At 34.0% G+C, this 57,671-nt stretch carries 54 protein-coding genes and 1 riboswitch (2 of these 55 cut by a window edge); of the genes, 29 read left to right on the forward strand and 25 right to left on the reverse strand.

The window, feature by feature from the left end:
• Positions 1 to 297, forward strand: the 3' portion of a protein-coding gene (accC, locus tag H3S88_RS04380; RefSeq protein ID WP_039127287.1) for an acetyl-CoA carboxylase biotin carboxylase subunit. 1,050 nt of this gene lie to the left of the window's left edge; 297 of the gene's 1,347 nt are visible here — the last part of the coding sequence; its start codon lies off the left edge, out of view; its stop codon occupies positions 295 to 297.
• 58 nt (positions 298 to 355) lie between these two features.
• Positions 356 to 994, forward strand: coding sequence for a bifunctional 4-hydroxy-2-oxoglutarate aldolase/2-dehydro-3-deoxy-phosphogluconate aldolase (locus tag H3S88_RS04385; RefSeq protein WP_144091540.1), 639 nt, complete (start codon positions 356 to 358; stop codon positions 992 to 994).
• A gap of 44 nt (positions 995 to 1,038) precedes the next feature.
• Here the strand turns inward: H3S88_RS04385 and H3S88_RS04390 are convergent, their stop codons facing one another.
• Both H3S88_RS04390 and H3S88_RS04395 read right to left on the reverse strand, forming a co-directional pair.
• Positions 1,039 to 1,809 (reverse strand): ABC transporter permease, encoded by a 771-nt coding sequence (locus tag H3S88_RS04390; RefSeq protein ID WP_198227027.1) that lies wholly within the window; start codon positions 1,807 to 1,809, stop codon positions 1,039 to 1,041.
• Complete coding sequence (locus tag H3S88_RS04395) at positions 1,802 to 2,743, reverse strand: ABC transporter ATP-binding protein (protein WP_198227025.1); 942 nt, start codon at positions 2,741 to 2,743, stop codon at positions 1,802 to 1,804. Before H3S88_RS04395 ends, H3S88_RS04390 begins: the two co-directional genes overlap by 8 nt.
• Positions 2,744 to 2,984: 241 nt before the next feature.
• Between H3S88_RS04395 and mog the strand changes: the two genes are divergently transcribed.
• From mog to cysS, 5 genes are all read left to right on the forward strand, one after another.
• Positions 2,985 to 3,563, forward strand: a complete 579-nt coding sequence (gene mog, locus H3S88_RS04400) for a molybdopterin adenylyltransferase (protein WP_198227023.1) — start codon at positions 2,985 to 2,987, stop codon at positions 3,561 to 3,563.
• Positions 3,564 to 3,759: 196 nt separating this feature from the next.
• On the forward strand, positions 3,760 to 4,218 hold the full coding sequence (argR, locus tag H3S88_RS04405; RefSeq protein ID WP_039127302.1) for a transcriptional regulator ArgR: 459 nt from the start codon (positions 3,760 to 3,762) through the stop codon (positions 4,216 to 4,218).
• A gap of 109 nt (positions 4,219 to 4,327) precedes the next feature.
• A riboswitch (Lysine riboswitch) is annotated at positions 4,328 to 4,502 on the forward strand.
• 82 nt (positions 4,503 to 4,584) lie between these two features.
• Positions 4,585 to 5,946, forward strand: coding sequence for a lysine-sensitive aspartokinase 3 (lysC, locus tag H3S88_RS04410; RefSeq protein ID WP_065738685.1), 1,362 nt, complete (start codon positions 4,585 to 4,587; stop codon positions 5,944 to 5,946).
• A 365-nt stretch (positions 5,947 to 6,311) separates the two neighbouring features.
• Positions 6,312 to 6,554, forward strand: coding sequence for a GlsB/YeaQ/YmgE family stress response membrane protein (locus H3S88_RS04415; RefSeq protein WP_025316149.1), 243 nt, complete (start codon positions 6,312 to 6,314; stop codon positions 6,552 to 6,554).
• A gap of 518 nt (positions 6,555 to 7,072) precedes the next feature.
• Positions 7,073 to 8,464, forward strand: a complete 1,392-nt coding sequence (gene cysS, locus H3S88_RS04420; RefSeq protein WP_198227021.1) for a cysteine--tRNA ligase — start codon at positions 7,073 to 7,075, stop codon at positions 8,462 to 8,464.
• A gap of 82 nt (positions 8,465 to 8,546) precedes the next feature.
• On the opposite strand, the gene trmJ is transcribed toward cysS, so the two are convergent.
• Positions 8,547 to 9,284: a tRNA (cytosine(32)/uridine(32)-2'-O)-methyltransferase TrmJ gene (gene trmJ / locus H3S88_RS04425; RefSeq protein WP_039127316.1), complete on the reverse strand. Its 738-nt coding sequence runs from the start codon at positions 9,282 to 9,284 to the stop codon at positions 8,547 to 8,549.
• A 259-nt stretch (positions 9,285 to 9,543) separates the two neighbouring features.
• Between trmJ and raiA the strand changes: the two genes are divergently transcribed.
• The 5 genes from raiA to H3S88_RS04450 all read left to right on the forward strand — a co-directional run bounded on the left by raiA (position 9,544) and on the right by H3S88_RS04450 (position 14,782).
• Entirely contained in the window at positions 9,544 to 9,876 is a 333-nt protein-coding gene (raiA, locus tag H3S88_RS04430) for a ribosome-associated translation inhibitor RaiA (RefSeq protein ID WP_025316153.1), read from the forward strand.
• Positions 9,877 to 9,978: 102 nt separating this feature from the next.
• Positions 9,979 to 11,130 (forward strand): bifunctional chorismate mutase/prephenate dehydratase, encoded by a 1,152-nt coding sequence (gene pheA / locus H3S88_RS04435; protein ID WP_198227019.1) that lies wholly within the window; start codon positions 9,979 to 9,981, stop codon positions 11,128 to 11,130.
• Positions 11,130 to 12,176, forward strand: coding sequence for an A/G-specific adenine glycosylase (gene mutY / locus H3S88_RS04440; protein ID WP_232352443.1), 1,047 nt, complete (start codon positions 11,130 to 11,132; stop codon positions 12,174 to 12,176). Before pheA ends, mutY begins: the two co-directional genes overlap by 1 nt.
• 72 nt (positions 12,177 to 12,248) lie before the next feature.
• Complete coding sequence (locus tag H3S88_RS04445; protein WP_198227017.1) at positions 12,249 to 13,427, forward strand: MFS transporter; 1,179 nt, start codon at positions 12,249 to 12,251, stop codon at positions 13,425 to 13,427.
• Positions 13,428 to 13,741: 314 nt separating this feature from the next.
• Positions 13,742 to 14,782: an NADH:flavin oxidoreductase/NADH oxidase gene (locus H3S88_RS04450; RefSeq protein ID WP_198227015.1), complete on the forward strand. Its 1,041-nt coding sequence runs from the start codon at positions 13,742 to 13,744 to the stop codon at positions 14,780 to 14,782.
• Positions 14,783 to 14,838: 56 nt separating this feature from the next.
• On the opposite strand, the gene H3S88_RS04455 is transcribed toward H3S88_RS04450, so the two are convergent.
• Together H3S88_RS04455 and tatA are read right to left on the reverse strand one after the other, a co-directional pair.
• Positions 14,839 to 16,023 carry an FAD-dependent monooxygenase gene (locus tag H3S88_RS04455; RefSeq protein WP_198227013.1) on the reverse strand — a complete coding sequence of 395 codons (1,185 nt, stop codon included), beginning with the start codon at positions 16,021 to 16,023 and terminating at the stop codon, positions 14,839 to 14,841.
• A 12-nt stretch (positions 16,024 to 16,035) separates the two neighbouring features.
• Positions 16,036 to 16,200: a twin-arginine translocase TatA/TatE family subunit gene (gene tatA, locus H3S88_RS04460; RefSeq protein ID WP_051516275.1), complete on the reverse strand. Its 165-nt coding sequence runs from the start codon at positions 16,198 to 16,200 to the stop codon at positions 16,036 to 16,038.
• A 645-nt stretch (positions 16,201 to 16,845) separates the two neighbouring features.
• On the opposite strand from tatA, the gene H3S88_RS04465 reads away from it, so the two are divergent.
• Positions 16,846 to 17,538, forward strand: coding sequence for a LexA family transcriptional regulator (locus tag H3S88_RS04465; RefSeq protein ID WP_039127328.1), 693 nt, complete (start codon positions 16,846 to 16,848; stop codon positions 17,536 to 17,538).
• Between the two features lie 253 nt (positions 17,539 to 17,791).
• Positions 17,792 to 19,627, forward strand: coding sequence for an ABC transporter ATP-binding protein (locus H3S88_RS04470; protein ID WP_198227011.1), 1,836 nt, complete (start codon positions 17,792 to 17,794; stop codon positions 19,625 to 19,627).
• Positions 19,628 to 19,701: 74 nt separating this feature from the next.
• Here the strand turns inward: H3S88_RS04470 and dacB are convergent, their stop codons facing one another.
• Positions 19,702 to 21,138 (reverse strand): serine-type D-Ala-D-Ala carboxypeptidase, encoded by a 1,437-nt coding sequence (gene dacB, locus H3S88_RS04475; RefSeq protein ID WP_198227009.1) that lies wholly within the window; start codon positions 21,136 to 21,138, stop codon positions 19,702 to 19,704.
• A gap of 183 nt (positions 21,139 to 21,321) precedes the next feature.
• On the opposite strand from dacB, the gene H3S88_RS04480 reads away from it, so the two are divergent.
• A complete protein-coding gene (locus H3S88_RS04480; protein WP_198227007.1) occupies positions 21,322 to 22,344 on the forward strand; it encodes a TerC/Alx family metal homeostasis membrane protein in 1,023 nt (340 codons plus the stop codon).
• A gap of 47 nt (positions 22,345 to 22,391) precedes the next feature.
• Here H3S88_RS04480 and cycA read toward each other — a convergent pair whose 3' ends face one another.
• Positions 22,392 to 23,762 (reverse strand): D-serine/D-alanine/glycine transporter, encoded by a 1,371-nt coding sequence (gene cycA / locus H3S88_RS04485; RefSeq protein ID WP_198227005.1) that lies wholly within the window; start codon positions 23,760 to 23,762, stop codon positions 22,392 to 22,394.
• Positions 23,763 to 23,958: 196 nt separating this feature from the next.
• Between cycA and mltA the strand changes: the two genes are divergently transcribed.
• From mltA to asmA, 3 genes are all read left to right on the forward strand, one after another.
• Positions 23,959 to 25,047 carry a murein transglycosylase A gene (gene mltA, locus H3S88_RS04490; RefSeq protein ID WP_198227003.1) on the forward strand — a complete coding sequence of 363 codons (1,089 nt, stop codon included), beginning with the start codon at positions 23,959 to 23,961 and terminating at the stop codon, positions 25,045 to 25,047.
• Positions 25,048 to 25,117: 70 nt separating this feature from the next.
• Positions 25,118 to 25,699: a dCTP deaminase gene (dcd, locus tag H3S88_RS04495; RefSeq protein ID WP_198227001.1), complete on the forward strand. Its 582-nt coding sequence runs from the start codon at positions 25,118 to 25,120 to the stop codon at positions 25,697 to 25,699.
• A 36-nt stretch (positions 25,700 to 25,735) separates the two neighbouring features.
• Complete coding sequence (gene asmA, locus H3S88_RS04500; protein WP_198226999.1) at positions 25,736 to 27,625, forward strand: outer membrane assembly protein AsmA; 1,890 nt, start codon at positions 25,736 to 25,738, stop codon at positions 27,623 to 27,625.
• Between the two features lie 86 nt (positions 27,626 to 27,711).
• On the opposite strand, the gene hslU is transcribed toward asmA, so the two are convergent.
• From hslU to sucC, 11 genes are all read right to left on the reverse strand, one after another.
• Positions 27,712 to 29,040 (reverse strand): HslU--HslV peptidase ATPase subunit, encoded by a 1,329-nt coding sequence (hslU, locus tag H3S88_RS04505; protein WP_198226997.1) that lies wholly within the window; start codon positions 29,038 to 29,040, stop codon positions 27,712 to 27,714.
• 27 nt (positions 29,041 to 29,067) lie between these two features.
• Positions 29,068 to 29,595, reverse strand: coding sequence for an ATP-dependent protease subunit HslV (gene hslV / locus H3S88_RS04510; RefSeq protein ID WP_198226995.1), 528 nt, complete (start codon positions 29,593 to 29,595; stop codon positions 29,068 to 29,070).
• 161 nt (positions 29,596 to 29,756) lie between these two features.
• Positions 29,757 to 30,830, reverse strand: a complete 1,074-nt coding sequence (tolA, locus tag H3S88_RS04515) for a cell envelope integrity protein TolA (protein WP_232352442.1) — start codon at positions 30,828 to 30,830, stop codon at positions 29,757 to 29,759.
• A gap of 41 nt (positions 30,831 to 30,871) precedes the next feature.
• Entirely contained in the window at positions 30,872 to 31,291 is a 420-nt protein-coding gene (gene tolR / locus H3S88_RS04520; protein WP_065738668.1) for a colicin uptake protein TolR, read from the reverse strand.
• A 2-nt stretch (positions 31,292 to 31,293) separates the two neighbouring features.
• A complete protein-coding gene (gene tolQ / locus H3S88_RS04525; RefSeq protein WP_198226991.1) occupies positions 31,294 to 31,974 on the reverse strand; it encodes a protein TolQ in 681 nt (226 codons plus the stop codon).
• Positions 31,975 to 32,370, reverse strand: coding sequence for a tol-pal system-associated acyl-CoA thioesterase (ybgC, locus tag H3S88_RS04530; protein ID WP_198226989.1), 396 nt, complete (start codon positions 32,368 to 32,370; stop codon positions 31,975 to 31,977).
• Between the two features lie 186 nt (positions 32,371 to 32,556).
• Positions 32,557 to 32,664 carry a cytochrome bd oxidase small subunit, CydX/CbdX family gene (locus tag H3S88_RS04535; RefSeq protein ID WP_198226987.1) on the reverse strand — a complete coding sequence of 36 codons (108 nt, stop codon included), beginning with the start codon at positions 32,662 to 32,664 and terminating at the stop codon, positions 32,557 to 32,559.
• A 9-nt stretch (positions 32,665 to 32,673) separates the two neighbouring features.
• Positions 32,674 to 33,810 carry a cytochrome d ubiquinol oxidase subunit II gene (gene cydB / locus H3S88_RS04540; protein WP_065738665.1) on the reverse strand — a complete coding sequence of 379 codons (1,137 nt, stop codon included), beginning with the start codon at positions 33,808 to 33,810 and terminating at the stop codon, positions 32,674 to 32,676.
• A gap of 18 nt (positions 33,811 to 33,828) precedes the next feature.
• Positions 33,829 to 35,400, reverse strand: coding sequence for a cytochrome ubiquinol oxidase subunit I (locus H3S88_RS04545; RefSeq protein WP_198226985.1), 1,572 nt, complete (start codon positions 35,398 to 35,400; stop codon positions 33,829 to 33,831).
• 107 nt (positions 35,401 to 35,507) lie between these two features.
• Positions 35,508 to 36,380 (reverse strand): succinate--CoA ligase subunit alpha, encoded by an 873-nt coding sequence (gene sucD / locus H3S88_RS04550; RefSeq protein ID WP_198226983.1) that lies wholly within the window; start codon positions 36,378 to 36,380, stop codon positions 35,508 to 35,510.
• 21 nt (positions 36,381 to 36,401) lie between these two features.
• Positions 36,402 to 37,574: an ADP-forming succinate--CoA ligase subunit beta gene (gene sucC / locus H3S88_RS04555; protein WP_198226981.1), complete on the reverse strand. Its 1,173-nt coding sequence runs from the start codon at positions 37,572 to 37,574 to the stop codon at positions 36,402 to 36,404.
• A gap of 180 nt (positions 37,575 to 37,754) precedes the next feature.
• Between sucC and fldA the strand changes: the two genes are divergently transcribed.
• From fldA to cls, 5 genes are all read left to right on the forward strand, one after another.
• Complete coding sequence (gene fldA / locus H3S88_RS04560) at positions 37,755 to 38,267, forward strand: flavodoxin FldA (RefSeq protein WP_198226979.1); 513 nt, start codon at positions 37,755 to 37,757, stop codon at positions 38,265 to 38,267.
• A 79-nt stretch (positions 38,268 to 38,346) separates the two neighbouring features.
• Positions 38,347 to 38,805, forward strand: coding sequence for a ferric iron uptake transcriptional regulator (gene fur / locus H3S88_RS04565; protein WP_025316178.1), 459 nt, complete (start codon positions 38,347 to 38,349; stop codon positions 38,803 to 38,805).
• A gap of 75 nt (positions 38,806 to 38,880) precedes the next feature.
• A complete protein-coding gene (locus tag H3S88_RS04570) occupies positions 38,881 to 39,423 on the forward strand; it encodes an inner membrane-spanning protein YciB (protein WP_144091522.1) in 543 nt (180 codons plus the stop codon).
• A gap of 20 nt (positions 39,424 to 39,443) precedes the next feature.
• Positions 39,444 to 39,902 (forward strand): acyl-CoA thioester hydrolase YciA, encoded by a 459-nt coding sequence (yciA, locus tag H3S88_RS04575; protein WP_086327217.1) that lies wholly within the window; start codon positions 39,444 to 39,446, stop codon positions 39,900 to 39,902.
• 5 nt (positions 39,903 to 39,907) lie between these two features.
• Positions 39,908 to 41,371: a cardiolipin synthase gene (gene cls, locus H3S88_RS04580; RefSeq protein ID WP_198226977.1), complete on the forward strand. Its 1,464-nt coding sequence runs from the start codon at positions 39,908 to 39,910 to the stop codon at positions 41,369 to 41,371.
• A gap of 29 nt (positions 41,372 to 41,400) precedes the next feature.
• On the opposite strand, the gene cpdA is transcribed toward cls, so the two are convergent.
• Positions 41,401 to 42,231 (reverse strand): 3',5'-cyclic-AMP phosphodiesterase, encoded by an 831-nt coding sequence (cpdA, locus tag H3S88_RS04585; protein ID WP_198226975.1) that lies wholly within the window; start codon positions 42,229 to 42,231, stop codon positions 41,401 to 41,403.
• A gap of 161 nt (positions 42,232 to 42,392) precedes the next feature.
• A complete protein-coding gene (gene nudF, locus H3S88_RS04590) occupies positions 42,393 to 43,022 on the reverse strand; it encodes an ADP-ribose diphosphatase (protein ID WP_198226973.1) in 630 nt (209 codons plus the stop codon).
• A 137-nt stretch (positions 43,023 to 43,159) separates the two neighbouring features.
• Between nudF and tolC the strand changes: the two genes are divergently transcribed.
• Positions 43,160 to 44,515: an outer membrane channel protein TolC gene (gene tolC / locus H3S88_RS04595; RefSeq protein ID WP_198226971.1), complete on the forward strand. Its 1,356-nt coding sequence runs from the start codon at positions 43,160 to 43,162 to the stop codon at positions 44,513 to 44,515.
• Positions 44,516 to 44,659: 144 nt separating this feature from the next.
• Here the strand turns inward: tolC and H3S88_RS04600 are convergent, their stop codons facing one another.
• Complete coding sequence (locus H3S88_RS04600) at positions 44,660 to 45,547, reverse strand: LysR family transcriptional regulator (RefSeq protein WP_198226969.1); 888 nt, start codon at positions 45,545 to 45,547, stop codon at positions 44,660 to 44,662.
• Positions 45,548 to 45,835: 288 nt separating this feature from the next.
• Here H3S88_RS04600 and H3S88_RS04605 point away from each other — a divergent pair, with 288 nt between their 5' ends.
• On the forward strand, positions 45,836 to 46,624 hold the full coding sequence (locus H3S88_RS04605; RefSeq protein WP_198226967.1) for an SDR family oxidoreductase: 789 nt from the start codon (positions 45,836 to 45,838) through the stop codon (positions 46,622 to 46,624).
• An 857-nt stretch (positions 46,625 to 47,481) separates the two neighbouring features.
• Here H3S88_RS04605 and metG read toward each other — a convergent pair.
• Entirely contained in the window at positions 47,482 to 49,509 is a 2,028-nt protein-coding gene (gene metG / locus H3S88_RS04610; RefSeq protein ID WP_198226965.1) for a methionine--tRNA ligase, read from the reverse strand.
• Between the two features lie 257 nt (positions 49,510 to 49,766).
• Between metG and apbC the strand changes: the two genes are divergently transcribed.
• Positions 49,767 to 50,834 carry an iron-sulfur cluster carrier protein ApbC gene (apbC, locus tag H3S88_RS04615; protein WP_198226957.1) on the forward strand — a complete coding sequence of 356 codons (1,068 nt, stop codon included), beginning with the start codon at positions 49,767 to 49,769 and terminating at the stop codon, positions 50,832 to 50,834.
• 94 nt (positions 50,835 to 50,928) lie between these two features.
• Here the strand turns inward: apbC and H3S88_RS04620 are convergent, their stop codons facing one another.
• A complete protein-coding gene (locus H3S88_RS04620) occupies positions 50,929 to 51,672 on the reverse strand; it encodes a phosphatase PAP2 family protein (protein ID WP_086326729.1) in 744 nt (247 codons plus the stop codon).
• A 322-nt stretch (positions 51,673 to 51,994) separates the two neighbouring features.
• Positions 51,995 to 52,348 (reverse strand): DMT family protein, encoded by a 354-nt coding sequence (locus H3S88_RS04625; protein ID WP_198226955.1) that lies wholly within the window; start codon positions 52,346 to 52,348, stop codon positions 51,995 to 51,997.
• A 233-nt stretch (positions 52,349 to 52,581) separates the two neighbouring features.
• Here H3S88_RS04625 and tpx point away from each other — a divergent pair, with 233 nt between their 5' ends.
• On the forward strand, positions 52,582 to 53,094 hold the full coding sequence (tpx, locus tag H3S88_RS04630) for a thiol peroxidase (protein ID WP_039129152.1): 513 nt from the start codon (positions 52,582 to 52,584) through the stop codon (positions 53,092 to 53,094).
• A gap of 142 nt (positions 53,095 to 53,236) precedes the next feature.
• Positions 53,237 to 54,400 carry a sugar transporter gene (locus tag H3S88_RS04635; protein ID WP_065603577.1) on the forward strand — a complete coding sequence of 388 codons (1,164 nt, stop codon included), beginning with the start codon at positions 53,237 to 53,239 and terminating at the stop codon, positions 54,398 to 54,400.
• A 66-nt stretch (positions 54,401 to 54,466) separates the two neighbouring features.
• On the opposite strand, the gene H3S88_RS04640 is transcribed toward H3S88_RS04635, so the two are convergent.
• A complete protein-coding gene (locus tag H3S88_RS04640; RefSeq protein ID WP_198226953.1) occupies positions 54,467 to 56,392 on the reverse strand; it encodes an ABC transporter ATP-binding protein in 1,926 nt (641 codons plus the stop codon).
• Between the two features lie 225 nt (positions 56,393 to 56,617).
• On the opposite strand from H3S88_RS04640, the gene H3S88_RS04645 reads away from it, so the two are divergent.
• Positions 56,618 to 57,671 carry the start of a MerC domain-containing protein gene (locus tag H3S88_RS04645; protein ID WP_198226950.1) on the forward strand. It continues 1,142 nt past the right edge of the window, so only the first 1,054 of its 2,196 coding nucleotides appear in the window; it begins with the start codon at positions 56,618 to 56,620; its stop codon lies beyond the right edge, outside the window.

Raw genomic sequence — 57,671 nt, forward strand, 5'->3', positions numbered from 1 at the left:
CCTGGGAAAATTACTCGCTTTCATGCACCAGGTGGTTTTGGTATTCGTTGGGAATCACATATCTATGCAGGTTACACAGTACCACCTTACTATGATTCAATGATTGGTAAGCTAATTGCTTATGGTGAAACTCGTGATGTTGCTATTGCACGAATGAAAAACGCATTAGCTGAACTAGTGATTGATGGTATTAAAACAAATATTGATCTTCACATTGAAATTATGAATGATAAAGGTTTCCAAAAAGGTGGAACAAACATTCATTATTTAGAGAAAAAATTAGGCATTTATGAGTAACAAAAATAATCCCTATTATTTAGGGATTATTGCTTTTAATAAAGATGGATAGATACAAATGAAAAACTGGAAAAGAAGTGCTGAAGAAATTCTAACTATGGGGCCTGTTGTTCCTGTTATCGTTATTGAACGACTAGAAGATGCAGTACCATTAGCAAAAGCTTTAATTGCTGGTGGTGTAAAAGTTCTTGAAGTTACCCTACGAACAGAATGTGCGCTTGAAGCAATTAAAAAAATCATTAAAGAAGTTCCAGAAGCTGTAGTTGGTGCGGGTACAGTAACAAGTGTTGAGCAACTTAAACAAGTAACCGAAGCGGGAGTTGAATTTATTATTACTCCTGGCATAACTGACGCTATTTTAAAAGCAGCAGTTGAAGGACCTGTTCCAGTCATTCCCGGTATTGCGACTATTTCTGAATTATTAACAGCCCAAGAATATGGCTTAACTGCATTAAAATTCTTCCCAGCAGAAATCAATGGCGGCGTAGCTGCATTAAAAGCTTTTGCTGGTCCTTGTGGATATATGAAGTTTTGCCCTACTGGTGGTGTAAACCCTAAAAATTATCGAGACTATTTAGCGCTCAATAATGTACTTTGTGTTGGTGGAACTTGGTTTATTCCAACTGATGCTATTGCTAATGGTGATTTTGCTAAAATTACTCAACTGGCAAAAGAAGCAGTTGCTGGTGCCAAGTAATTATTTTCCGCCGATTTTATTCGGCGGTTGTTTTTCTAGTTAATTTAACTTCTTAGCCCTCGTCCACTTTCAATGAGTCGCCATGCAATTATATAGAGCACGGTAACAAACAAAATTAACATTAAAAATGTGATCCATAGTGATACGTCGGTCACACCTAAAAAACCATAGCGAAAACCATTAATCATATAAACGATTGGATTTAGTTTTGATACCCATTGCCAAAAAGTGGGTAACATGGTTATTGAGTAAAATACCCCGCCAAGATAAGTTAATGGCGTTAATACAAATGTTGGAATAATACTAATATCGTCAAAAGTCTTAGCAAATACGGCATTTAGTAAACCTGCTAATGAAAACAAAATTGAAGTTAATAATAAAGTGCAAATAACAAAGAGCCAAGAATGCACTTCAAGACGAACAAAAAATAACGATACTATCGTCACTAAAATTCCAGTTAAAATTCCACGTATCACACCACCACCAACATATCCCCAAATCAAAATATGCGTTGGTACTGGTGCAACCAATAATTCCTCAATATTACGTTGAAATTTAGCGCTAAAAAATGAAGAACAGACATTGGTATAAGAATTTGTAATTACAGACATCATGATTAAACCAGGAACAATAAATGACATATAACTAAAGCCACCCATATTCCCCACACGAGAACCAATTAAATTACCAAATATAATAAAATAAAGTGACATAGTGATAACTGGCGGTATCAATGTTTGCAACCAAATTCTTAAAAATCTCGTCACCTCTTTACGCCAAATACTTTTTAAGGCAATCCAATATAAATTACACATTATCAGCTCCTTTTGGATTATTATTGCGTAACAAATCAACAAATAACTCTTCTAATCGATTAGTCTTATTACGCACGCTAATCACTTTGACGTTTTGATGATTAAGTTGCTCAAACAACTGATTTAATCCACGTTGTTTATCAACTTTAACTTCTAACATGCCCGTATCAACATTTACATAACTATAATCTGTTAAAACAATGGGTTCATTTGTTGGTACATAATCAATAATAATAGTTTCAGATTGGCTATTAGCTAATAATTCACGCATAGAAGAGTTCGCTATTAATTGACCATGTTGAATTATACCAATATTGCGACATAGCATTTCCGCCTCTTCTAAATAATGGGTAGTTAATATAATGGTAATGCCTTGACGATTGATTTCACGTAAAAAATCCCACATTGAGCGCCGCAACTCAATATCAACCCCCGCGGTTGGTTCATCAAGAATCAGTAATTTAGGCTCATGAACTAGTGCTCTTGCAATCATTAAACGTCTTTTCATACCACCAGATAACATGTTTGCTCGGCTATGACGTTTATCCCATAAATCTAAAATTCTTAGATATTTTTCTGCACGTGCTAATGCTAATTTACGCGGCAATCCATAGTAGCCTCCTTGATTAGTGACAATCTGAATCACTTCTTCAAATTGGTTAAAATTAAATTCTTGTGGTACTAAGCCTAATTGCCTTTTGGCATTGACAATATCAGTATCTAAATCATAACCAAAAATTCGCACTTCACCTGAAGTTTTGGTTACTAGTGAGCTAATTATGCCAATAGTTGTTGATTTTCCGGCACCATTTGGACCAAGCAATGCATAAAAATCACCTGCTTGAACCGTTAAATCAATACCTTTTAATGCTTCTACACCATTTTTATAAATTTTTTTAAGCGCGACCAATTCAAGCGCAGGAATAGATGACATGGTAAAATCCTAATTGAATAAGTTATGATTGAAATTATGTAAACTCAATTATTAATGAGCAGCAATATTGACAACATAATCAACGGTTGTAAAGGTCTTTTTAGTTTTCTTTATATTGAATATAAATGAGTTATAATTTTCAACTTTTAGCATACATTAATTTTAGCGAACCATTGACCATATATATGTGGTCTTAATTTCTAATTAATATAGATAAATAATCACCTAAGGAATAAGTACTATGTTCAAAATTGGTTTAGTTTCTGTGTCTGATAGAGCGGCAAAAGGGATCTATGACGATGAGGGTATTCCATCATTAATATCTTGGTTACAATCAGCATTGAAAACTCCGTTTATTACCGAAACCCGAATAATTCCAGATGAACAAACTATTATTGAACAAACATTATGTGAATTCGTTGATAAACTTCATTGTGATTTGATTTTAACCACTGGCGGTACAGGACCTGCCATTAGAGATGTCACCCCGGATGCAACTTTAGCAATAGCCGATCGAGTTATGCCAGGATTTGGTGAGCAGATGCGTCAAATTAGTTTGCATTTTGTACCTACTGCCATTCTTTCCAGACAAGTCGGCGTTATTCGCAAAAAATGTTTAATTTTGAACTTACCGGGTAGACCAAAATCGATAAAAGAGACGCTAGAAGGTGTAAAAGATAGTGATGGCAAAATAGTTGTTAATGGAATTTTTACCAGTGTTCCTTATTGCTTAGAGTTATTAGAAGGACCTTACATTGAAACGCATGAGCACATAGTAAAATCTTTTCGCCCGAAAAGCAGTAACAAATCGAATATTTGATTTTATGCAAATCTTATGCATAATTATGTTTAAAGAATTTAAAGTCTAAAACTTGGTAGTTTGATACTCAATTTATTTCAAAAAAATGTTTATAAAACTCACTAATTAACTTAGATTTTTTACCGATATATTAAGCAACATAAAATTATTGCTGCTTTCACCCAAAACAGCAATCAATTAATCCTAAAGGAAAAATATGAAACAAGAAGATCTTACTAAAGCTTTTAAAGAAATGCTTCTACAAGAAAAGTTTAGTTCTCAAATAAGCATTGTGCAAGCTTTACAAGAGCAAGGATTTGATAACATTAATCAATCCAAAGTTTCACGGATGTTAACCAAATTTGGCGCGGTTAGAACGCGCAACGCAAAATCAGAAATGGTCTATTGCTTGCCGGCTGAAATGAGTGTGCCAACGGCCAGTAGTCCATTAAAAAATTTGGTTGTTGATATTGATTATAATAGCTCAATGGTAGTCATTCGTACCAGTCCAGGAGCTGCTCAACTTATCGCTCGCTTACTTGATTCAATTGGTAAATCAGAAGGCATTTTAGGTTCAATTGCAGGCGATGATACAATTTTTAGTACACCGACCAAATCTTGTACGGTCAAAAGTTTATATCAAACTATTATTCAACTATTTGAACAAGAATTATAACTATTGATATAGCAATTTAATATTTAATAAATAATTTTCCTATTTAACCTATTGACACATTTAGTAAAATCGTTAATTCTATATGGCACTTAAATTGTAACTTACGTTACGAGAACGAAGAGGCGCATTGCTCAGGTAGATTATTTTAGATACTGGAATCGGTGATAAATGATTGAGGGGATGCAATGCCGAGGTTTGATTGAGTATCCAGAAAGCAATCAAATCGACTGCAAGGGCTGAATCCCTTGGGTTGTCACCTTAACAGGTGGAGCGCTTCGCGGTTTGTACTTTTTAAATTATAACTGTAAATTGAACATACCCTCGCTCTAACTCTGTTAAAAATAAAATTTTTAATATGAGGAATCCATGGAAACATCATTTGTAATTGCTAAATTTGGTGGTACTAGCGTTGCTGATTATTCAGCAATGGTAAACAGTGCTAATATTGTTATCAATAACCCTAGTGTAAAAGTTGTTGTATTATCTGCTTCTGCAGGTATTACGAACTTATTAGTTGCATTAGCTGAAGGCCGTGATGCGGAGGTTCGAGCTCAGCATTTAGCCAAAATTCAATCAATTCAATACAATATTTTAGAGCAACTCCCTGAAAACCCTACGTTAAGAGCCGAAATTGATCGAATCATTGCAAATATAGCCTCTTTATCGGAAGCTGCAAGTTTAGCAACATCACCAGCATTAACTGATGAGTTAGTCAGTCATGGTGAAATTATGTCTTCAAAACTATTTGTTGAGGTATTAAGAGAAAAACAAAAAAGTGCCATATGGTTTGATGTACGTAAAGTTATGCGTACTGATGATAAATTTGGTAAAGCTCAACCTAAAATTGAAGAAATCAAACAACTTTGTTGTGCACATTTAAAATCTTTAAATACTAATGCGCTAATTGTTACTCAAGGTTTTATTGGCAGTGAAAGTACAGGTAAGACAACAACATTAGGACGCGGCGGAAGTGATTATACAGCAGCGTTACTTGGTGAAGCATTAAATGCAACACAAATAGACATTTGGACTGATGTTGCAGGAATTTATACCAATGACCCACGTATTACGCCAGCGGCAAAAAGAATTGATGAAATATCTTTCGCGGAAGCTGCAGAAATGGCAACGTTTGGAGCAAAAGTTTTACATCCAGCGACGTTGGTTCCAGCAGTACGAAGTAACATTCCTGTTTTTGTTGGTTCAAGCAAAGCTCCACAAGATGGTGGCACAATTGTTTATAACACTAATAGTATCACATCAAAATTACCTGTATTTAGGGCGCTAGCATTACGACGCAAACAGACATTACTAACCTTAACCAGTTTAAATATGCTGCATGCTCAAGGTTTTCTTGCTAGGGTATTTACTATATTAGCTAAACATAATATTTCCGTTGATTTAGTTACCACATCCGAAGTCAGCATCGCTTTAACGATTGACACTACAGGCACTTGCACTAATGGTAACAGTTTATTAACAAAAGAATTATTTGACGAACTTTCAACTCTTTGTCATGTAGATGTTGAGGAAGATTTAGCTCTTATTGCCATCATTGGTAATAACCTAACGACGACAAAAGGTATAGCAAAAGAAGTATTCGGCGTATTAGATGATTTTGTTATAAGACTTTGTTGTTATGGTGCAAGTACCCACAATCTGTGCCTTTTAGCAAAAAGTAATGATGCAGAAGCAATTATCAAAATTTTACATAAATCTATTTTTGAATAACAACTCATTCAAAGGGAGAATTAATCTCCCTTCGACTTAAATCAAAGTGATTCTTTAAAAGAAGCATGTTAAAAGTTTGAAAACGCAATAAAAGACCTTAACTTTTGTTACAAATAATTATAGAATATTTATCAATTACTATATGAATACACTTTTATGCACTCAATTCATATAGTCATTCTTTAGTCTTAAGATTAAATCTTCTATCTCCATTTTATGACTGTTATTTATTAATATTTTTAAATTTTGATTTATTAATTTTAATCAATATTGTTAAAGCTATTACATTAAATATCAACATTTCTTAGATTTTTAAACTGTGTTTGTAAACTAAATTTAACCTTAATCAAACAAAGGAAATTATCATGGGTATTTTAAGTTGGGCTATTCTAGGATTAATTGCCGGTTGGATTGCAAAGTTTTTTATGCCACTTGGACGGGTAGGAGTATTTAAAACGATTTTATTAGGAATTGCTGGCGCCATCGTTGGTGGATATATAAGTACATTCTTTGGTTGGGGCACTGTGACAGGATTCAATTTCCCTAGCTTGTTTATTTCAGTCTTAGGTGCAATATTGCTTATTTATATCTACCGCCTAATGAAATAATACTTTGTTTTACACAAAATTGGCGGGGGATTATCCGCCAATTATTTATTAAAAAGTAAATTAAGATTATTATCGACTAGATACTTTCAACCATTTATTTCTGTAAACATTAAGTTATATTTTACATTTCTTAAAATCTTTAATGAAGCGCCATATACCCCAACAAAGAGTTATAATGAAAAATGAAAGTAAAGATGAAATGAAAAATAAGAACAAACCATCTGTTATAGTAATAGGCCACTTAAATATTAAGTGAGATACAAACACAACAATATTTAAAATAATAAAAGAAGTCCAATATAGTTTTCTTTTAAAAGTATCTTTTGACCCGCCTAATTCCAAAAATCCTCTACCAATTTCTTCAATGATAGATCCTACAATATTAACAATAAATTCGCCGGGCATATGATAAAATTATAATTGCAGTACATAGAAGCATTATAATAAATAATTTCGCGATAACCATATTTTTGTTATATTATTTAACAAACTTCATTAAACTAAACCTAAAGATTGTAATGTTAAAAATATTCAATACATTAACTCGAGAAAAAGAAACCTTTAAATCAATTCATCCCAATAAAATTGGACTCTATGTTTGTGGTGTCACTATTTATGACCTTTGTCATATTGGTCATGGTCGCACCTTTGTCGCATTTGATGTTGTAACACGTTATTTGCGCTTTTTAGGTTATCAATTAACTTATGTGCGCAATATCACCGATGTGGATGACAAAATTATAAAACGCGCTCTAGAAAACGGTGAAACCTGTGAACAACTAACCGAACGTATGTTACAAGAGATGTATGCCGATTTTGATGCACTCAATATTAAGCGCCCTGATGTCGAACCTCGTGCTACACAGCAAATGCCACAGATTATTCAATTAATAGAAGAATTAATTGCAAAAGATCATGCTTATATTGCCGATAATGGTGATGTAATGTTTTCAGTTGATAGCGATCCAAATTACGGTATTTTGTCGCGTCAAAATTTGGAGCAACTTCAGGCTGGAGCGCGCGTTGATGTGGTTGATGTTAAACGTAATCCAATGGACTTTGTACTTTGGAAGATGTCAAAACCTAACGAGCCTAACTGGGATTCCCCATGGGGTAAAGGACGTCCAGGTTGGCATATTGAATGTTCTGCGATGAACAGTTTTCAATTAGGTAATCACTTTGATATTCATGGTGGGGGTTCTGATTTGATGTTTCCTCATCATGAAAATGAAATTGCTCAATCTACATGTGCCCATGATGGACAATATGTTAATTATTGGATGCATTCAGGGATGGTGATGATAGACCAAGAAAAGATGTCAAAATCACTTAATAATTTTTTCACTATTCGCGATGTATTAAAACACTATGATGCTGAAACTGTTCGTTACTTTTTACTATCGGGTCATTATCGTAGTCAGCTTAATTACAGTGAGGAAAATTTAAAACAAGCGAGAATGGCTTTAGAGCGCCTTTATACAGCACTTCGTGATACTGATGCAAATTATCCATATACGACAAAAGAGAGCGATTATTACCGTCAATTCTGTAATGCGATGAACGATGACTTCAATACTCCTGAAGCTTATTCAACCTTATTTGACTTAGCTCGAGAAATCAATAAAGCTAAAGCTGATAACGATATGTCATTTGCCAACGAATTAGCAGCTGAATTACGTTATTTAGCAGCCGTACTTGGTCTACTTGAACAAGATCCAATAAAATTCTTACAAGGTAATCAGCCAGATGACGCCGATGCAGAATTAATTGAAGCATTAATAAAACAACGTAATGAAGCTCGTGCTAACAAAAATTGGGCTCAAGCTGATGAAGCGCGTGATAAACTTAACTCAATGAATATTGTGTTGGAGGATGGAGCAAATGGTACAACTTGGCGGAAAAAAAGTTAATCCATTAAATTAACCTTACCATAATCGGTTATTATTTAAAAATACCCACTCTTTTGTGGGTATTTATTTTCATACTTAAAAATTATAACTTTTTATCAATCGACGTTAGAATACCACGTAAAATATTCAGTTCTTGTTGTTCAATACGTGCCCGAGTAAATAATCTTCGCAAACGCCCCATAATTTGACCTGGATGATTGGCATTGATAAATTCTGTTTGCAATAAAGTTTGCTCTAAATGCTGATAAAAACGCTCAACATCGATATCTTTAGGGTATTCGGATGTATGTGTATTTAAATTTGCTTGCTCTGATTGATTATCTTGCAAGTTTAGCATTGACATGCGAATTTCATAACATAATACCTGTACTGACATAGCTAGATTCAAAGAACTGTACTGAGGATTAGCTGGAATACCAACATGAAAATGGCATTTTTGCAATTCATCATTGGTTAACCCCACTCGTTCACGACCAAAAACTAACGCAACTTGGGCATTAACAGCCTCACCAATGATTTTATCACCGCACTCTTTTGGTGTTAAATTAGGCCATTGTAAAGTGCGAGGACGAGCACTAGTGCCTATCACAAGTGAACAATCAGCGATTGCCTCTTCTAAAGATGAAAAAATTATTGCATTTTTAATAATATCACTAGCACCTGCCGCTAATGAAATTGATTGTGAATCAGGCTTTATCACTGGATTGACTAAGCAAAGATTGGATAAACCCATGGTTTTCATTGCTCTGGCGGCAGACCCCATATTACCCGTGTGGGATGTTTCAACCAAAACAATCTTAACATTATCTAAATAGCTCACATCTTCCTCATTAAAAGATCTTATAAAATAAATAAAAATAGTAGTTACCTACAGTATATAGTAAAGCAAAGCAAAATGCAGGTTCATAGTCATATAGTCATAAAATACATGATTAATAAAATCTTTTTTTTAGATTTAAATCACAAAAATTCATGTTAATAGCAAAGTTCTTATTGACGAAATAAAAATAATTTGCCAATGTATTAATGGAAGCTTAAAAAATCAACTTAGTTGTTTGAAATTATAAAGGAGGTCGATTATGGCTTTAAGTATTACCAGTAAACAAATGGATATTACCCCCGCAATTCGTAGTTATTTAGAAGATAAATTTTCGAAGTTGGATAAATGGAGAGCGCTGTTAATCAATCCTCATTTTATATTATCTAAAGAGCCCGATGGATTTATCATTGATGCAACAATTGCCACCAAAGGAACACCACTAGTGGCATCTGCAAAACATATTGACATGTATGCAGCTATTAACGATCTTATTGGTAAACTTGAAAAACAACTGAATAAAATTCAACATAAAGGTGAAGCTCGTCGAGCAACGGAAAGTATTAAAGGTGCAATTTTAGAAGAAGAAATCTAATAAATAAAACGCTCTATTTTTTTAAAAGGTACTACGTTTAAGTAGTACCTTTATTTGTAGCTTGCTATAATACCGTTAACCTTTTAAAAAAATCTAATAAAAATGAAAGTAGATCACTTATTACCTTTACGAGATAAAATTAACGAACTTGATAAAACTCTTTTAGAACTGATTGCTAAACGTCGTGAGCTTTCGACACAAGTAATTAATACTAAAATTAAGGCAAATATACCCGTACGCGACATGGAACGTGAGCGTTCATTAATTAAATCACTAATTGAACATGGTAAAAAATATCATCTCGATGATATTTTTATCAAACATTTATATCAAATAATTATCGAAGATTCTGTACTTTTACAACAAAAAATCCTACAAGAAAAAATAAATCATGGTTCTATTACGACCGCAAAAATTGCTTTTCTAGGACCCATAGGATCTTATTCTCATTCAGCTGCTCGACGCTATGCTAGTGCCCATTTAGAACAGATAGTTGAATCAAGTTGTGCGACTTTTAAAGATGTTTTCGAACAAATAGAGAAAGGCGTTGTTGATTATGGTGTTGTACCAATTGAAAACTCAAGTTCCGGATCCATTAACGAAATTTATGATTTACTACAAAAAACGAATTTGCATATTATTGGCGAGTTATCACTACCGATTGATCACTGTATTTTGGCGCTTCCAAATACTCAATTAGATCAAATTGACACCGTATATAGTCATCCACAACCATTCCAACAATGTTCTCACTTTTTGGAGGGATATCCGCATTGGAAGATTGTCTTTTGCGATAGCACTTCATCAGCAATGGACATGGTTGCTAAGTCAAATAAGCCTAATTTTGCTGCTATGGGTAATAAAGATGGCGGTGAACTTTATGGATTACAAGTTCTTGAACATAGTTTTGCTAATCAAAAAGAGAATATCACTCGATTTATAGTGTTATCCCGTAAGCCAGTTCATGTATCTGATCAAATCCCAGCTAAAACCACAATATTGATGAAAACAGGCCAGCAATCTGGTGCACTTGTTGATGCTCTTTCTGTGTTACGTAATCATAATATTGTCATGACTAAACTTGAATCTCGTCCAATTCATGGTACTCCATGGGAAGAGATGTTCTATATTGATCTACAAGGTAATCTCTATTCTGAAGAAATGCAAAACGCATTAAAACAGTTAGCAAAAATTACCTTATACACAAAAGTATTGGGTTGTTATCCAAGTGACACAATTACCGCTGTAATGTAATGCCTGTAACAATGCCTCCCTTTGCAAAGGCTGTATTAAAATGGTATGAACAGTACGGCAGAAAAACGCTACCATGGCAGATTGAGAAAACGCCTTATCATGTGTGGTTATCAGAAGTAATGTTGCAACAGACACAAGTTGCAACTGTTATCCCCTACTTTAATCATTTTATTAAGCTATTTCCAAAAATAACGGATTTAGCAAAAGCACCTATTGATGATGTATTACATCTTTGGACAGGGCTTGGTTATTATGCTCGTGCTCGTAACTTACACAAAGCAGCACAAGTTATTAATAATAAATTTAATGGGCTATTTCCAACCAAATTTGATGATGTAGTGGCTTTACCAGGAATTGGTCGTTCAACCGCTGGAGCAATTTTATCACTTTCACAAAATCAACATTACCCAATTTTAGATGGTAATGTAAAACGTGTTTTAACTCGATATTTTGCTGTTGAAGGATGGCCTGGTAATAAAACAATCGAAAATAAACTTTGGCAATTAAGTGAACAAGTTACGCCTGAACAAAATATTGCTAAATTTAATCAAGCAATGATGGATATTGGGGCAATGGTTTGTACTCGTACAAAGCCTAAGTGCACACAGTGCCCATTGCATGAAGATTGTATTGCTTATAAAACGGAAAGTTGGCAAAAATATCCAACACCAAAACCTAAAACAACCAAGCCAGAAAAATCGGCTTATTTTTTAATGTTAGAATACAATCGTGCCATTTGGTTAGAAAAAAGACCACCAACAGGTATATGGGGAGGGTTATATTGCCTACCAGAATTTTCAAGCGAGCAAGAGCTAAAAGCGTGGTTAGAAAAAAAAGGAATAGTATCAACTGAACCTAAACTATTAAACTCGTTCAGACATACATTTAGCCATTTTCATTTAAATATTACTCCAATTTATTGTGTTATTACCAATTTCACAAAATGTTGGGATGAATCTTCTGGCTATTGGTATAAACTTGAATCAGATAATACCAAAATAGGACTCGCTACACCCGTTTATAACTTATTAAAACAATCTGCTTAAAATTGCTGTCAAGCAGAGGCAATCTTATTTTTAATATATAATTCATCATTATTTTTTTATAACATTTATTTTATGCAAAGCAAACAATCTCAAGGTTTATCCAGCTGGTTAGTTTTTTTAATGGCATTTGCTATTGGTGTAACTATTGCCAGCAATTATTATGCTCAACCACTACTACATTCAATTACTCATGATTTAAATATTGCAGTTGAGCATGCTGGCTCAATCATAATGGCAGCACAGTTTAGTTATGCTGTTGGTTTACTTTTTATCACACCTCTTGGTGATAAATTTGAGCGAAAACACTTAATTATTATTTTAATGGTATTATCCACCTGTGGGCTTATCGTTAGTGCTTTATCAAAAAATTTATGGATGCTAATCATAGGTACATCCATAACGGGGCTATTTTCAACCGTTGCACAAGTTTTAATTCCTTTTGCAGCTACCCTATCCAAACCGGAAAACCGTGGTAAAATCGTTGGCACTTTAATGAGTGGAATGTTACTTGGCATTTTACTGGGTAGAACTTTTGCTGGCGCTATTTCAACTATTGCCGATTGGCATTACGTATATTGGATTGCCACAAGTATCATGGCTATTGTTACCCTATTACTTTGGATTTCACTGCCTACTTACCGTAATACAATTAATATCAATTATTTTCAACTATTATGGTCAATTGGCTCATTATACAAACAAGAACCTATCCTTAGAATTCGTTCATTGTTAGCAGTTATATCATTTGCATTGTTTTCTTTATTATGGACACCACTTGCTTTTTTATTAAGTAATGATCCTTATCACTACTCAGACTTTATTATTGGTCTATTCGGAATTGCTGGGGCGGCGGGTGCATTGGGTTCGCCTATAGTAGGTAAATTATCAGACAAAGGTAAAGGTTGGCTTGCTACCACAATAGGATTAGGTTTATTGCTGTTATCGTGGTTACCACTTTCATTGGCGCAATACTCAATCATTGCATTAATTTTAGGTGTGGTTATATTAGATTTTTCAGTGCAAGTCACACATGTTTCAAATATGAGTGCAATTTACCAAATAAGGCCTGAAGCTCGTAGCAGAATGAATACAGGTTACATGGTCTGTTATTTTATTGGTGGAATGCTTGGCTCTATTGGTTCAACCTATTTATTTAGTCATTATGGCTGGATAGCAATTGTGGCATCAGGAACAATATTGGGGTTGATGGGGATCATTTGTTGGCTATTTTATACTAAAACGTATAGTTAACCTGAAACTTTTTTACAAATGAATTGATAATTAAATTATCATTTAGTTTCTAACTTTAAGTACAAGTAATTTATTATTCCTTGAAAAAAATTATTAGGCGTTGAGGGGAAAGTAGAAATGATAACAAAAACTTCTTTTCAAATAAGTAAACAAATGACCAAACTATCACATTTTTTTAATTTAAGTGCTCTTACATTTTACTCATTGAAATTGATAAAAAATTCTAAACTCAATTGAATTAAAACATTAATATTTACTTTTACTGATGAATAAACTAACTTAATACTTTTATTAAGTTACCTAAGGAGTCATTTATGGCTAAAATCTCTTTTCTCAATACTCCCTTTAGTATCAAAAATTTATCACTAAAAAATCGCATCGTAATGCCCCCTATGTGCCAATATCAAGCTACCGATGGCATGCCTAATGATTGGCATTTTGTTCACTATGTATCTCGAGCAATTGGTGGGGTAGGCTTAATTATTGTTGAAATGACGAATGTAGCGCCTAATGGTCGTATTTCACCAAATTGTCTTGGGTTATGGAATGATGAGCAGCGTGATCAATTTAAACGAATTGTTGATGCTGTACATGCTCAAAATGGTAAAATTGCTATCCAAATTGCTCATGCAGGTCGAAAAGCTTTAGGAGCTTCAGATGTTGTCTCTTGTTCACCTATTCTTTATGATGGTTCCAACGAAGCTAATCCAAAATGGCAGTATCAAATGCCAAGAGAATTATCAAAAGATGAAATTATTGATATCATTCAAAAGTTTAAAGAATCAACAAAACGGGCAGTTGAAGCAGGTTTTGACGCCATAGAAATTCATGGCGCTCATGGGTATTTAATTCATCAATTCAGCTCACCAAAAACTAATCACAGAACCGATGAATACGGTCAAGATAAATTATTATTTGGTGAACAAGTTATACAAGCAGTTAAATCTGTAATGCCTAGCAATATGCCACTTATTATCCGTTTTTCTGCGCAAGAGTATAGTAAAAATGGCTATGATATAGAATATGGACGTAAAATAGCAAAACGTTTCGCTGATGCAGGCGCTGACATTTTGGATGTAAGTGGTGGTGGCGATGGGCAATTAGATCCAGCTCATACACCGCAGTTTCATGCTGGATATCAAGTATATTTGGCTCGTGCGATCAAACAAGCAATCAATTTACCAGTTATAGCTGTTGGTATGTTAGAAGATCCATACCTAGCAGATTATGTATTAAGTACTGGGAATGCTGACTTAGTGGCAATTGGGCGAGGATTATTAAAAGATCCATATTGGGCGATACATGTACCCTCTTCACCATTTGTACCAACTTCTTATCAAGTTGCTTTCAAATAACTCAACTATTATTAAATCCTGTAAAAATTTTGCAGGATTTAAATATTTGGATTCGATTAAATATGCATTGCGTATTTAATAAGTTGTTTTTTCAAGGGTGAACAATTGTCTATAGCATTCATGCCCGCAGTTCTTAACATTTTTTTCAAAACATTATCACCATTAAACATGTCTTGAATAGTTCGCATCGCAGTTAACATTACTAACGTATCTTTACGGCGAGTAAATTGGAAAGATTTTAAATTATCAGCAAGTCCTATATCTTTGTGTTTATCATGTAATTGCTTAATTGTCGAAACTAATAAAGCTGAATCTTGAAAACCTAAATTCACTCCTTGCCCTGCCAAAGGATGAATAGTATGTGCGGCATCACCAATAAGCACTGTTCGATGTTTAACGAATTGTTTGGCAAAACGCGCTTTTAGTGGAAAAACCATCCGTTGATTAATTAATTGGCATTTACCTACTTTATCGCCCGTTAATTTAAACAGTTCTTGGCAGAACTCTGATTCTGTAAGCGATGTTAAAGTTGTTGCTTGGTTAGGTTTAGTTGACCATACCAAGCAACTTTTATTTGCTTGCCAAAGAGGTAAAAAAGCAACAATACCATTTGGATAAAAAATTTGTTTAGCACAAGATTGGTGAGGATACTGAGTTTCAACGGTGGTAATTACTGCGTGATGAAGATAGTTACGTTCAAAAACTGAAATTTTTTCATGTTTACGCAACCAAGAGTGTGCACCATCAGCGCCGATAATAAGTTTAGCTTGTAAAATAGTATTATCTGCCAAGGTTAAAAATGCATAATCATCATTATAGCAATTATCAATGGCAGCAAGATTATAAATGGTTATATTGTGATTTTCTTTAGCAAAGTGATACAAACAGTGAGAGATCAGATTATTTTCGATGATATAGCCTAGATTTGGATAACCATAATCTTTTGCGTGAGCTGAAAGATGCGCTATACCGTTTTTTTCCCATACACCTATTTCGGTAAAGTCTTGCACACGATGACTATTTAATAAATCATCCCAAATGCCTATTTGAGAAAAATACCTTTGGCTAGCACCATTAATTGCTGAAGCCCTTATGCCGATTTCATTTTGTAGAAAAGATTCATTGTGATGAACTTTAGCATCTACGATCGCTATCTTCAAATCATATTGACTAAGTGCACAAGCTGTTGCTAACCCAACTAAACCACCGCCAACGATTACAATATCAAAGTGAGTATCCATACTAATCAATCGTTACTTATTATCTTTCTTTAATTCAATTTCATCGTCATTCATCGCTTTTTTGAAGCTTTTTAATGCGAAACCAAGATCTGAACCTAAATTACGTAATTTTTTAGTACCAAATAATAGAACGACCACAGCAAGAAACACTAAAAGGTGTGGGATACTAAATGACATAATAAAATCCTCTTAATTAACTACTCTTATCTATTTAAACTTTATTCTTAGACGTAAGTTTTAATGGGATTTCATTATACTCTTTTTGTGAAAGGATTTCATAACTAGATTATGGATAAAAAAAAGACCTGTATAAAACTATACAGGCCAACATGAAATATAAGGAATATAAGGAAAGAAAACAATGAAAAATCCTTACCCTGCTTATTATCCATTTTTTTTCGCTTTAGTCAACGTTTTTATTTGTTTTTTTGTTTTATAAAAACGAATCGCTAAAAAAACGAACAAAATATTAAAAATCATGTCACTAAAATGGATTACCAATGAAATTCAGCTCTTTCATTAATTAGATAAATATCAAAAAAAAGGTAAAAAAACGTTATTACTCATAAAAATAATATAAATATCGTGCAAAACTACAGATTTAAAGCGGAAAAAAACTATTCAAAGGTTTTTTTCTAAATATTGGTTCAAAAACCTAAAACCGTAAAAAAAAGGATTAATCGCGATATAACACGAATTAAAAACATTAAATCGAAGAAAAACACATTAAAACACATATTATTCCCAATACCGTGTATATAAAAGTTAAAAAATATGCACTATAATTACCATACGGATGAAAAAAAGAAAAACGAGACAGAAATGAATATGATCAAAAATAAAAATGTCAAAACCTTCAAAGACAGACTATATAATTCAATGCAAGGTTTATCTGTTTCTGCTTTTGCGAAAAAATGTGATATGTCAGAAACTGTTATCAGGGATTATTTGTCAGGAAAAACCTATCCCTCACTTACTCGTCTAGAGGTAATTGCTGAGAAATGTAATGTTTCATTTAACTGGCTTGCCACGGGTTACAGACTTGAAGTATTTGACCCAAAAGACGATGACGATGATGTATATAATGAAAATATTTATCGTATTCCTGTTTATAAAAAACAATTACCAACCAAAGAAGAAGCACAGTATCAACGCTATATTAGAGAAACACCACCTGTAATGAATTATCCAGTTGTGGAAGGTTGGGCATCTCATCGTGGCTTAGATATAAAAAAATTAATTATCTATTGGGCAAAAGGTGATTTAATGTCGCCTGAAATTGAAAATAATAACGGACTTATTATAAACACGGATATAACGGAGATGGTTGATGGAGCAATATATTTAATCGAATATGAAAATTTTACCTTGTTAAGAAAAATACGCCTAACTTTGAGTAGTTGGATTTTAATATGTAATAATGAACAATATCCAACAATAGAAGTACCTAAAGCTCATTTTGATAAGTACAATATAGTTGGTCGTGTTGTACAAATCATTAAAGACGTTTTTTAAACCAATAAATAGAAATCTACTGTTTTTCAATATATAATTGCTAAAGTGAGGAAATATTAACCAGACATTTTCCTCACTATTTTTTTATGTTCATAAATCCTTTAATGACAGGTAGATAGCTAAGCAATGTTTATTTAAAATTTCACTTAAATTTGGGTATCAGGATGAATTATATCCATTAGCCTTAATCTCATATTCCATATATCATTGATATATTTACCAATAAAATATCATTTTACTAATTAGGTCTATTATGTATCGATTTTTTGAAAAATTGGTGTCACCTTATCCTAAAGATGATCCTCAACCAGCGGCTAAAAACTTTTTTAGTTTTATATGGCAATCAACCAAAGGCACTCGCGTGTTTATGCTGTTATTAATCATACTAAGTGGATTAAGTGGTGCTTTTGAAGCCTTTTTATTTGCTGCATTAGGTAAAGTGGTTGACTGGCTTGCAGAAGTTGAACCATCTAAATTTTGGCAGCAAGAAAAAACCACATTAATTTTATTAGCTTTAATAATTTTAGCCAGTACGCTAATCATCAGTTTACAAACGATTATTAAACATCAATGTCTTGCTGGCAATTTCCCAATGAGAATGCGTTGGAATTTGCACAGATTAGTTCTTAATCAAAGTATGCGCTTTTTCCAAGATGAATTTGCAGGAAGAATATCAGCAAAAGTTATGCAAACAGCGCTTGCGGTTAGAGATACTTGTTTTTTAGTCGCAGATATTTTTATCTATGTACTTATTTCCTTTATTACCATGGCGGCTATCATTGGACAATTAGATCTTTGGTTATTAATGCCTTTTCTTGGTTGGACTGTGCTTTATGGGATTGCAATGTACTATTTTATTCCACGCCTAGGTAAAGTTGCCAGTATGCAAGCCGATGCACGTTCTACCATGACAGGACGAGTCACCGATGCCTATACCAATATCATGACAGTTAAACTGTTCTCACATGCAGGTAATGAAGCTAAATACGCTCAAGAATCAATGGATGAGTTTTTAGTTACTGTTAATCGACAAATGCGTTTAGTCAGCAGTTTTGAAATTGTTAACCATCTTTTATCCATTACATTAATACTCTGCACGACTGGTGTTGCTTTATGGTTATGGACAGATCAGTTAGTTGGTGTTGGAGCAATCGCAACAACTACCGCAGTCGCATTACGATTAAACGGTTTCTCTCATTGGATCATGTGGGAAATGGCTGCTCTATTTGAAAATATTGGTGTAGTGAAAGATGGTATCAATACATTTTCTTCAACTAAAACAGTCAATGATCAACCTAATGCAACTGAACTTGTTGTAAAACAAGGTAAAATTGACTTTCAACACATTAACTTCAATTATGATGCCAAAAGACAAAACTCTATCATTCAAGATTTGGATTTAACAATTAATCCAGGTGAGAAAATAGGGTTAGTAGGTCGCTCTGGAGCAGGTAAATCCACGCTTATTAATTTATTATTACGCTTTTATGATTTACAAAGTGGTAAAATTATTATTGATGGACAAGAAATTACAACCGTTACCCAAGAAAGCTTACGCGCCCAAATTGGTATGGTAACTCAAGATACGTCCCTATTACACCGCTCAGTACGAGAAAACCTACTCTATGGTAACAATCAAGCCACTGAAGAAGAAATGATTATAGCAGCAAAAAAAGCTCATGCTGATAGCTTTATTCATACACTTGTTGATGCAAACGGTAGAACAGGCTATGACGCATTTGTAGGAGAGCGAGGCATAAAATTATCAGGTGGACAACGACAGCGCATTGCAATTGCTAGAGTTATATTAAAAAATGCCCCAATTCTATTATTAGATGAGGCGACCAGTGCGTTGGATTCTGAAATTGAGCAAGCTATTCAAGAAAGTTTATATACTTTAATGGAAGGTAAAACCGTTATTGCCATTGCTCACCGATTATCAACCATCGCGGCAATGGATAGATTAGTTGTTCTTGATCAAGGAAGAATTATTGAACAAGGAACTCATCAAGAATTGCTTGATAAAAATGGACTGTATGCTCAACTTTGGAAACATCAGAGTGGTGGATTCTTAGGTGAAAACATTTAATTATTGATTTATCAGAACAAAGAGTAGTAGGACACATATAAGGCTAGTACATATATGTGTCCTTAATTCATTTATTAATCAATAAAATTCTTATAAAATTCTGATTCAAACCGCATTATTGCACCATTTTTCGGTTCACCTTGTGTATCAGCGTGATATCCTGATAATAACTGCACAAACGCCAAATATTGACCATCGGATTTTTGAATAAATCCAGCTAAATTATAACTACCTTGAATATAACCGGTTTTGGCTCGAATGGTTTCCTTAAAGGGTAATTGATTAAAGCTTTTACGATTTTGCAAGGTTCCATCAACGCCAGCAATTGGCAACATGTCAATAATCCCTAATTGCGCATTATTCGCCGAAATATATTGTAATATTTCCATTAATTTGTCTGCACTAACTAAGTTTAATCGGGATAATCCTGAACCATCCACAATGACTAAATTTTCAAGATTAATACCCGCTTTTTTAAGTAAAATTCGTTTAACTGCATCGCTACTATTACGCCAAGTTCCAGCAATGTTGTAATGATGTGCTCCGAGTGTTCTAAAAATAGCATCAGCATATAAATTATTTGATTTTTTTAACATAACAGTCAGTAATTCAGAAAGTGGGGCTGACTCACTGGAACTTAATAAAGTCAGTTGTGAGCTGTTTTTTTGGTTTTTCTCTAAAATTTTACCTGTATAAACTATTTTTTGTGATTTGAGTTCTTTTTTTAATATTGCAGAAAAATAAGCTGTTCCATCAAGTACCGCAAATTTTAATGGTATTTTATTATTTCCAGAAGCAACACATCCAGATAGATGATAACGATTTTTATCAAAATAGCTTACATCTAACTCACAATATTTATCATTTAAATCTTTACTATTGGCGGCAATTGTTTTGATATCAGCAGATACCACTACCGGAATATAAGATGCGACTGAAACAGATGCTTTAGAGCCTACCTTTCCTGGTGTGATTGTTGCATAAAAACAGTTATCGTTTATGATTGCTGCGAATGGAGGTGCATTATAACAAGCAGTTAAGTTATTCCATGACCAACCAGCGGCTTTATCATGACTGGCAAAAACTGAAGTATCTAAAATGATATTTCCTGCAATTTTTTCAATACCTTTTTGCCGCAGTTCAGTAAGCATTATTTTTAATCTATCACTTGAAAAGGTGGGATCGCCACTTAATTGAATGATAAGGTCACCATTCAACTGTTTATTACTTATTGAACCATTCGTTTTCATAAGCGTTTTAAAGCGAAAATCACTACCTAATTCAAGCTGTGCAGCTAAAGCCGTAATAACTTTTTGAGTACTAGCCGGTTGTTTAAATTGATCGCTCTTATATTTTGCTAATGTTTTCGGATTACTACCAACAGATTGAACCAGAATGGATAAATCGCTTCCTTTAGGTAACGTTGATAAATAAGGTTCTACCGATTGCGCATGTAAAAATCCTGATAAAAAAGGAAGAATACATAAAATAATTATCCTGATATTTGTCATGAAAATTGGCTCAAAATGTTAATTAATTATAATTGTTAATGGGGGGATTCAAATATAACTTTTTTTGATTTAGCTAGCAATATATACTGTACCACTTTTATAATTACATGATACCGTTTATATTAAACAGTATTTCCCATTCAAATTATCTGTATATCAAAATTATAACTAGGTCACATAAATATGATTCAACATTCATTAGGATTTCCAATAGAAACAGTATTAGTATTTGTTGGGTTATCCCTAGCTGCAATTATTATCGACTTATATGCTCACCACAATGATAAACCGATTAGTTTAAAAAATGCAATTGGATGGTCAATTTTTTGGATCGCAGTCGCCTTAGGATTTGCACTATTTTTATACATTCATCATGGTAGTACAGCTGCAAGTTTATTTATAACGGGTTATGTTCTTGAAAAAGCGTTATCTGTCGATAATTTGTTTGTTATTATGGCAATTTTTTCATGGTTTACCGTACCCAATAATTACCGTCACCGCTTACTTTACTGGGGAGTTATTGGTGCCATTATATTCCGAGGAGTTTTTGTAATAATTGGTACAAGTTTATTATCCTTAGGACCGTGGATGGAGTTAGTTTTCTCCGTTATGGTTGCTTTTACGGGAATAATGATGTTAAAAAATCAAAACAGTGATGATGAAATTAAAGATTATTCCAATCATATTGCCTTTCGCATAGCGAAACATATTTTTCCCTCATACCCTAAAATTGTAGGACACTCTTTTTTATTGACTCAAAAACAAGTAGACAGCGAACTTGAAAAACCAGAAAACAGCGATTTAATTGGCAAAATTTCTAAAAGTGTACTTTATGCAACACCGTTATTTTTATGTATTGTTGTTATTGAACTTAGTGATGTTATGTTCGCTTTTGACTCAGTCCCTGCGGTAATTGCGGTTAGCCAAGAACCATTAATTGTTTATAGTGCCATGATTTTTGCTATTTTAGGACTTAGAACGATGTATTTTGTTTTAGAGGCTATGCGACAATATTTGCTGCATCTAGGTAAAGCTGTTATCTGTTTACTATTTTTCATTGCTGGTAAATTAGCTTTAAATGCCAGTCATCATCTGTTTGGTTATGGACTCGATATTAGCCCAAGCATGAGTCTTTACATCGTGTTAGGAATTTTAGTTTTAGGTATTATTGCAAGCTTTATCTGGCCAGCAAAAAATGATGAATAATTAAAAGAGAATTGGCAGGATATGCCTGCCAATATTTAATTTACATATTATCTTTTCAATGAACGGAAATAATAACTTACTCCTAATATTACAAACCAAATAGGTGTTGCGATTAAAGCTTGGCAAGTATCAGCTTCGAAAGTAAGCAACACAATTACAAATGCAAAAAAGGCCAAACAGACAAAACACATCAAAATACCGCCAGGCATTTTAAAGTCAGATTGCTCATGTAAATCAGCTTTCTTACGACGATAAGCAATATAAGAAATTAAAATCATCGACCAAATAAACATAAATAAAATAGCCGAAATCGTCGTAACTATGGTAAAGGCCTCCATAACATTAGGCACAAGGTAAATCAATACCACACCACCAAATAAGCAGAGACAAGAAAATAACAAACCATTAGCTGGAACAGAGCGACTTGATAGTTTTCCGAAAGGCTCTGGTGCATCTTGCTTTTTTGCAAGTCCAAATAACATACGACTCGTTGAGTAAATACCGCTATTAGCAGAAGAGGCAGCTGATGTCAGCACTACAAAATTAATAATGCTTGCCGCAGCAGGTAAACCTATTAAGGTAAATAATTCCACAAACGGACTTTTATTTGGTGAAATTAATGTCCAAGGTGTAACACTCATAATTATGATTAAAGCAAACACATAAAAAAAGATAATCCGAGCAGGTACAGAATTAATTGCTCGTGGTAAATTTTTATTTGGGTCGACAGTTTCTGCTGCGGTAGTACCAACTAGCTCAATTCCCACAAAAGCAAAAATTGCAATTTGAAAGCCAGCAAAAAAGCCCATACTACCATTAGGGAAGAGCCCCCCATATTGCCATAAATTTGAAAACGCTGCTGTTGTATCAGTTTGGGTAGAATGATATGAGATTAAAATTAATATACTCCCAATAACAATTAATCCAAGAATCGCAACGATTTTAATCATTGAAAACCAAAATTCCGTCTCACCAAACATTTTTACGGTTAATAAATTTAGAGTTGCTAATAAAATAACCGTCAAAAACATTGGTATCCATGCCTGTAAGTCAGGAAACCAATGTTGTGCATATCCCGCAATGGCAACAACGTCTGCAATTCCGGTAATTACCCAACAAAACCAATAAGTCCATCCTGTAAAAAAACCAGCCCAAGGCCCTAAAAGGTCATTCGCAAAATCACTAAATGATTTATACTTTAAGTTTGAAAGTAGAATTTCACCCATTGCACGCATAACAAAAAACAGGATAAAACCAATTACCATATAGACAAAAACGATTGAAGGTCCAGCCAGACTTATCGTTTTACCTGACCCCATAAATAAGCCAGTACCGATTGCACCACTAATGGCAATTAACTGAATATGTCGGTTAGAAAGGTTTCGCTTTAGATCATGGTTAGAGGATTTAATGCTCATTGCTATTATTACCTTTTATTTTCACAATTTTCCGATTCACTAGAATATAGGACTATAAAGTCTATAGAATCAAAGCGCAAGCTGAATTGTTATGAAAACTTTTTATGGGTACATAATAATTATCTATAGTTTCTTATAATAGAATTGTGTAGCATAATCCACTATACTTTATAACTTATTACAATAAATAATTAACATGAAACAAAAGAAACGCTGCTTTTACTTATCTGTCTTATACATTTTGGTTATTCTATCAGTATCAACTGGTTGCCAAAGTCATTTAAATAAAAATCCTAAACAGGATGAACAATACATGGATGGTAAGTTGCTATTAACTTCTAATGTATCATATCCCCATTTAAGCGCACCTGTTAATATTTCCGATTATGTTCTTCAAGTTGCAATGATTGAATCTTCATGCCCTGAGTTGTATCGTGAAAATGAACATATTTATACCGCTGTTAATAATTGGATTAACAACTTATTAGATTTTGATGAATTTTATAAAGTTGGATTAAATAGTTATAGAATGATTGGGCAAGATGGCTATGGTAATGTACATTTTACGGGTTATTATACACCAGTCATTAAAGCAAGACATACTCCAACATCAGAATTCAAATACCCTATTTATAAGATGCCAACCCTAACTGAAGGACAATTTCCAAGCCGTGAACAAATTTATAATGGTGCATTAGCTGGCAAAGGACTGGAAATAGCTTACAGTAACTCTCTAATGGATAACTTTATTATGGAAGTTCAAGGAAGTGCTTATATTGATTTTGAAGATGGTGAGCCCTTAGTATTTTTCAGTTATGCTGGAAAAAATGGTTATAGTTACTCAAGTATCGGGCAATTGTTAGTAAAACAAGGTGAAATTAAAAAAGAAGAATTATCAATGCAAGCAATAAAAGATTGGTCTAAAAATAAAAGTGAAGAAAAACTTAAACAATTGCTCATACAGAATCGTTCTTTTGTCTTTTTTGAACCAAAATATAATGCAGAAGTAAAAGGTGCGGCTTCGGTTCCCTTAATCGCTAATGCATCAGTTGCTTCTGACAAGTCTTTAATTCCCATTGGTACAGTAATCTTAGCCGATGTGCCACTTCTTGATGAAGATGGTCAACATCGAGGTAGAAGAGAGACTCGATTAATGGTCGCACTAGATGTAGGGGGGGCCATTAAAGGTCAACACTTTGATCTTTATCTAGGCATTGGTGAAAAGCCTGGAGAACTGGCTGGTTTTTATAATCACTATGGACGAGTATGGGTGCTAAAACCTTAATTTGCGAACATCGACGACATTAAAAGAACCTGCTAGAATAAACTAATATAAGTTGCATTAAGGATAACTCATGAGATTATGCGATCGAGATATCGAAACGTATTTACAAAATGGTAAATTAAAAATAACCCCTCAACCAGCGCCAAGCTGCATCAATGGTGCAACTATTGATGTTAGATTAGGCAATAAATTTCGTACGTTTAGGGAGCATACTACACCTTATATTGATTTGAGCGGTCCTAAAGAAGAAGTATCTGCGGTATTGGAAAAAGTGATGAGTGATGAAATAGTATTACCTGAAGGTGATGCGTTTTATCTTCATCCAGGTGAATTAGCATTAGCCGTCACTTTAGAATCTGTCACAATTCCTAATGATTTGGTTGGCTGGTTAGATGGACGATCATCTCTTGCTAGACTTGGGCTTATGGTACACGTAACAGCTCATAGGATCGATCCTGGCTGGCAAGGACAAATTGTACTAGAGTTTTTTAATTCTGGAAAAATTCCGTTAGCACTTAGACCAGGAATGACTATAGGAGCACTTAGCTTTGAAACACTAACCGGTCCAGCAGCTAGGCCGTATAATAGTAGACAAGATGCAAAATATAAAGATCAACATGGCGCAGTCGCTAGCCGTATTGATAAAGACTAAATCACTCAGTAGTTTTTATTCTGAAGGAATATTAACATGATCAAAAAAATATTGATTACTCTTTTAGTTTTAATTCTTCTTACTGCCATTGGTATCGTATCTCTTATTATTTTTGTTGATCCTAACAATTATAGAGGTTTTATTTCTGATACAGTTAAAGATAAAACAGGTTATGAATTAACTATTGACGGTAATTTACGATGGCACATCTGGCCACAAGTAAGTATATTAACTGATTCAGTTAAACTGTCTGACATTGATGCCAAAAAGCCAATTTTAACAGCGGATAATATGCGCCTTGATGTAGAGCTATTTCCTTTATTTTCAAAAAAATTAGAGGTTAAAAATGTATTTATAAAATCGGCTATCATCAATATTACCGATGACAGTAAAGGACAAGTTTATAAACATAAAGCTGAACAGCTACCCTCTGCAGATGAAAGTCAGACTACACAAACTAAGCAGCAGAAAGACTCATCAACAAAATGGGCATTTACCTTAAATAAACTTGAAGTTTCTGATAGCACTGTTGTTTTACAAAATACAGATGATTTTATCAACTTTAGAAATATTAACCTTGCTATCATCCAAAAGGCTGATAAAAAGATTGCTATTGATGTTAAAGGCAATATCGATCGTAATCAACAAAATTTTTCTTATGTGGCTGATGCAGATGTTGATTTAGCACTATTCCCAGAAAAAGCCATAATTGATCTGAAGAAATTTGATTACACCTATAAGGGCGTAGCTATTCCTACCAAAGAACTAAAAGGCAATTTGAAAGGTGTTATTAATTATCTACACAATTCAAAACAATTAACAAGCAAGGATTTATCTTTTTCAGTTAATGAAAATTATTTTTCTGGTGCCGTTAATGCTAATTTTGATAAAAAGCCTTATATCGATTTAACAGTAACAAGTAATGAGTTAAATCTTACTCCTTTTTTAGAGAAAGACAAAAAAACAAATGAAAACATTACAATACAACAAACTCCGCCTGTTGTATCTAATGTTACAAAAGTAGATAACGAACTAAGCTTTCTGAATAGTTTTAACGCTAAAGCAAAACTAGACATTAAAAAATTAAATATTAATAAGATGATATTAAATAATATCAATGTAGCTTTAGCCAATAATGATGGAGTTGCAACATTCCAAAATATTAATTTTGACTTCGCTAAAGGTCACATAGCAGCTACGGGTATGGCAAATGGTAAACAAAAATATACTCAAATAAAACTAATTCCAAAAGTTACTAATATTGATTTAAATACATTTTTCAACCAGATGGAAACACCTAATGATTTGGAAGGATTATTTAATGCAAGCGGAGATATAGAAGTAAATACATTATCTGGAAATAAGTTATTAGAAAATTTAAAAGGTAATTTATCAATTAATGTAACTAATGCGAAATTAAATAAAATCAATATAAATAGTATCATTCAGAATGCTGCAACTAAATATACTAAAGATGTTTCAGCAACTGAAAATATGAAAAATTATACAGAATTTTCTAAAATTAGTACTGATGCCTATTTAAATAGAGGAGATCTGGAATTAACAACATTAAATGCCCTTTCACCAACCCTTGAAATAGTTGATGGTTCGGGCAAAGTTGGGATGATTCAAAAAGATCTCGATATTAACATGAACATTAAAATTCTTGGTGGTTGGAACGGAAAAAGCGAAACTATTGCCAAACTACAAAAACTAGTAATTCCACTGCGTATTTACGGGCAATTTTCTAAACTTCATTATCAACTTGATATAGGTCAAGTGATTAAAGATCTCTTTAATGATAAGTTACAAGAAAGTTTAGATAAATTTCGCAACAAATTAGAAAATCGCAGCTCAAAAGATGGCTCAAAATCAAATTCCAAACAAAAAGCCGTTGATATGTTAGAAAATTTATTGAGCAAATAACAAGCTAAATTAACTAACAAGCATAATAAAAAAAGGTGAGTTAAAAACTCACCTTTTTTATTGTTAGTAAAATCCTACTCTATTTATTATAGAATAAACTTACTTAGATCCTCATCTGCTACAAGTTTATCTAAATGGTCACTTACATATTTAGCATCAATAGTCACTGTTTTGCCATTAAGTTCACTTGCATCAAATGATACTTCTTCCATTAGACGTTCAAGCACAGTGTGTAACCTACGAGCACCGATATTTTCATTTTGCTCATTTACTTGCCAAGCTGATTCGGCAATTTTACGAATACCGTCAGGTGTAAAGTCGATATTCACCCCTTCAGTTGCCATTAATGCTTTATATTGCACAGTTAATGATGCATTCGGTTCAGTTAAAATTCTTTCGAAATCTTCGCTAGTTAACGCTTGTAATTCAACTCGAATTGGTAAACGCCCTTGAAGTTCAGGAATTAAATCTGATGGATTTGCAGTTTGGAATGCACCAGAAGCGATAAATAAAATATGATCGGTTTTTACCGAGCCATGTTTAGTTGAAACAGTACAACCTTCAACAAGTGGTAATAAATCACGCTGAACACCTTCACGCGAAACATCTGGTCCAGAGGAATTACCTCTTTTACACACTTTATCAATCTCATCAATAAACACAATACCATTTTGTTCAACTGCTTCAATTGCTTCATGTTTAAGCTCATCAGGGTTAACCAATTTTGCTGCTTCTTCTTCAGTAAGCTGCTTGAAGGCATCTTTAATCTTCATTTTGCGAGCTTTAGTTTTTTGCCCACCTAAATTTTGGAACATTGACTGCAATTGATTAGTCATTTCTTCCATTCCTGGTGGCGCCATAATTTCAACGCCAATATTAACACCAGCAACTTCGATTTCTATTTCTTTATCGTCAAGTGAACCTTCTCGTAATTTTTTTCTAAATGCTTGTCGAGCAGTCGAATCATTATTATTTTCAACTTGCCCCCAACCATCTTTAGCAGGCGGTACAAGCACATCTAAAATACGTTCTTCAGCTAGTTCTTGAGCTCTATTTCGGTTTCTTTCAATTGCTTCTTGCCGAATCATCTTAACAGCAGAGTCAGTTAGATCTCGAATGATTGAGTCAACTTCTTTACCTACATAGCCAACTTCGGTAAATTTTGTTGCTTCGACTTTAATAAATGGAGCTCTAGCAAGTTTAGCTAATCTTCTTGCAATTTCTGTTTTACCAACACCCGTTGGACCTATCATGAGAATATTTTTTGGCGTAACTTCATGACGTAATGCTTCATCAAGTTGCATTCGACGCCAACGATTACGCAAAGCAATAGCAACTGAACGTTTTGCTTTATCTTGTCCAATAATATGTTGGTTTAATTCGCTTACAATTTCGCGAGGAGTCATTTCAGACATAATAGTAGTTCTCTTAAATCAGTTTAATTAGTAATTGAGTTCTTCAATAGTTTGGAAGTTGTTGGTGTAAACACAAATGTCACCCGCTATTGATAGAGATTTTTGTACGATATCATGTGCAGATAATGCTGTATTATCTAACAAAGCTCTAGCTGCTGCTTGAGCATAAGGTCCACCCGAACCAATGGCAATAAGATCATCTTCTGGCTGTATAACATCACCAGTACCTGTAATAATCAGTGAGGCACTTTCATCGGCAACAGCAAGTAATGCTTCTAATTTACGTAGCATTCTATCTGTACGCCAATCTTTAGCTAGTTCAACAGCAGCCTTAGTTAAATGACCTTGGTGCATTTCTAGTTTACGTTCAAATAACTCAAAAAGTGTAAAAGCATCGGCAGTACCACCGGCAAAACCCGCAATTACTTTATTATTATATAAACGACGAACTTTACGTGCATTACCTTTCATAATAATACGTTCACCAAGTGTAACTTGACCATCACCACCAATAACCACTTGCCCTTCACGGCGAACGCTGACTATTGTTGTCATATTCTGCTCCTTCTCTTACTTAAAATAACTAAATTTGGAATGAATAGAAGATATATGAGGACGAATAATTGATTTTCAACATCTCCATTAAAAGATGTTGAAAATTTATTTCTATAAAGAAGCTTTTAGATCAAATCATTTTTAATAAAATAATTTCAATACTATTTGGGTTGGAATTCAACTGTCATATTTTTTACTTCATCATATAAACCACTCGCTGGTTTTGGAATAGTTGCAAGTTTAGTGGCAGCAACCGCTTCACGACATAAAGCTTCATCACCTCCACTAGAAGTTACATTAAGTAATAACCCATCCGGTGCTATTTGAATTTGTAAAACACAACTTTTGCCACTATAAACATTAGCTGGATTTATAAATTTATTGCTTATAGCATTTGTCACTAACGCTTTGTATTTAGCTAGTTCATCTTCGGATGAACCTTTACGACTTGCAGAAGCTCCACTTTGATCACTTGGAGAATCTGGAGCGCCAGAAGTCAGACCACCTAATAGATCATTAATAGCTTTATCTTTTTTAGCCTGTTCTGCCTTTTGTTTAGCTTTTATCTCCGCTGCTTTCTTTTCTGCTGCCGCTTTTTCTGCCGCTGCCTTTTCAGCTGCTGCTTTTTCTGCTGCCGCCTTTTCCGCCGCTGCCTTTTCCGCTGCTGCTTTCTCTGCCGCCGCCTTTTCCGCTGCTGCCTTTTCAGCTGCTGCTTTCTCTGCCGCAGCCTTTTCAGCTGCTGCTTTTTCTGCTGCCACCTTTTCCGCCGCTGCTTTTTCTGCTGCCGCCTTTTCCGCCGCTGCTTTTTCTGCCGCCGCCTTTTCCGCTGCTGCTTTCTCTGCCGCCGCCTTTTCAGCTGCTGCTTTCTCTGCTGCAATCCTTTCTTCTTCTTGCTTTTTCAATTGCTCAGCAAGTTTTATACGTTCTTTTGTTAAATCCTTTAGATATTGTTGTTCAGCTAGTTGTTTTTCTTGCAATTCTTTAGCTTGATCGGCTAACTGCTGTTCTCTTTTTCTATCAGCTTGCTGTTGGCTCTCTTTCGTTTTTAATTGACGTTGATATTGATCAGTCATAACAGAAGGATCGATCATAATAGCATCAATACTGTTTCCAGTCTCTTTACCATAATTGACACCATCTATATTTTTTATAGCTTGATAACCAAGAATAATAATTAAGATTAAATGTAATATAATCGATATTATTATTGGTATACTTAATTTAGAATTTCGCATATAAGACATTGCTGATATTTTTAATGTATTATTATGGTTAGTTAAATTGGTTGAGTCATCAGTCCAACAGATTTAACGCCTGCAGATTGCAATAAATTTAATGCTTTTATAATTTCTTCATAAGGAACATTCTTAGCACCACCAACTAAAAAAACAGCTTTTTCATTTATTGAAATTTGATGTTTTACCTCAGCAACAATTTGCTCTTGCGGTAAGTCGGATTGACGATCTTGATCAATAATGAGAGCATATACACCAATACCAGATACTTCAATGATTATCGGTTTATTGTCAGCAGGAGAAACTGTTTTTGATTCTGATGCTTCAGGTAAGTCTACCTCTACACTTTGGCTTATAATTGGTGCTGTTGCCATAAAAATAAGCACCAACACTAATAATACATCAAGCAACGGAACTATATTGATTTCAGATTTAGTTGAATATCGTGAACGTCTACTCATAATTATTTCCTAACAGCCACAGCTTGACGTTGTAAAATAGCTGAAAATTCGTCAATAAAATTAAGGTAACTCTGTTCAAGTCGACTTACACGTAGTGATAAGCGATTATAAGCAAGAACAGCAGGTATAGCAGCGAATAAACCAATCGCCGTTGCAATTAAAGCTTCAGCTATCCCCGGAGCAACCATTTGTAATGTTGCTTGTTTTACCGCACCTAAAGAAATAAACGCATGCATAATCCCCCAAACAGTACCAAATAAGCCGATATAAGGGCTAATTGAACCTACAGTACCTAAAAAAGGAATATGTAATTCTAAATTATCGAGTTCACGGTTCATTGCTAACCGCATAGAGCGAGAAGCTCCATCTAATGCAGCTTCTGGCATATTTGGGTTGATTTGGTAAAGACGTGAAAACTCCTTAAAACCTGAATAGAAAATATGTTCTGTACCGCTAATGTCTTCTTTATGATATTTTGCTTTATCAAACAACATATTTAGTTCTTCCGATGCCCAGAAACTATTTTCGAATTGATCAATTTGTTTTTTAGCCTTCCCTAAAATTTTAGTACGTTGGAATATAATAGCCCAAGACATCACAGAAAATGCTAGTAACAATAACATAACGCCTTGTACCAAAAGGCCTGCCTGTAAAAAAAGATCAATAATATTCAAATTTTCCACTTAAATAAACTCCAAAACTAATAACTTTGGAAGCGCACATGGCTTCATTTTAGTCATATTGACACAAGCAATAACTATATCAGCATTGCTGATAATTTGCTTATTCTGATTTAATATAGTCTGTTTAAAAATAATAGACGCCTTACGAATTTGCTCAACCTGAGTGCTGATAGTTAGCATGTCATCTAAACGTGCTGGAAAGTCGTAGCTAATATCCATCTTTTTAACAACAAAAGCAATACCTTCTTGTAGTAATGTTTGTTGACTAATATCAAGCTGTCTTAGCATTTCTGTTCTAGCACGTTCATAAAAAGCAAGATACCGAGCGTGGTAAACAACTCCGCCAGCATCCGTGTCTTCATAATAGACTCTTGCATTCCAATTGAATTGTTTCATATTCTATGATCTAATTTAAACTAAAAAATTAGCGACATTATATCTGAATATAAAATTCGCTGCACTATGATATAAAAATAGTTAAATGAAAACAATTATCATTTGTCAATTATTTATCACATTGGCAGACTAATAATCAAAAAGGTGACAATTTGTCACCTTTATATTTATTTTTTGTAGATTTCACTATTTGTTCATTTCTTTTTCGTTACTAGAGTTTTCAACCCAAAGTCCAGTAACAACAGCAAGCATACAAGTTGCAATAACTCCAATGAACCATAATACGTAATACATAATTATTCCTTAATAAAGTGAATGTTTATTATTTTCAATATGATTTTTGTCTAATCGCCCAAACATTTTTATATAACTCCAAATAGTATAGAAAAGTATGATTGGTAAGAATATTACCACCACACCAAACATTATATTCAGTGTTAATTGACTAGAACTTGCATCCCATATTGTTAAACTAGCATTTGGCATAATGCTTGATGGAATAACAAATGGGAATGTTGCAATACCATATGTAAATAATACACAAGCAATGGTTAAAGAAGATGATAAAAACACTAATCCATTTTTATTCAAACCAGAAAAGAAAATAGTTAATAATGGTAATAATACACCTAATGCAGGAACAAGCCATAAAATAGGGTAATTCATGTAATTTTTTAACCATGAAACATCTGTTGATACAGTCTTATTTAACGGATGAGAAACACCATTGTAATCTATTGCACTAGTAATTTCATAACCATGAATACCAAAAGTAACCCACACACCAGCCAATACGAATGCAATTAACATAATTAAACTAGCAATTTGGGTTGCTTTTCTAGCTCTTAGATAAAGTTCACCAGAAGTCTTTAATTGCAACCAAGCCCCACCATGAGCAACCATTAACATTAAGCTGACAATACCTGCTAATAATGCAAATGGATTAAGTAGACCAAAAAAAGAACCATCATAAAAAGCACGATAAGAATTATCGAATCTAAATGGTACACCTTCCAATAAGTTTCCAAAAGCTACCCCTAACACAAGTGCAGGAACAAAGCTTCCTAAAAAGATAGCGATATCCCACATATTACGCCATTTAGTGTTCTCTAATTTACTACGATAATCAAAACCAATTGGTCTAAAGAATAATGCACATAACACTAAAATCATCGCAATATAAAAACCAGAAAAGGATACAGCATAAGCCATAGGCCAAGCAGCAAATATACCTGCACCACCAGTAATTAACCAAACTTGGTTACCATCCCAGTGTGGGGCAATTGCATTTATCATTATACGACGTTCAGAATCAGTTTTACCGATAAAAGGTAATAAAATACCAACGCCCATATCAAAGCCATCAGTGATAACAAAAGCGATTAAAACAACACTAATCAACACCCACCAGATGACGCGTACAATTTCGTAATCAATCATTGTATATACTCCCTATGCCTATTCTGATATCGCTTGTGTTTTTTCATAATAATAGTTGCCAGTACCTAATGAACTCGGTCCTAATCGCGCAAACTTGAACATCAAGAACAATTCAGCAACTAAAAATAGTGTATATAGACCACAAACTAAGGTCATAGTAAATAATACTTCCCCTGGCGTTAACGAGGAATTGGCGACTCCAGTCGGTAAAATATCTTGAATTGCCCAAGGTTGACGACCATATTCCGCAACAAACCAGCCACATTCACAAGCAAGCCATGGCGCAGGCAATAATAGAAGAAGTAAACGATGTAACCAACGTTTTTGACCAATTTTATTTTTGTAAGTTGCCCATAACGCGAGTCCGGCACCTAAAATCATCAGCAATCCAAAACCAACCATTCCTCTAAATGCCCAGAACAAAGGCCATACAGTTGGAATTGAATCATCTGTCGCCGCTTTAATATGTTCTTCAGTAGCCTCAGGAATCGTTAAATTATCACGATCAGTAAAACGTTTAACCAAATAACCATATCCTAAATCGGCTTTATTATCCTCAAAGGCTTTAAGAACAGATGGATCTTGATCGCCTTTTTGAATTTTTTCTAAATTAGCATAGGCTAAGATACCATTACGGATTCTGGTTTCATTATCAGTAATAATATCTTTCAAACCAATTACTTGCTTATCAAGTGAACGGGTCGTCATTATTCCCATTACATACGGAATCTCAATTGCAAATAAATTTTCCTTATTTTTTTGCGATGGGAATGCAATCACATTAAATGACGCTGGTGCAGGTTGAGTTTCCCATTCGCCTTCAATTGCTGCCAGTTTAGTAGGTTGTACGGTCGACAATTCGTGACCTGCTTCATCCCCCATGACGGCGACAACAATTGACATGATAAAACCAAACATGGCCGCTACGGCAAAAGAACGATTTGCGAAAGGTAAATCTCGTTTCTTTAAAAGATAATATGAGCTAATACTTAAAACAAACATCGCACCGGTTAAGTATCCTGCAGCAACAGTATGTACGAATTTGTATTGAGCAACAGAATTGGTAATTAGTTCGAAAAAGCTGGCCATTTCCATACGTGAGTTTATCGGATTAAATTCAGATCCTATAGGGAATTGCATCCATCCATTTGCGACTAAAATCCAAAGTGCTGAAAAGTTTGAACCAAACGCCACACACCAAGTGACCATTAAATGTTTACCACGACTTAGTCTATCCCATCCAAAAAAGAATAAACCAACCATCGTTGATTCCAAGAAAAATGCCATTAATCCTTCAATTGCAAGCGGTGCACCAAAAATATCACCCACATAGTGTGAGTAATAAGACCAGTTGGTACCGAATTGAAATTCCATGGTTAAACCTGTAGCAACACCAACAGCAAAATTAATACCGAATAGTTTACCCCAGAATTTGGTCATATCCTTCCAGACTTGCTTGCCACTCACAACATATACTGTTTCCATAATTGCAAGCATAAATGCCAAGCCCAGTGTTAATGGTACAAAAATGAAATGATACATTGCTGTGAGTGCAAATTGAAGGCGTGACAGTTCTACTATATCTAACATAAAGCGCTCCCTTATCCTTAAATGCTTAAATGCCCACAAAATTTGTAAAGTTACTTTAGCTATTGTACAACATTATTTAAAGAATAAAAATTGACAGGGATCAAAAATTATATTTCAAACTGTTTTTTTACAGCACTTCCGATATCAGCAAGGTTAGTAACAATAGTTATACCTGCTGCTAATAGTGCTTTGGTTTTTTCTTTCGCTGTACCTTTGTTACCAGAAATAATCGCACCAGCATGTCCCATGCGTTTACCTGCTGGAGCAGATGTTCCTGCAATATAGGCTATAACAGGTTTAGTTACATGTTTTTTAATATATTCTGCGGCCTCTTCTTCTGCACTTCCTCCAATTTCACCTATCATAACAATAGCCTCAGTCTTTGGATCTTGTTCAAGTAATTTCAAAATTGAAACAAAATCACTTCCAGGAATTGGGTCACCGCCAATACCGACACAAACAGATTGGCCAATACCGATATCCGTTGTCTGTTTAACTGCTTCATAAGTTAACGTTCCAGAGCGAGAAACAATCCCAACTTTACCCGCTAAATGAATATGCCCTGGCATAATACCAATTTTACATTCATTCGGTACAATGATTCCAGGGCAATTTGGTCCAATCATTACTACGTCGTTTTGTTTCAATTTTTCTTTGACGATTAACATATCTAAAGTTGGGATGCCTTCAGTTATACAAACAATTAATTTTATTCCAGCATCAATTGCTTCTAAGATGGAATCTTTTCCAAATGCAGCTGGCACATAAATGACGGTGGCTGTAGCACCCGTTGCCGCAACAGCCTCTTTAACGGTATTAAAGACTGGCAAACCTAAATGTGTTGTTCCACCTTTACCCGGTGTGACGCCTCCAACCATTTTAGTACCATATGCTATCGCTTGTTGAGAATGGAATGTACCTTGACTACCAGTAAATCCTTGACAGATGACTTTGGTTTCTTTATTGACTAAAATTGACATAATAAATATTCTCCACTCTCACTATTTTGCAACGCCAACGATTTTCTGTGCAGCATCTGTTAAACTTTTGGCAGTAATAATATTTAGATTACTATCAGCTAAAATACCTCGGGCAATTTCGGCATTATTACCTTGAAGTCGTACGACAACCGGAACCTTAAGACCTATTTCTTCAATTGCACTAATAATACCTTCAGCAATTAAATCACAACGAACAATACCACCAAAAATATTGACTAAAATCGCTTTGACGTTTTTTTCTGATAAAATCAATTTAAATGCTTCTGCTACACGTTCTTGAGTTGTACTACCGCCAACATCTAAAAAGTTAGCAGGTTCACCGCCATATAATTTGATGATATCCATTGTAGCCATTGCTAATCCAGCACCGTTAACCATGCATCCAATATTTCCATCTAAAGAAACATAACTAATACCTTGTTTGGCAGCAATGGATTCAAGTTCATCTTCTTGCGTTGTATCTTTTAAATAATTTAATTTTGGATGACGAAAAAGAGCATTATCATCAAGAACGATTTTAGCATCTAAACAAACAAGTTCTTGTTCATTAGTAATAACTAAAGGGTTAACTTCAGCTAATGCAACATCGTTATCTAAAAATAGATTAGCAAAATTAACAAATAATTTAGAAAATTGGTTAACAAGCTTACCTGTTAATCCCAATTTAAAAGCAAGTTCACGACCTTGGAAAGCAGATGGTCCAGTTAACGGATCGAGCGGCATTTTGTGAATTAAGTGTGGAGATTTTTCAGCAACACTTTCAATATCAACGCCTCCCTCAGTCGATGCCATAATAACAACACGTTTAGAACTTCGATCAATAACTGCACCTAAATAAAGTTCTTTAGAAATATTTGAAGCTTTTTCGATTAAAATCTGATTTACTGGTTGGCCTTTGGCTGTTGTTTGATAAGTGACTAAATATTTACCTAACCACTTTTCAGCAAAACCTTTTATCTCGTTAAAGTTTTTAGTACAAATTACGCCCCCAGCTTTACCTCTTCCTCCGGCATGAACCTGGCATTTAGCAACCCAAGAACTAATATCCGATTGGGATTGTAATTTTGATAAAATATCTTTTACCTCATCAACTGAATTACAAACATAGCCTTCAGGTACGGGTAAATTGTATTCTTTAAAAATATATTTTGATTGATACTCGTGCAGGTTCATAACCAAATTCCATGATTTAAATTAATATAAACACTGATAATAATTCTAATCCAAGATGAATAAATTGTGTAGTAAATAATATCTTATGTTGATAGTAATTGAGAATGATTGCTGATATTAATTGACAATGATATACTCAAAACATATTTTTGATGAAGTAATAACAGTAAAGGTATAAATATGGCGAACGTTGGTATTTTTTTTGGTAGTGATACAGGTAATACAGAAAATGTAGCAAAGCAAATCCAACAAATTTTAGGCAGTGACAAAGCAGATATTTTTGATATTGCAAAAACAACCAAAGAAACACTAGAACAATATAATTACCTTTTTTTAGGTATTCCAACTTGGTACTATGGTGAATCACAAGCTGATTGGGATGATTTTTTTCCTAACTTAGAGCAAATTGATTTCAATGGTAAAACGGTTGCTATTTTTGGTTGTGGAGATCAAGAAGATTATGCAGAATATTTTTGTGATGCCATGGGTACATTACGCGATGTTATCGAGCCTAAGGGCGCAAAAATAGTTGGACATTGGTCAACTGAAGGATACAGCTTTGAAGCATCAAAAAGTTTAGTTGACGATACTCACTTTGTAGGATTAGCCATTGATGAAGATCGCCAACCAGAATTATCAGAAGAACGAATCAGTAATTGGGTCAATCAAGTCAAAACCGAAATGAACATTTAATCAATTGAAATGATTTATTTTATTTATCGTACATAGTTTCTATAATATGTAATTATTAATAACTTAATTGGGATGTAATATGAAAAATCATGATAATGATAATAATGCAGCGCTTAAAAGTGCTGGTTTAAAGGTTACGTTACCACGATTAAAGATTTTAGAATTATTGAGAGATCCTTCATGTCAACATATCACCGTCGAGGATCTTTATAAAAAATTGCTTGATATGGGCGAAGAAATCGGTCTCGCCACCGTCTACCGTGTTTTAAACCAATTTGATGATGCTGGAATCGTAACACGTCATAATTTTGAAGGTGGCAGAGCAGTATTTGAGCTTGCAACGCAAAAGCACCATGATCATTTAATTTGTTTAGATTGTGGTGAAGTATTTGAATTTCGAGATGAAATTATCAATGCAAGACAAAAAGAAATTGCTGAGCAATATGGAGTTAAATTAACTTTTCATAGCTTATATCTTTATGGACATTGCCAATCAGGTAATTGTAAAGCCCATCCTGAACTTCATACAAAAAAATAAGCCTATTTCTGATAGGCTTTTTCACTTACAATTATCACTAAGACAAGTTATCTTTTCTATCAGGTTAATATTTACATGAAACAGCTTTTGAATTTTATACCCCTTGTAATCTTTTTTATATTTTTGACAATGTATGATGTCTTTGTTGGTGTACAAGCCTTGATGATAGCAGCAACGGTCTGTTTTCTAATTGTGCTTATCATTTACCGAAAAATAGACAAAGTAGAATTGATATCTTATTTAATGGTGATGGTTTTTGGTGGATTTACTCTTTATACCCGAGAACCTAATGTTATAAAATGGAAAGTGACAATTATTAACTTTTTGTTTGCCTCAGGTTTACTCATTAGTCAGTATGGTTTCAAAAAAAATATGCTTCAAAAGCTTCTAGGCAAAGAAATTCAGCTAGATTCAGTCATTTGGAATAGATTAAATATATTATGGATAGCTTTCTTCATGACATGTGGCGTGATTAGTTTAGGTGCGACCTATTATACAACAGATGACTTTTTCTGGATTTTTAAAGTATTTATTTTACCTGGTGCATCGTTATTATTATCCTTAATATCAGGAATCTATATATATAAAAATATGGATAAAGATATAGACAGTAAATAGCATAGATGGAGTATTTTAATATGAAACAATCCGATACATCCCCTAAAGGCCAACTAGTACTAAGAACACTGGCAATGCCTGCTGATACAAATCCTCATGGTCATATTTTTGGCGGTTGGATAATGTCGCAAATGGATCTCGCTGGCGGTATTTTATCAAAAGAGATCGCTAGAAATCGAGTTGTAACAGTAAACGCGAGTAGCATTACTTTTCATAAGCCTGCAATGGTGGGAGATGTAGTTTGTTGTTATGCTCATTGTATCAAAACAGGGAAAACATCTATTACTATTGGTATTGAAGTTTGGGTTAAAAAAGTAATTGATACAACAGATTCACTAAAACGTTTTTGTATCACTGATGCAGTATTTACTTATGTTTCAGTGGATAAACACAATAATCCCAAACCATTACCTGAAGTATTTCAGGATTATGATTGTACTAAAGATGGGATTAGTAAACTCAACTTAAGTAATAGCTAACTTATATGCAATATACTTCATTCCACGCCTTAGTCAGTTCATTGATCTTTTTGGTTTATTGGTTGATGATCGTTGCTACGACGTTACGAATTGTGTTTAAACGAAGACCAACTACCTATGTAATTGCATGGATGCTAGTGATTTATATTTTACCAATAGTTGGAATCATTCTTTATTTCTCGTTAGGAGAGGCTCATCTAGGACAACAGCGTGTTAAACGCGCACAGAAAATGCGTCCAATCATTGCTAACTTTATAAATAGAATTAGCATTTTTCCAGATATTTTCACAACCCAAGTCAGTCAAGTTAGTAAACCTATTTTTCAACTTTGCAAACATCAAACAGGGCTTGATGGTATAAACGGTAACCATATTGAACTGCTGAGTGATACTGACGCAATTTTTGATCACCTAATTGAAGATATCAATCAAGCAACTTCTAACATCGAGATGGTATTTTATATTTGGAATGAAGGTGGACGAGCCGATGATGTTGAAAAAGCATTGATTGAAGCAACTAAGCGTGGTGTGACTTGTCATTTAATGGTAGATTCTGCTGGTAGTCGCCGTTTTCTTAGAACAGATGCAAGTAAAAGAATGCGCGAAGCGGGAATCATTATTATTGAAGCCCTAAAAGTTAATTTACTTCGATTTATGTTTAGGCGATTAGATTTAAGACAACATCGTAAAGTTGCAATCATAGATAACTATATCTCATATACGGGTAGCATGAATATTGTCGATCCTCGCTTTTTTAAACAGAATAAGCATGTGGGCGAATGGGTCGATATTATGGTCAGGATGCGTGGTCCTGTTACTACGTTAATGGGTGCAATTTATGCTAGTGATTGGGAATTAGAAACAGGTACCGATCTTGCTTTACCCCAAATTACGGACTTTGCCGAACCCCCAGAAGAAAAAAAACATATTATGCAACTTATTGCTTCAGGTCCTGGTTATACAGAAAACATGATCCATCAGGTATTATTGACAGCAATTTATGCAGCTCAAAAACAAATTATTTTTACTACGCCCTATTTAGTTCCAAGTGACGACATCTTACATGCGGTATGTACTGCAGCTCAGCGTGGAGTAGAAGTTATTATTATCGTTCCCAAAAAGAACGATTCCTTAATGGTTAAATGGGCTAGTCGAGCATTTTTTTCAGAATTGCTTGAGGGAGGGGTCAAACTTTATCAATACAATGATAATTTATTACATACTAAAAGTGTTTTAATTGATAATCAGCTTAGTTTAGTCGGTACAGTCAATTTAGATATGAGAAGCTTATGGTTAAATTTTGAAATTACAACTGTCATTGATGATGCTGAATTTGCCCAATCACTTTTTTCTCTTCTACAAGGGTATTTAGCACAGTCTGAAAAAGTTAATATCGAAATATGGAAACAGCGACCTATTTGGCAACGTATTGTTGAACGATTATTTTACTTTTTTGCCCCATTACTGTAATAATTAGATAAAATTATTACTTATTATAACTAATAGCCATTTTGGGATAAATCGGGAACAAAACGGTTATCATTAATTCGAAATACTTCTGTTTCAAGCATACCATCATTGGTTAATGTTATTTCACGCCAACCGGGCGCATCTTTATCAGCTAACCCAAAATTATAACTATTAGGTTTAAATTGTACACAAGTTGAAGGCGTAGAAAATGCTTTACATGTATACCATTGATGATCTTGGCTTTGATGGATATGCCCCCACCCTAATCCTTTTATTTGAGGATAAGCTTGTATAGTTTTTTCCAACTCAACACTATTTTTCAAGATATGCTGATCCAGCCAGTGACACTCTGAATTGATAGGATGATGATGTAAAAAGACTAGTGCATTTCTGTCAGAATATCTATCTAAATTTTTTTGTAAAAAAAGTAATTCTGAATCCGCTAATAAGCCGTAGGCTTGACCTTCAACCTGACTATTTAAAAGAATAATTACCCATTTATCACTTAACAAAGCAACTTTATTATCTAAAAGTCGATAATTAGCAAAAACGGATTGCATGTATTCATAGTTATCATGATTTCCAGGCAACCAAACACAAGGAGTATTTAATGTGGTTATTTGCTCTGCAAAAAATTTATAAGCTTCTTTTGTACCATCTTGAACAAAATCGCCTGTTGCTACAATTAAATCATATGTTCTACTGCATTTTTTAATCTCATCGATTACAGCCAAAAAACTTGCGTTTGAATTCACTCCAAGCAAAGCACAGCTTCCATCAGCAAAAAGATGGGTATCCGTAATCTGTAATATTTTACCGTAATTTTTATTTTTTGTTGGAAGCTGTAAAAGTGACTCCAAAATTCACCTCAGTTATTCATCAATATAATATTGTTAATAATGTTTATAGCAAAACAAAACATTGCAGTAAACTATATAATTTTATTATAAATCCTAGCGTTATATTAAAGTGTAAAATAGATCACATTTTAATGAAAGAAATAATTAAATATAATTAGTAATTACTTCCATTCATTTTTTAGATTTAAATAATTGAGTTGCAACCATTGCAAAGCAATAATTGATGCTGCATTATTAATTACTCCATTTTCAACCCATTTATAAGCTTGCTCTCGACTGACAACATGAACTTTGATATCTTCATTTTCTTCCGCAAGTCCATGAACCCCTGTTGCAGTTGATGCATCAACTTCACCAACCAAAATATGTAATTTTTCAGTTAATCCTCCCGGAGAAGCTAAATAACTAATAATAGGTTTGCATCGACCAATGGTAACACCTGCTTCTTCAATTGCCTCACGCCTAGCCACTTCTTCAAATGATTCATTTTCATGATCCATCATTCCCGCTATCAACTCTAACATCCATGGGGTTTCTTGAGTTTCAATTGCAGCGATACGGATTTGTTCAATTAAAACAACTTCATCACGTTTAACATCATATGCTAACAAGACCACAGCATGGCCGCGCTCTAACACCTCTCGGGTAACGACATCGCTCATTGAACCATCAAATTTACGATATTGAAAACGATATTCTAGTAAAGAAAAGAAACCTTTATAAAGTACCCGTTTAGTTAGATTAAATACATCATTTTGGTTAAAATTTATTGGATTATTTTTTATTTTCATATTGTGTCTCGTTTTGGGCTGAATTTTAATAAAAAGTGCGAATGGCAAATAAACTATGCTTACTATATGCTAATTATCTGTTAAAATCGCACAAATGAAAATACAATTATATTTTAATGTTTTTAAAGAGATGATTGATGAAAAAAACGCTAACCTTTTTAATCGGCTTAACATTAAGCCAAGCAGTTTTTGCTGAAAATTTGATTCAAGTTTATGAACAAGCTAGAGAGACAAACCCAGATTTACGCAGTTCTTTAGCAGAAAGAGAGAAAGCTTACTCAGCAATTTCAGGTTCACGAGCAAGTTTATTACCACAAGTTGGTCTAAATGCATCTTATGGTGTAACACATGGTCGCCGCGACATCAGTGGACAAAAAAATAAAAGTGGTAATTTATATCAAGTAACGGTATCACAAAGTATTTTTAATTTCTCAAGTTGGAAAGCTTTAGATATTACGAAAAAACAAGCAAGTATTGCTGATATCGCTTATCAATATCAAGGTCAAACATTAATTTTAAATACTTCAGTTGCTTATTTTAATGTATTAAAAGCACTTGATGCCTTAAGCTTTATTGATGCTCAGAAAGAAGCAATTGGTCGCCAATTAGAACAAACGCGTCAACAACATCAAGTTGGTTTAGTGGCTATTACCGACGTACAAAATGCTCAAGCTAATTATGATTTAACAGTGGCTCAACAAGTTAACGCGTTAAATGAATTGAATAATTCAATTGAAAACTTGCGTCAAGTGAGTGGTCGTTTTTATTCTAGTTTAGCGACTATTGATACCAAAACATTTAAAACAGAAGAGCCAACTCAAATTAATGCATTGTTAAAACAATCCGAGACATCTAATCTCAATTTATTAACAATGAAATTAAATCAAGATATTGCCCGAGAACAAATTAAACTTGCACAATCGGGTTATATGCCTACTGCAAGTATAGATGCATCAACAAACTTAAATAAAAATGAGAGGTATGGAAGTTACTCCTCAAACGGTGCAATCGGATCTCATCATAGTAAAAGCTATTCTGGTAATAATTATGTTGGTGTAAGTGTCAACATGCCGATTTTTTCTGGTGGCGCAACTATGTCACAAGTTGAACAAGCCCAGCATAATTTTGTCAGTTACAGCGAGAAATTGGAAAGCACTAATCGTAGTGTGATTAATCAGGTTCGCTCATCTTACAACAATATTGCAAGCTCAATCAGTTCAATCAGAGCTTATCAACAAGCTGTTGTGTCTGCCGAAAGTTCATTAGAAGCAACATCATCTGGATATCAAGTTGGTACTCGTACCATTGTTGATGTGTTAAATGCAACAACTCAGCTTTATAGTTCTAAACGAAATTTATCCGATGCAAAATATAATTATTTAACAAGTTTACTACAGTTGAAATATGCCATTGGTACTTTAACCGCTGATGACTTGGTATATTTAAACAATATGTTAGGTAAAGAATTAAGCACTTTAGCTACCATAAAATAATAATCATTGCTGATTATTTTGCAACCATTTACATAAAAGGCGTTTTTTATCGCCTTTTATGTTATTATCGACTTTATTGAGAATTTAAATAAAGTAAATTTAAATTCTTTAAACTAACTTAAACTTCAAAAAAACTTCTAGTTATCATAGTGAATTTGTGATAAATTCAATAAAAATCTTAAGTTTAGGAAGCTGCTGTTTATCGGACTTATAAAGCAGATGAACCTCCCTTGCTGGTGGTAAAAAATCTTGTAATATTGGTAATAATTTATTCTGACGAATAAGCTCACTCAGCATTGAGTGAGGTAACATAGTTATACCCAAACCTTCGACAGCGGCATTTGCTAAAGCTAAAGTATCATTGCTTTCTAAAGATCCTGATATGGGAATATTGATTACTTTTCCATTAATAGTAAAAGGCCAAAGATAATTTTTTTTAGTTGGATTGACATATTGATAAATTAAACACTGATGTTTTTTTATATCATTAGGTGTCGCTGGTATACCTTTTTTGGCAAGATAAGTTGGTGAAGCTGCAAAAATAAGTTTGTAAGAATTGAGTTTACGAGCAATATAACTTGAATTAGATAATTCGCCAATTCGAAAAACAATATCAAAATCATCTTTAACTAAATCGACATAGCGATCACTTAATTGAAGATCAACATTTACTTTAGGGTAGCTTTTCATGAACCGACTAAGCACAGAAATTAAATTAAAATGTCCATAACTCACTGGCGCACTAATTCGAAGTCGACCTTTAGGCTCTTCAATAAATTGTTGCGCTAATGTTTTTGAACTTTTCACTTCATCAAGGATAAATAAACACTTTTCATAATACTGTTTACCAAACTCTGTTAACTTTTGCGATCGCGTCGTACGATTCAGTAACTTTAAGCCTAAATAATCTTCTAAAAATACCACATATTTGGCGACCATTTGTGGTGATGTATTTAATGAAATCGCTGAAGCTGCAAATGAACCCGTTTTTACGGTCAATACAAAAGCTTCCATACTTCTTAAAAGATCCATATTACCAACCCTCAGTTGTTAATAAAACAATTTTAATATCATTTATTATCTTTTATTTTAAGAGAATAATATAACAAATTCATTCATCACTAAGGAATTAATAAGTTAAAAAAATTGAAATAATTGAAGCTGAGTTTGTAAGTCAAGCTTGAGCTAAATTATTTATTCAAGCTCACTATCAAGTCATGTTATGTAATTCACGAGATAAAAGAACATTATAAAGATGATATTTATAAAATAATCATTAATCAAAATTTAAATAACAATTTCAAAGGTGGATAAGAAAAAATGGTCAACACAGATTTAAGATATACTGTTATTACTGGAGCTAGCTCAGGAATAGGTTATGCAACTGCGATCGAATTTGCAAAACGAAATAAACCACTAATTGTTATTGCTAGGAGGCAAGAGCAGTTAACTTTACTCAAACAAAAAATTGCGGATATTAATCCTAAATTAGATGTCATTATAAAGAAATGTGACTTGTCTGTTTCGAGCAATGTTCATTCACTTTTTACAGATTTAGAACCATATTTTATTGAGACATGGATTAATAATGCCGGTTTTGGCCACTATGGCAGTGTTGGCGAGCAAGATTTAAACAAAATAGAGTCGATGTTGCATTTAAATATTGAGGCATTAACTATCCTATCAACGCTCTATGTGCGTAAATATCATAATCAATCAGGTACGCAACTTATCAATATTTCATCAAGAGGAGGATATACTATTGTTCCAAATGCGGTCACCTATTGTGCAACCAAGTTTTATGTGAATGCTTTTACTGAAGGATTAGCGCAAGAATTGATACAAGCTAAGGCACAGTTACGTGCGAAAGTTCTAGCACCCGCGGCAACGCAAACAGAATTTGGACAAAAAGCCAATAATGTTGATAAATATGATTATGATAAAAGTTTTGCAAAATATCATTCCGCCGATGACATGGCGCAATTTTTGTTAGCATTATATGATAGTGATAAAATCATAGGAGAGATCAACACGACAGATTTCTCATTTTCGTTAAAAGATAGCATACTTCCTTATTCTGGAAATCCTTCACAAAATCAAAAAATTTAAGAGAAAAATTAATTTATTTTACTCATTAATAAAAAGAAAGGATTTAAAGTTTATAAATCTAAAGATAGATAATATGTTTATCTAATATCATTAACTGTCGACACTTAGGGGATAACAACATTGCTATCCCCCTTACTTTACCTTTCATTTATAACATAATACTAAAATTAAAATAACGGCAATAGGATTTATTATTAAGGATTTCAATTATTAGCTAAGACCGATAATAACAGCTTAAATCCAATAAATTTTATACTGAAACATATAATTAATCTGAAACTTTTTTACAAAAAAACGCTCTGACATGTGCATAAATTAAGATTTAAGGTAACCTAATTGCCGATATATGAACGTACATTTAGATTAGACTTTTCAACAATTCTATTATAGCTATTCTGTCTTCCACTTTTTTAACTGCTCTTTCTAATAAAGAATTGCCATCCATTAATTATTGAATAAGAATGTTTTTTTAATATTTGTTAATATCTAGAAAATTTTTACAAATTTACTGCTATTTGTGAAACATGCAACGTCAAATAATATTGGATTACGTTAACAGGTATGAAAATAAAGTATTGTAATTTAAACACAAACTTTATTTGTGAAAGATTATTACATCCGATGAAACAGTAATGGTATTTGAAAAAGATGCCGAGTGAGATTTTATTTGATAAAGTCGACAAAAACAGAAATGGTTACATGATAGTTAGTTAAATAAACATTTATAATCGAAAAAGAGACTTAAATAAATATTACCTTAATGAATAAATTTTTATACTAAAACGTGTGTGTAACCTCAAACATCTTAACAAGTGTATGAACTTGTTAAGATGTTATTTTAAAAATGTAGATATGAATTATGAAATTCGCATACCTGGTTTTGCTCCGCTATCCGGTGATAAAAGGTAAACACCCTCACCATCGTCTTTACCACTTGCACAAAGAACCATACCTTCTGAAACGCCAAAACGCATTTTACGAGGAGCTAAGTTTGCAATCATAATCGTTAAACGACCAATTAAAACTTGAGGATCAGGATAAAATTGTTTTATGCCCGAAAACACATTACGCGTTTCATCACCAATATCGAGAGTCAATTGCAATAATTTATCAGAACCTTCTACAAAAGTAGCATTCTTGATTAATGCAACGCGCATATCAACTTTAGCAAAATCATCAAAATTAATGGTATCAGCAATTGGCTCAGCTACTTTTTCTTTAGCAGGTGCTGTCGATGTCGTTAATTCTTTAGTTTCTTCAATCATTGCAGTAATTTTATCCATATCAATTCGGTTAAATAAGGCTTTAAAGCGATTAATTGTATGTCCAGTTAAGGCGTTATCAATACCTCGCCATTCTAAATGGCTATTTAAAAACTCTTCGGTACGCTGTGCTAATGATGGCACAACAGGTTTTAAGTAAGTCATTAGAATACGGAATAGGAAAATACCCATTGAACAAATATCTTGTAAAGCTTGATCTTGTCCTTCTTGTTTAGCCACAACCCACGGTGCTTTTTCGTCAATATAGCGATTTGCTTCATCTGCTAATGCCATAATTTCGCGAATAGCCTTACTTGATTCACGTTGTTCATAGTAATCGGCAATCACTTTGGCCTTTTCAACAAATTGCGCATAAAGCTCTGGCTCTGCAACTTTATCAGATAATTTGCCATCAAAACGTTTGCTAATAAATCCAGCCGAACGCGATGCGATGTTCACAACTTTATTTACTAAATCACTATTAACACGTTGTACAAAATCTTCTAAATTTAAATCAATATCATCAATATGTGGTGATAATTTTGCCGCATAATAGTAGCGCAAACAATCTGGATCTAAATGTCTTAAGTAAGTGCTCGCTTGAATAAAAGTACCGCGTGATTTAGACATCTTCGCACCATCAACCGTAACATAGCCATGTACAAAAATATTGGACGGTTTTCGATGTTCACTACCATCAAGCATCGCTGGCCAAAATAGGCTGTGGAAATAGACAATATCTTTACCAATAAAGTGATATAGTTCAGTACTTGAATCTTTACTCCAGAACTCATCAAAGATTGCTTTGTTATTTTTATTACAATAATTAAGGAAAGAGCCCATATAACCGATTGGCGCATCTAACCAAACATAAAAATATTTGCCCGGTGCATCAGGAATTTCAAAACCAAAATAAGGAGCATCACGGCTGATATCCCATGGTTGCAAACCTGCTTCAAACCACTCTTGCATTTTATTTGCGACTTGTTCTTGCAATGTACCAGAACGGATCCAAGCTTGTAACATGTTTGAAAAAGCAGGCAGATCAAAAAAGAAATGTTCCGATTCTTTCAAAATTGGCGTTGCGCCCGAAACAACTGATTTAGGATCAATCAAATCAGTCGGATTATAAGTAGCACTACATACTTCACAGTTGTCACCATATTGATCGGGTGCTTTACAACGAGGACATGTGCCTTTAACAAAACGATCGGGTAAAAACATCTGTTTTTCTGGATCGAATAATTGCGAAATAACTTTAGTTTTAATATAACCGTTAGCTTTTAAACGCTTATAGATTTGTTCTGATATTTGACGATTTTCAGGGCTATGAGTTGAATGGTAATTATCATAACTAATGTTAAAACCAGCAAAATCGCGTTGATGTTCAATTTTAACTTCTTCAATCATCTGCTCTGGTGTAATACCTAATTGCTGAGCTTTAAGCATAATTGGCGTACCGTGCGCATCATCGGCACAAATAAAATAGATTTCGTTACCGCGCATACGTTGAAAACGTACCCAGACATCCGCTTGAATATGTTCAAGCATATGACCTAAATGAATTGAACCGTTTGCATATGGAAGTGCACAAGTCACCAATATTTTGCGTTGCGTTGTCATGTTAATTAATTACCTTCTATTACATAATGACAGAAATAGTACATCAAACGTGTGATTATCGCTAGATTTATGCCATAATTTGATAAAATTTCTTTATATACTCAACAGTATTGTAAAGTGTCAAAGCCCAAAATGTTAGATTTAAGAAATCTGCAACACTATATTTTACACTTTATAAATAAAGGCAATACTTGAAATAGTCTAAAGTCAAAGCAATATGAGTATAAAGTAAATGCACAAAAAATAAGGCTAATATCATGGAAGCGAAAAAAATTCTGGAAAATTTTACTCATCCTACCTTACAAAAAAATTTGATTGAACTTGGTGCAGTTAAAACTTGTGAAATAGTCGATCAAATTCTAACCATAAAGTTAATTATGCCATTTGCATGGCAAATTGCTTTTGAAGAACTTAAATCAGCGCTCACGCCACAGTTACTCAAACTTACCGATGTTAAAGAAGTAAAATGGCATATTGAATACAATATCGCTACACTTAAGCGTGCCAACAACCAACATGCAATAAATAATATAAAAAATATTATTGCCATTAGCTCTGGTAAAGGTGGTGTTGGTAAATCGTCAACTGCCGTTAATATAGCACTTGCACTACAAAAACAAGGCGCCAGTGTAGGTATTTTAGATGCAGATATTTATGGCCCATCCATTCCCACCATGTTAGGTACAGAAAAACAACAACCCTTAACACCAGATAATAAACACATGACCCCCATAATGGCTTATGGACTCGCCAGTAATTCAATTGGCTATTTAGTGGATTCTGATGGTGCAATGGTATGGCGTGGTCCAATGGCCAGTAAAGCTTTATTGCAAATCTTACAAGACACATTTTGGCCTGAACTTGATTATCTAGTTATTGATATGCCGCCAGGAACGGGCGATATTCAGTTAACGCTTGCGCAAAGTATTCCCGTTACAGCCGCGATCATTGTTACAACTCCACAAGATATTGCACTCATTGATGCTAAAAAAGGGATTACCATGTTTACTAAAGTTAATATTCCTACTTTGGGTATTATTGAAAATATGAGTTACCATATTTGTGAAAACTGTGGTCATCACGAAGCAATTTTTGGCGAAGGCGGTGCAAAGCGTCTATCTGAACAATATCAAACATCGTTACTAGGACAGATCCCCTTACATAAAATTTTGCGCCAAGATCTGGATACAGGCAAACCAACGGTTATTAACCATCCAGAAAGTGAATTTACCCAAATTTATTGTCAAATTGCAGGCCGCATTGCCAGCGAGCTTTATTGGCAAGGTCAAGCGATCTTACCGGATATATCCTTTAAAGCACTTTAGTACGCAAAAATATATTGGCTTTTAACGACTAAAAGCCAATATCAAGATAGATTTTAAAAAATAGTAATCGAATAAAGCCTTACAGATTTGATATTTACTTTTTCAATTGACTAAATTCCGCTTTAGCTTTAACTAACTGTTTATTAAACTCTTCATTGGTATGTAACTGTGCGACCACGGCGGCAGCCATCACTTTGGCTGCATCAACATCACTTTGCCAATGATAACCACAAATTACTCGACTTTCCCCAATTTCATAGCCACGTTTTAAAATCTCGTTTTGGCGTTGTGGGTTTATTTCGGCAAGCACTAACGAAATAGCAAATCCTAAAGTAGTATGCCCTGATGGATAAGAACCATTGGTTGATAATGTTTTCTCATCTTCAGGTCGACAAGTTGGTTCTTTGAAAAATGAAAATGGTCGAACCCGATTATAATGAACTTTTGCAGATCGTGTTGCAAGATCACCCGCATCTTCTTTCATTGTAGTAATAAGCTTGTAAATCTCTGGTGTTTTAGTGCTCGAAATCTCATAACCAAAAGAGGGGGAAAATTGTTTAGTAACATTATCTTTTGTCGCATCCGCATCTAAATATGCCTGATGTCCTCGTTCCGTATTACGCATGGATTTCCCCCAATCATATTGAGCTTTATCTCTAAGAAATTCAATACTATTGTAAGCGGGTGGTTGCGGCAAAAGTAATAAACTATCTGGAGCTTGATCTACTCTAAGGTAATAATCTTGCGGATCAGTTGTTACATCCTTTGCTTCAATGGCAAACACATTCGTACATAACAAAGAACAAATGATAATACTCTTTACAAAAACTTTTTGCATACCTATCTCCTCAATAAAAATAATGTTTGAAATTTAGTCAGTTACTTTAATAACCTAAATTTACTTACTCATTTTTTAAAGTGATAAAAAGCATTTACTTTAGATTGTTAAATCACTGCTGAATAATACTGACTTATTTATTAATTGATTAATCATAAATTGGATTTTATATTAATAAATCATGATGTTTTATTATGTGACAATAGTCACATTTCAATATTAAACAACGTATACGACTGAATCTAAAAATTTTATAAAAAGTATCGTTTTGGATTAAAGAGTAGAAAAACTAAACTACCCATCAACTGATTCTAACCTTCCATTACACAAAGATTTTGTCACGAAACATAAAAAACACGGCATCAAGCAGACATAAACCAGCCCAAATAAAATCAGTTTTAAAAGGCTCTTTTAAGATAAAGATTGAAAATGGAATAAAGACAGATAAACTAATTACTTCTTGAATAATTTTTAACTGACCCGCGGTTGCGACTTGAAAACCAATCCGATTGGCTGGAACTTGCAATAAATATTCAAAAAGTGCAATTCCCCTGCTAATAAACACTGCAATAATCCAAGTTTGATTATGCAAAAAGCGTAAATGCCCATGCCAAGCAAACGTCATAAAAAAATTACTTAAAATGAGTAAACAGACAGTAATAACAAGTTGATTCATAATAATCATAAATGTATTAAAATCAGGGAATATCATTATATACCTTTGCATAAATAACAGACAAAAGGGTGAGGTTATTTTTTGGTTTTATTGCATTGCTATCAACAAATTTAATAATGAGATCAATTGTGGATTTTAAGCAAAGTAAATTATTGCTGCTTATTGATTCTAGCTTTATAGTAAATGAAAATTAAAAACGTCATTCACTTCAACTCGACACAAAGGAAACCATTATGCAAAAAAGAGTAAATCAAGTTACTATGAAAGGTCATCCTATCACGTTACTCGGACCTGAAATCAAAGTTGGTGATAAGGCGCCTGATTTTGTTGTCGAAAATAACAAAATGCAACCGATAAAATTATCGGATTTTAAAGGTAAAGTCAGAATTATTAACTCAGTTCCCTCCATTGATACTTCGGTATGTAGTGCTCAAGTGCATCGTTTTAACGTCGAAGCAACAAAATTAAAAAATACCATTATATTTTCAGTCAGTGTCGATTTACCTTTTGCATTAAATCGCTATTGTTCAGCAGACGGAATTGATGAGGTTAAAGTGACATCAGATCACAAGAATCTCGATTTTGGATTAAAATATGGTGTTGTAATTGAAGAAATGCGTTTATTGGCACGCGCGGTATTTGTCGTTGATAAAAACGATAAAATTGCTTATGTCGAATATGTTAAAGAGATCTCAAATGAACCTGATTACGATAAAATATTAAAGGTAGTCAAAACGATATTATAAAAATAAGCCTAATAATGAAGTTTATGCCACCTTACTACAACGGGTGGCCTTTGTTAAGATTTATTAGTTCGATATATGTAACAATGGTCAATATTCAGTTATAATTACCACTAATCAATTTATCCCATCTTTAAGTAAAATCATGAATAATGCTAAAAAGCGCTCTCGGATCTGGTCGTCGATTCTTTGTTTAGCTTTTGCTGGATTTATTTTCAATACCACCGAATTTGTACCGGTTGGTTTACTGCCTAATATTGCGGAAAGCTTTTCGATGGATGTCGCTCATGCAGGGTTATTATTAACGATATACGCTTGGGCGGTATCATTACTATCATTACCCTTAACCGTATTAACATCCAAAATGGAGCGTCGTAAACTCCTTATTTTTCTGTTTTGTCTATTTATCGGTAGCCATCTATTAGCTGGCTTTGCTTGGAATTTTTATAGCTTAATGACAGCTCGTATTGGTATCGCTTGTGCACATGCAGTATTTTGGGCTATTACCACGCCATTAGCGGTTCGATTAGCGCCGAATGGCAAAAAGGCCAAAGCGATGAGCTTTATTGTAGTAGGCACATCTATGGCAACGGTACTCGGCATTCCTATTGGTACCAAAATAGGAGAATTAGTTGGTTGGCGTATCACGTTTTTATGTATTGGTGGCATTGCCTTTGGTATTTTAGTTTTATTGATTTACTTACTTCCTAAAGTACCTAGTATTAACACCATTTCTATCAAGGATCTACCCAAAGTGCTAAAACGTCCGGCCTTACTTAATATTTACTTATTAACGGCTATTATAATCACCGGACATTTTACTGCCTATACTTACATTACGCCATTTATGATGAGAGTGGGAGGATTCAGTCAAGAAATTGTCGTCCATCTATTATTAGTTATTGGATTTTCAGGCATGATTGGCAGTGTCATTTTCACTCGATACTCAAGTAAATACCCAACAGCGATATTAGTTATACCTGTAATATTATTGATGGCGTGCTTATTATCACTCTACTTCAGCTCATTTAATCTCTACACCGCGATGATGCAAGGCATGATCTGGGGATTAGCAATTACAATTATTGGTATGGTCATGCAAAGTAAAGTGATCGATGTCGCACCCGATGCAACTGACATTGCCACATCTGTTTATTCAGGAATTTATAATATTGGTATTGGCGGAGGTGCCTTTGTCGGCAGCCAAGTGTTAGTAAAACTGTCAACGGATTATATTGGGTTAGTCGGTGCTATTTTTGTGATCCTTGCGTTACTTCTTTTCTTCGTTTTATCCAAAAAAACTTGGTAAAAAGCAAATAAGCGCTGGTTGTAACAGCGCTTATTAATTTTGTTTATTGATTGGCAGTAAAATTCATTACTGCTGACTAAGTGCTTCTAACTGTTCCCAGCGGTCAAACACAGCTTCTAATTCGGCTTCTTTATCACTTAATGATTGTAAAATGGGACCGGTTATATCATGAGGTTGATTAAAAAAGTCACTTTGACCAATTTGCGCTTGTAAATCAGCAATCGCAATTTCAAGCTGTTCTATTTTGCTTGGCAACTGGGCTAATTCACGTTGTTCGTTATAGCTAAGTTTTACTTTCTTTTTAACCGCAGATTCTTTATTCTGATTATTGACCGTATTTGATTCTTTTTTAGGTTGTTGACTGCTATTTACTGTCGAAACTTTAACGGGTTGAGCCTGCTGCTGTTGTTGCAACGCATCAGCATAACCTCCAGCATAAATACCAATATGCCCTTTATCTTCAAAGAACCAACATTGCGTAACAACATTATCAACAAATTGCCGATCATGGCTTACCAATAAAACAGTTCCTTGATAATCATTGACCAGTTCTTCTAACAATTCCAACGTTTCAATATCTAAATCGTTTGTTGGTTCGTCCAATACCAGTAAATTGCTAGGTTTTAAGAACAGTTTTGCCAATAACAATCGGTTACGTTCTCCGCCAGACAATGCCCTTACTGGCGTTCTGGCTCGTTTAGGTGGAAACAAGAAATCCTGCAAATAACCCAATACATGACGCGAACGACCGTTTACCATCACCTCTTGCTTGCCTTCGGCCAAGTTATCCATTACTGTTTTTTCGGGATCCAGCTCTAAACGATACTGATCAAAATAGGCGACTTCAAGCTTAGTGCCACAATGTACGCTGCCCGAAGTCGGTGTTAAATTACCAAGCATCAGTTTTAACAAAGTCGTTTTACCAATACCATTAGGACCAATCAGGGCAATCTTATCACCTCGTAAAACTTGCACTGAAAAGTCATTGACTAATAATTTATCATCAACTTGATAAGTCACGTTTTCCAATTCAAAAACGATTTTTCCGGAACGTAACGCTTCCTCAATTTGCATTTTAGCGCTGCCCATCACTTTACGACGCTCAGAATACTCTTGTCGCATAGCTTTCAATGCTCGTACACGCCCTTCATTACGAGTACGACGCGCTTTGATACCTTGACGGATCCACACCTCTTCTTGCGCTAATTTTTTATCGAATTCGGCGTTTTGCAGCTCTTCAACACGCAACGCTTCTTCTTTACCAAGTAAGTAATTATCATAATTACCACTCCAAGAGGCGATTTTGCCACGATCTAAATCAATAATTCGTGTCGCCATTTGACGAATGAATGAACGGTCATGTGAAATAAATACAATGCTACCATTAAAGCTTTTTAAAAATTCTTCTAACCATTTAATGGTTTCAATGTCTAAATGGTTAGTTGGTTCATCAAGTAATAAAACGGTTGGTTGACAAACCAAAGCTTTAGCTAAAGCAGCCTTACGCAGCCAACCTCCAGAAAGTGATGATAATTGAGCTTCACTATCTAGGGATAACGATGAAATCACATTACGAATTCGATTTTCAAGTTGCCAACCATTTTGGTGATCGAGCTGTTCTTGCATTTTAGCTAGTTTTGCTAAATTACTTTCACTGGGTTCTTGCTCAACTTGATGCGATAATTCGTGATAATCTTTTAACAACTGAGCTTGTTCTTGTAATCCTTCCGCCACAAAATCAAATACATTACCTTGAACATCACGGGGCGGATCTTGTTGTAAGCGTGACACAACAACATTATTTTCATAAACAATTTGTCCTTCATCCAATGGTACTTCTTTATTAAGCACTTTAAGTAAAGTGGATTTACCTGCACCATTACGACCTACAAGACAAACGCGTTCGTTCACTTCGATCGACATATCAATATGATCTAATAAAGGCGCATCACTGAATGAAAGATAAGCATTGGTAAGATTAATTAATGACATATTTATGATTTTTATTTGGATATTAAATAATAAAGCGTTATTCTATCACAAAGTTGTGAAAGGCAGCTAAAAATCAACTTTCAAAGAAAGAAAACCCTTACAAAATGAGAACTACCCTTCTCTTCTATAATAAAAACAAATAGAGCTATATTTATTAATAATTATAGTTAAAAAAAATTATTACCAATTGAATATACTAATAATATTTTGGTGCGGAGGTTATTTATGAGTCATATGTGGACATTCCAGCGAGTTGGTGGATTAGATCAAGTTGTATTTAAGAACGCTAACGACATTATCAATCTACCCGATTTAGATCCCAAATTGTGGGTAGCGTTAAGCTGCCCAACAACAGGTTTAGATTTTGATGAACGAACTTTAGCTTTACTCGATACTGACCAAGATGGACGCATTCGTATACCGGATATTTTAGATGCAATTAGTTGGACCAAAGACAAAATATTATCATTTCAGACGATTTTAAACTCCTCTGACACATTACCCTTATCTGAAATCAACACCTCAACAGAACAAGGTAAAAAACTGTCAGTTACAGCACACAGCATTCTTGCTAATTTAAATAAGCATGATATAAATTATTTAACCCAAGAAGATGTACAAGAGTCGATAAAAGTTAATGCAGGTAAACTTTACAATGGTGATTTAATTTTTCCACCTTCTGCCGAATTATCACCTGAAATGCAAACATTTATTCAAACCGCCATTAAAACAACCGGTGCCCAAAAAGATATGAGTGGGCAAGATGGTATTGACTTAGAGATTGCGCAAACTTTTGTTGATAATTTAAAAACTTGGCAGAAGTGGCAAACCGATATCAGTAATACCCAAACACCCTTTGGTGAAGACCGAGCAGAAATTTGGAAATTAGTCCAACTTTTAAAACCCAAAATTGATGATTATTTTTTACGTGTTGAATTGGCCGAGTATGCCCCACAAGCACAAACCGCACTTAATGTTGATGAAAAATATATTGTCCCAACTGAAAATGGTTTACTGTCAGACGAAGCTTTGGCTGAATTACCTTTATCAAAAATTGATTCCACCAATTATCTTGATTTAGTCAATGGGCTCAATCCACTTTGGAAAGATAAGATCAGTCGTTTTAAAACTTTAGTTACCTCATCATTATCAAATCCTGACCAACTTACCCAGCAAGAGTGGCAAAATATTCAACAAAGTTTACAAGCCTACACTACGCTAATTAGTTCAAAACCCGAACTGACTCAGTTAAAGGTTGCAACTGAACCAACAGCGAGTA

Source organism: Gilliamella sp. B14448G11 (assembly GCF_016101765.1).
Taxonomy (GTDB): Bacteria; Pseudomonadota; Gammaproteobacteria; order Enterobacterales; family Orbaceae; genus Gilliamella; species Gilliamella apicola_N.

What these genes read in the sequence shown, in the direction of transcription:
- H3S88_RS04385 (WP_144091540.1), top strand. Translation starts at nt 356, where the DNA reads ATGAAAAACTGGAAAAGAAGTGCTGAAGAAATTCTAACTATGGGGCCT.
- H3S88_RS04390 (WP_198227027.1), bottom strand. Translation starts at nt 1,809, where the DNA reads ATGTGTAATTTATATTGGATTGCCTTAAAAAGTATTTGGCGTAAAGAG.
- H3S88_RS04395 (WP_198227025.1), bottom strand. Translation starts at nt 2,743, where the DNA reads ATGTCATCTATTCCTGCGCTTGAATTGGTCGCGCTTAAAAAAATTTAT.
- mog (WP_198227023.1), top strand. Translation starts at nt 2,985, where the DNA reads ATGTTCAAAATTGGTTTAGTTTCTGTGTCTGATAGAGCGGCAAAAGGG.
- argR (WP_039127302.1), top strand. Translation starts at nt 3,760, where the DNA reads ATGAAACAAGAAGATCTTACTAAAGCTTTTAAAGAAATGCTTCTACAA.
- lysC (WP_065738685.1), top strand. Translation starts at nt 4,585, where the DNA reads ATGGAAACATCATTTGTAATTGCTAAATTTGGTGGTACTAGCGTTGCT.
- H3S88_RS04415 (WP_025316149.1), top strand. Translation starts at nt 6,312, where the DNA reads ATGGGTATTTTAAGTTGGGCTATTCTAGGATTAATTGCCGGTTGGATT.
- cysS (WP_198227021.1), top strand. Translation starts at nt 7,073, where the DNA reads ATGTTAAAAATATTCAATACATTAACTCGAGAAAAAGAAACCTTTAAA.
- raiA (WP_025316153.1), top strand. Translation starts at nt 9,544, where the DNA reads ATGGCTTTAAGTATTACCAGTAAACAAATGGATATTACCCCCGCAATT.
- pheA (WP_198227019.1), top strand. Translation starts at nt 9,979, where the DNA reads ATGAAAGTAGATCACTTATTACCTTTACGAGATAAAATTAACGAACTT.
- mutY (WP_232352443.1), top strand. Translation starts at nt 11,130, where the DNA reads ATGCCTGTAACAATGCCTCCCTTTGCAAAGGCTGTATTAAAATGGTAT.
- H3S88_RS04445 (WP_198227017.1), top strand. Translation starts at nt 12,249, where the DNA reads ATGCAAAGCAAACAATCTCAAGGTTTATCCAGCTGGTTAGTTTTTTTA.
- H3S88_RS04450 (WP_198227015.1), top strand. Translation starts at nt 13,742, where the DNA reads ATGGCTAAAATCTCTTTTCTCAATACTCCCTTTAGTATCAAAAATTTA.
- H3S88_RS04455 (WP_198227013.1), bottom strand. Translation starts at nt 16,023, where the DNA reads ATGGATACTCACTTTGATATTGTAATCGTTGGCGGTGGTTTAGTTGGG.
- tatA (WP_051516275.1), bottom strand. Translation starts at nt 16,200, where the DNA reads ATGTCATTTAGTATCCCACACCTTTTAGTGTTTCTTGCTGTGGTCGTT.
- H3S88_RS04465 (WP_039127328.1), top strand. Translation starts at nt 16,846, where the DNA reads ATGAATATGATCAAAAATAAAAATGTCAAAACCTTCAAAGACAGACTA.
- H3S88_RS04470 (WP_198227011.1), top strand. Translation starts at nt 17,792, where the DNA reads ATGTATCGATTTTTTGAAAAATTGGTGTCACCTTATCCTAAAGATGAT.
- dacB (WP_198227009.1), bottom strand. Translation starts at nt 21,138, where the DNA reads ATGACAAATATCAGGATAATTATTTTATGTATTCTTCCTTTTTTATCA.
- H3S88_RS04480 (WP_198227007.1), top strand. Translation starts at nt 21,322, where the DNA reads ATGATTCAACATTCATTAGGATTTCCAATAGAAACAGTATTAGTATTT.
- cycA (WP_198227005.1), bottom strand. Translation starts at nt 23,762, where the DNA reads ATGAGCATTAAATCCTCTAACCATGATCTAAAGCGAAACCTTTCTAAC.
- mltA (WP_198227003.1), top strand. Translation starts at nt 23,959, where the DNA reads ATGAAACAAAAGAAACGCTGCTTTTACTTATCTGTCTTATACATTTTG.
- dcd (WP_198227001.1), top strand. Translation starts at nt 25,118, where the DNA reads ATGAGATTATGCGATCGAGATATCGAAACGTATTTACAAAATGGTAAA.
- asmA (WP_198226999.1), top strand. Translation starts at nt 25,736, where the DNA reads ATGATCAAAAAAATATTGATTACTCTTTTAGTTTTAATTCTTCTTACT.
- hslU (WP_198226997.1), bottom strand. Translation starts at nt 29,040, where the DNA reads ATGTCTGAAATGACTCCTCGCGAAATTGTAAGCGAATTAAACCAACAT.
- hslV (WP_198226995.1), bottom strand. Translation starts at nt 29,595, where the DNA reads ATGACAACAATAGTCAGCGTTCGCCGTGAAGGGCAAGTGGTTATTGGT.
- tolA (WP_232352442.1), bottom strand. Translation starts at nt 30,830, where the DNA reads ATGCGAAATTCTAAATTAAGTATACCAATAATAATATCGATTATATTA.
- tolR (WP_065738668.1), bottom strand. Translation starts at nt 31,291, where the DNA reads ATGAGTAGACGTTCACGATATTCAACTAAATCTGAAATCAATATAGTT.
- ybgC (WP_198226989.1), bottom strand. Translation starts at nt 32,370, where the DNA reads ATGAAACAATTCAATTGGAATGCAAGAGTCTATTATGAAGACACGGAT.
- H3S88_RS04535 (WP_198226987.1), bottom strand. Translation starts at nt 32,664, where the DNA reads ATGTATTACGTATTATGGTTCATTGGAGTTATTGCAACTTGTATGCTT.
- cydB (WP_065738665.1), bottom strand. Translation starts at nt 33,810, where the DNA reads ATGATTGATTACGAAATTGTACGCGTCATCTGGTGGGTGTTGATTAGT.
- H3S88_RS04545 (WP_198226985.1), bottom strand. Translation starts at nt 35,400, where the DNA reads ATGTTAGATATAGTAGAACTGTCACGCCTTCAATTTGCACTCACAGCA.
- sucD (WP_198226983.1), bottom strand. Translation starts at nt 36,380, where the DNA reads ATGTCAATTTTAGTCAATAAAGAAACCAAAGTCATCTGTCAAGGATTT.
- sucC (WP_198226981.1), bottom strand. Translation starts at nt 37,574, where the DNA reads ATGAACCTGCACGAGTATCAATCAAAATATATTTTTAAAGAATACAAT.
- fldA (WP_198226979.1), top strand. Translation starts at nt 37,755, where the DNA reads ATGGCGAACGTTGGTATTTTTTTTGGTAGTGATACAGGTAATACAGAA.
- fur (WP_025316178.1), top strand. Translation starts at nt 38,347, where the DNA reads ATGAAAAATCATGATAATGATAATAATGCAGCGCTTAAAAGTGCTGGT.
- H3S88_RS04570 (WP_144091522.1), top strand. Translation starts at nt 38,881, where the DNA reads ATGAAACAGCTTTTGAATTTTATACCCCTTGTAATCTTTTTTATATTT.
- yciA (WP_086327217.1), top strand. Translation starts at nt 39,444, where the DNA reads ATGAAACAATCCGATACATCCCCTAAAGGCCAACTAGTACTAAGAACA.
- cls (WP_198226977.1), top strand. Translation starts at nt 39,908, where the DNA reads ATGCAATATACTTCATTCCACGCCTTAGTCAGTTCATTGATCTTTTTG.
- nudF (WP_198226973.1), bottom strand. Translation starts at nt 43,022, where the DNA reads ATGAAAATAAAAAATAATCCAATAAATTTTAACCAAAATGATGTATTT.
- tolC (WP_198226971.1), top strand. Translation starts at nt 43,160, where the DNA reads ATGAAAAAAACGCTAACCTTTTTAATCGGCTTAACATTAAGCCAAGCA.
- H3S88_RS04600 (WP_198226969.1), bottom strand. Translation starts at nt 45,547, where the DNA reads ATGGATCTTTTAAGAAGTATGGAAGCTTTTGTATTGACCGTAAAAACG.
- H3S88_RS04605 (WP_198226967.1), top strand. Translation starts at nt 45,836, where the DNA reads ATGGTCAACACAGATTTAAGATATACTGTTATTACTGGAGCTAGCTCA.
- metG (WP_198226965.1), bottom strand. Translation starts at nt 49,509, where the DNA reads ATGACAACGCAACGCAAAATATTGGTGACTTGTGCACTTCCATATGCA.
- apbC (WP_198226957.1), top strand. Translation starts at nt 49,767, where the DNA reads ATGGAAGCGAAAAAAATTCTGGAAAATTTTACTCATCCTACCTTACAA.
- H3S88_RS04620 (WP_086326729.1), bottom strand. Translation starts at nt 51,672, where the DNA reads ATGCAAAAAGTTTTTGTAAAGAGTATTATCATTTGTTCTTTGTTATGT.
- H3S88_RS04625 (WP_198226955.1), bottom strand. Translation starts at nt 52,348, where the DNA reads ATGAATCAACTTGTTATTACTGTCTGTTTACTCATTTTAAGTAATTTT.
- tpx (WP_039129152.1), top strand. Translation starts at nt 52,582, where the DNA reads ATGCAAAAAAGAGTAAATCAAGTTACTATGAAAGGTCATCCTATCACG.
- H3S88_RS04635 (WP_065603577.1), top strand. Translation starts at nt 53,237, where the DNA reads ATGAATAATGCTAAAAAGCGCTCTCGGATCTGGTCGTCGATTCTTTGT.
- H3S88_RS04640 (WP_198226953.1), bottom strand. Translation starts at nt 56,392, where the DNA reads ATGTCATTAATTAATCTTACCAATGCTTATCTTTCATTCAGTGATGCG.